This is a genomic window from Vagococcus hydrophili, from assembly GCF_011304195.1.
GTDB lineage: Bacteria > Bacillota > Bacilli > Lactobacillales > Vagococcaceae > Vagococcus > Vagococcus hydrophili.
Map to the genome: position 1 here is coordinate 461,370 of NZ_CP049887.1, position 57,671 is coordinate 519,040.

53 protein-coding genes, 1 tRNA gene, 1 pseudogene and 1 other annotated feature (1 of these 56 only partly in view) are annotated in these 57,671 nt (G+C 34.5%); of the genes and pseudogenes, 11 read left to right on the forward strand and 44 right to left on the reverse strand.

Annotated features, from left to right (window positions below; translation table 11 throughout):
- The 13 genes from G7082_RS02215 to G7082_RS02275 form a co-directional block, all read right to left on the reverse strand.
- Nucleotides 1–274 carry the 5' end (the start) of a DegT/DnrJ/EryC1/StrS family aminotransferase gene (locus G7082_RS02215; protein ID WP_166033539.1) on the reverse strand. 932 nt of this gene lie to the left of the window's left edge, so 274 of the gene's 1,206 nt are visible here — the first part of the coding sequence; it begins with the start codon at nucleotides 272–274; the stop codon falls past the left edge of the window.
- 1 nt (nucleotide 275) lies between these two features.
- On the reverse strand, nucleotides 276–2,096 hold the full coding sequence (locus G7082_RS02220) for a polysaccharide biosynthesis protein (RefSeq protein WP_166033540.1): 1,821 nt from the start codon (nucleotides 2,094–2,096) through the stop codon (nucleotides 276–278).
- 18 nt (nucleotides 2,097–2,114) lie between these two features.
- On the reverse strand, nucleotides 2,115–2,882 hold the full coding sequence (locus G7082_RS02225; RefSeq protein ID WP_166033541.1) for a tyrosine-protein phosphatase: 768 nt from the start codon (nucleotides 2,880–2,882) through the stop codon (nucleotides 2,115–2,117).
- 20 nt (nucleotides 2,883–2,902) lie between these two features.
- Entirely contained in the window at nucleotides 2,903–3,598 is a 696-nt protein-coding gene (locus G7082_RS02230; RefSeq protein WP_166033542.1) for a CpsD/CapB family tyrosine-protein kinase, read from the reverse strand.
- Nucleotides 3,599–3,628: 30 nt separating this feature from the next.
- The gene (locus tag G7082_RS02235; protein ID WP_166033543.1) at nucleotides 3,629–4,600 is read right to left on the reverse strand and encodes a YveK family protein; all 972 of its coding nucleotides are present in this window, start codon (nucleotides 4,598–4,600) and stop codon (nucleotides 3,629–3,631) included.
- A gap of 81 nt (nucleotides 4,601–4,681) precedes the next feature.
- Nucleotides 4,682–5,788 carry a non-hydrolyzing UDP-N-acetylglucosamine 2-epimerase gene (wecB, locus tag G7082_RS02240; protein WP_166033544.1) on the reverse strand — a complete coding sequence of 369 codons (1,107 nt, stop codon included), beginning with the start codon at nucleotides 5,786–5,788 and terminating at the stop codon, nucleotides 4,682–4,684.
- Between the two features lie 104 nt (nucleotides 5,789–5,892).
- Nucleotides 5,893–9,450 carry a CDP-glycerol glycerophosphotransferase family protein gene (locus G7082_RS02245; protein WP_166033545.1) on the reverse strand — a complete coding sequence of 1,186 codons (3,558 nt, stop codon included), beginning with the start codon at nucleotides 9,448–9,450 and terminating at the stop codon, nucleotides 5,893–5,895.
- Nucleotides 9,451–9,453: 3 nt separating this feature from the next.
- The gene (locus tag G7082_RS02250; protein WP_166033546.1) at nucleotides 9,454–10,626 is read right to left on the reverse strand and encodes a CDP-glycerol glycerophosphotransferase family protein; all 1,173 of its coding nucleotides are present in this window, start codon (nucleotides 10,624–10,626) and stop codon (nucleotides 9,454–9,456) included.
- A gap of 11 nt (nucleotides 10,627–10,637) precedes the next feature.
- Nucleotides 10,638–11,456 (reverse strand): ABC transporter permease, encoded by an 819-nt coding sequence (locus G7082_RS02255; protein ID WP_166033547.1) that lies wholly within the window; start codon nucleotides 11,454–11,456, stop codon nucleotides 10,638–10,640.
- Between the two features lie 14 nt (nucleotides 11,457–11,470).
- Nucleotides 11,471–12,214 (reverse strand): WecB/TagA/CpsF family glycosyltransferase, encoded by a 744-nt coding sequence (locus G7082_RS02260; RefSeq protein ID WP_238842681.1) that lies wholly within the window; start codon nucleotides 12,212–12,214, stop codon nucleotides 11,471–11,473.
- A 2-nt stretch (nucleotides 12,215–12,216) separates the two neighbouring features.
- Nucleotides 12,217–13,341, reverse strand: coding sequence for a CDP-glycerol glycerophosphotransferase family protein (locus tag G7082_RS02265; protein ID WP_166033548.1), 1,125 nt, complete (start codon nucleotides 13,339–13,341; stop codon nucleotides 12,217–12,219).
- Nucleotides 13,322–14,374: an ABC transporter ATP-binding protein gene (locus G7082_RS02270; RefSeq protein WP_166035997.1), complete on the reverse strand. Its 1,053-nt coding sequence runs from the start codon at nucleotides 14,372–14,374 to the stop codon at nucleotides 13,322–13,324. The genes G7082_RS02265 and G7082_RS02270 overlap by 20 nt, the downstream gene beginning before the upstream one ends.
- 197 nt (nucleotides 14,375–14,571) lie before the next feature.
- Nucleotides 14,572–15,708 carry an LCP family protein gene (locus G7082_RS02275; RefSeq protein WP_166033549.1) on the reverse strand — a complete coding sequence of 379 codons (1,137 nt, stop codon included), beginning with the start codon at nucleotides 15,706–15,708 and terminating at the stop codon, nucleotides 14,572–14,574.
- Nucleotides 15,709–15,885: 177 nt separating this feature from the next.
- Between G7082_RS02275 and G7082_RS02280 the strand changes: the two genes are divergently transcribed.
- Nucleotides 15,886–17,013 (forward strand): glycosyltransferase family 4 protein, encoded by a 1,128-nt coding sequence (locus G7082_RS02280; protein ID WP_166033550.1) that lies wholly within the window; start codon nucleotides 15,886–15,888, stop codon nucleotides 17,011–17,013.
- A gap of 4 nt (nucleotides 17,014–17,017) precedes the next feature.
- On the opposite strand, the gene G7082_RS02285 is transcribed toward G7082_RS02280, so the two are convergent.
- Together G7082_RS02285 and map are read right to left on the reverse strand one after the other, a co-directional pair.
- Nucleotides 17,018–17,971 carry a YihY/virulence factor BrkB family protein gene (locus G7082_RS02285; protein ID WP_166033551.1) on the reverse strand — a complete coding sequence of 318 codons (954 nt, stop codon included), beginning with the start codon at nucleotides 17,969–17,971 and terminating at the stop codon, nucleotides 17,018–17,020.
- A gap of 15 nt (nucleotides 17,972–17,986) precedes the next feature.
- Nucleotides 17,987–18,736: a type I methionyl aminopeptidase gene (gene map, locus G7082_RS02290; RefSeq protein WP_166033552.1), complete on the reverse strand. Its 750-nt coding sequence runs from the start codon at nucleotides 18,734–18,736 to the stop codon at nucleotides 17,987–17,989.
- Nucleotides 18,737–18,883: 147 nt separating this feature from the next.
- On the opposite strand from map, the gene G7082_RS02295 reads away from it, so the two are divergent.
- On the forward strand, nucleotides 18,884–19,333 hold the full coding sequence (locus tag G7082_RS02295) for a flavodoxin (RefSeq protein WP_166033553.1): 450 nt from the start codon (nucleotides 18,884–18,886) through the stop codon (nucleotides 19,331–19,333).
- A gap of 114 nt (nucleotides 19,334–19,447) precedes the next feature.
- Here G7082_RS02295 and G7082_RS02300 read toward each other — a convergent pair whose 3' ends face one another.
- Nucleotides 19,448–20,020, reverse strand: coding sequence for a TetR/AcrR family transcriptional regulator (locus G7082_RS02300; protein WP_166033554.1), 573 nt, complete (start codon nucleotides 20,018–20,020; stop codon nucleotides 19,448–19,450).
- A 244-nt stretch (nucleotides 20,021–20,264) separates the two neighbouring features.
- Between G7082_RS02300 and G7082_RS02305 the strand changes: the two genes are divergently transcribed.
- Nucleotides 20,265–21,503 (forward strand): aminopeptidase, encoded by a 1,239-nt coding sequence (locus G7082_RS02305; protein ID WP_166033555.1) that lies wholly within the window; start codon nucleotides 20,265–20,267, stop codon nucleotides 21,501–21,503.
- Nucleotides 21,504–21,844: 341 nt separating this feature from the next.
- Complete coding sequence (locus G7082_RS02310; RefSeq protein WP_166033556.1) at nucleotides 21,845–23,353, forward strand: helix-turn-helix domain-containing protein; 1,509 nt, start codon at nucleotides 21,845–21,847, stop codon at nucleotides 23,351–23,353.
- 60 nt (nucleotides 23,354–23,413) lie between these two features.
- On the opposite strand, the gene G7082_RS02315 is transcribed toward G7082_RS02310, so the two are convergent.
- The 8 genes from G7082_RS02315 to sfsA all read right to left on the reverse strand — a co-directional run bounded on the left by G7082_RS02315 (nucleotide 23,414) and on the right by sfsA (nucleotide 30,514).
- Nucleotides 23,414–23,487, reverse strand: a tRNA-Arg gene (locus tag G7082_RS02315).
- A gap of 123 nt (nucleotides 23,488–23,610) precedes the next feature.
- Nucleotides 23,611–23,925 (reverse strand): PTS lactose/cellobiose transporter subunit IIA, encoded by a 315-nt coding sequence (locus G7082_RS02320; protein WP_166033557.1) that lies wholly within the window; start codon nucleotides 23,923–23,925, stop codon nucleotides 23,611–23,613.
- 34 nt (nucleotides 23,926–23,959) lie between these two features.
- Nucleotides 23,960–24,280: a PTS sugar transporter subunit IIB gene (locus tag G7082_RS02325; protein ID WP_166033558.1), complete on the reverse strand. Its 321-nt coding sequence runs from the start codon at nucleotides 24,278–24,280 to the stop codon at nucleotides 23,960–23,962.
- A 146-nt stretch (nucleotides 24,281–24,426) separates the two neighbouring features.
- A complete protein-coding gene (locus G7082_RS02330) occupies nucleotides 24,427–24,624 on the reverse strand; it encodes a hypothetical protein (RefSeq protein WP_166033559.1) in 198 nt (65 codons plus the stop codon).
- Between the two features lie 160 nt (nucleotides 24,625–24,784).
- A complete protein-coding gene (locus tag G7082_RS02335) occupies nucleotides 24,785–27,454 on the reverse strand; it encodes a sigma-54-dependent transcriptional regulator (RefSeq protein WP_166033560.1) in 2,670 nt (889 codons plus the stop codon).
- 19 nt (nucleotides 27,455–27,473) lie between these two features.
- Complete coding sequence (locus G7082_RS02340; RefSeq protein ID WP_166033561.1) at nucleotides 27,474–28,763, reverse strand: DEAD/DEAH box helicase; 1,290 nt, start codon at nucleotides 28,761–28,763, stop codon at nucleotides 27,474–27,476.
- A 17-nt stretch (nucleotides 28,764–28,780) separates the two neighbouring features.
- Nucleotides 28,781–29,794 carry a Gfo/Idh/MocA family protein gene (locus G7082_RS02345; protein WP_166033562.1) on the reverse strand — a complete coding sequence of 338 codons (1,014 nt, stop codon included), beginning with the start codon at nucleotides 29,792–29,794 and terminating at the stop codon, nucleotides 28,781–28,783.
- Between the two features lie 6 nt (nucleotides 29,795–29,800).
- Entirely contained in the window at nucleotides 29,801–30,514 is a 714-nt protein-coding gene (gene sfsA / locus G7082_RS02350) for a DNA/RNA nuclease SfsA (RefSeq protein WP_166033563.1), read from the reverse strand.
- Between the two features lie 156 nt (nucleotides 30,515–30,670).
- Here sfsA and G7082_RS02355 point away from each other — a divergent pair, with 156 nt between their 5' ends.
- Nucleotides 30,671–31,429, forward strand: coding sequence for a class I SAM-dependent methyltransferase (locus G7082_RS02355; protein WP_166033564.1), 759 nt, complete (start codon nucleotides 30,671–30,673; stop codon nucleotides 31,427–31,429).
- Between the two features lie 375 nt (nucleotides 31,430–31,804).
- Here G7082_RS02355 and G7082_RS02360 read toward each other — a convergent pair whose 3' ends face one another.
- From G7082_RS02360 to G7082_RS02370, 3 genes are all read right to left on the reverse strand, one after another.
- Entirely contained in the window at nucleotides 31,805–33,565 is a 1,761-nt protein-coding gene (locus G7082_RS02360; protein ID WP_166033565.1) for an ABC transporter ATP-binding protein, read from the reverse strand.
- A complete protein-coding gene (locus G7082_RS02365) occupies nucleotides 33,562–35,292 on the reverse strand; it encodes an ABC transporter ATP-binding protein (RefSeq protein WP_166033566.1) in 1,731 nt (576 codons plus the stop codon). The genes G7082_RS02360 and G7082_RS02365 overlap by 4 nt, the downstream gene beginning before the upstream one ends.
- 396 nt (nucleotides 35,293–35,688) lie before the next feature.
- On the reverse strand, nucleotides 35,689–35,856 hold the full coding sequence (locus G7082_RS02370; RefSeq protein ID WP_166033567.1) for a hypothetical protein: 168 nt from the start codon (nucleotides 35,854–35,856) through the stop codon (nucleotides 35,689–35,691).
- Nucleotides 35,857–35,995: 139 nt separating this feature from the next.
- On the opposite strand from G7082_RS02370, the pseudogene G7082_RS02375 reads away from it, so the two are divergent.
- The 4 genes and pseudogenes from G7082_RS02375 (at nucleotide 35,996) to rnjA (ending at nucleotide 38,721) form a co-directional block, all read left to right on the forward strand.
- Nucleotides 35,996–36,263, forward strand: a pseudogene (locus G7082_RS02375) ((4Fe-4S)-binding protein).
- A complete protein-coding gene (locus G7082_RS02380) occupies nucleotides 36,264–36,539 on the forward strand; it encodes a GNAT family N-acetyltransferase (protein WP_166033568.1) in 276 nt (91 codons plus the stop codon).
- Between the two features lie 290 nt (nucleotides 36,540–36,829).
- Nucleotides 36,830–37,045 carry a DNA-dependent RNA polymerase subunit epsilon gene (locus G7082_RS02385; protein ID WP_166033569.1) on the forward strand — a complete coding sequence of 72 codons (216 nt, stop codon included), beginning with the start codon at nucleotides 36,830–36,832 and terminating at the stop codon, nucleotides 37,043–37,045.
- A 2-nt stretch (nucleotides 37,046–37,047) separates the two neighbouring features.
- Nucleotides 37,048–38,721, forward strand: a complete 1,674-nt coding sequence (gene rnjA, locus G7082_RS02390; RefSeq protein WP_166033570.1) for a ribonuclease J1 — start codon at nucleotides 37,048–37,050, stop codon at nucleotides 38,719–38,721.
- A 61-nt stretch (nucleotides 38,722–38,782) separates the two neighbouring features.
- Here the strand turns inward: rnjA and G7082_RS02395 are convergent, their stop codons facing one another.
- The 7 genes from G7082_RS02395 to G7082_RS02425 all read right to left on the reverse strand — a co-directional run bounded on the left by G7082_RS02395 (nucleotide 38,783) and on the right by G7082_RS02425 (nucleotide 46,192).
- Entirely contained in the window at nucleotides 38,783–38,983 is a 201-nt protein-coding gene (locus G7082_RS02395) for a cold-shock protein (protein WP_166033571.1), read from the reverse strand.
- 174 nt (nucleotides 38,984–39,157) lie between these two features.
- Nucleotides 39,158–39,838 (reverse strand): RadC family protein, encoded by a 681-nt coding sequence (gene radC / locus G7082_RS02400; RefSeq protein WP_166033572.1) that lies wholly within the window; start codon nucleotides 39,836–39,838, stop codon nucleotides 39,158–39,160.
- Between the two features lie 56 nt (nucleotides 39,839–39,894).
- Complete coding sequence (locus G7082_RS02405; RefSeq protein ID WP_166033573.1) at nucleotides 39,895–40,560, reverse strand: HAD family hydrolase; 666 nt, start codon at nucleotides 40,558–40,560, stop codon at nucleotides 39,895–39,897.
- A complete protein-coding gene (locus tag G7082_RS02410) occupies nucleotides 40,561–41,850 on the reverse strand; it encodes a bifunctional folylpolyglutamate synthase/dihydrofolate synthase (protein ID WP_166033574.1) in 1,290 nt (429 codons plus the stop codon).
- Between the two features lie 152 nt (nucleotides 41,851–42,002).
- Complete coding sequence (locus G7082_RS02415; protein ID WP_166033575.1) at nucleotides 42,003–44,648, reverse strand: valine--tRNA ligase; 2,646 nt, start codon at nucleotides 44,646–44,648, stop codon at nucleotides 42,003–42,005.
- 68 nt (nucleotides 44,649–44,716) lie between these two features.
- Nucleotides 44,717–44,918 (reverse strand) — a binding site (T-box leader).
- 42 nt (nucleotides 44,919–44,960) lie between these two features.
- On the reverse strand, nucleotides 44,961–45,452 hold the full coding sequence (tpx, locus tag G7082_RS02420) for a thiol peroxidase (RefSeq protein ID WP_166033576.1): 492 nt from the start codon (nucleotides 45,450–45,452) through the stop codon (nucleotides 44,961–44,963).
- A gap of 77 nt (nucleotides 45,453–45,529) precedes the next feature.
- A complete protein-coding gene (locus G7082_RS02425; RefSeq protein WP_166033577.1) occupies nucleotides 45,530–46,192 on the reverse strand; it encodes a redox-sensing transcriptional repressor Rex in 663 nt (220 codons plus the stop codon).
- Between the two features lie 252 nt (nucleotides 46,193–46,444).
- Here G7082_RS02425 and G7082_RS02430 point away from each other — a divergent pair, with 252 nt between their 5' ends.
- Nucleotides 46,445–46,630 carry a hypothetical protein gene (locus G7082_RS02430; protein ID WP_166033578.1) on the forward strand — a complete coding sequence of 62 codons (186 nt, stop codon included), beginning with the start codon at nucleotides 46,445–46,447 and terminating at the stop codon, nucleotides 46,628–46,630.
- A gap of 19 nt (nucleotides 46,631–46,649) precedes the next feature.
- Here G7082_RS02430 and G7082_RS02435 read toward each other — a convergent pair whose 3' ends face one another.
- From G7082_RS02435 to G7082_RS02450, 4 genes are all read right to left on the reverse strand, one after another.
- Nucleotides 46,650–47,156 (reverse strand): SA1002 family membrane protein, encoded by a 507-nt coding sequence (locus G7082_RS02435; RefSeq protein WP_166033579.1) that lies wholly within the window; start codon nucleotides 47,154–47,156, stop codon nucleotides 46,650–46,652.
- A 24-nt stretch (nucleotides 47,157–47,180) separates the two neighbouring features.
- Nucleotides 47,181–48,398 (reverse strand): tRNA uracil 4-sulfurtransferase ThiI, encoded by a 1,218-nt coding sequence (gene thiI / locus G7082_RS02440; RefSeq protein ID WP_166033580.1) that lies wholly within the window; start codon nucleotides 48,396–48,398, stop codon nucleotides 47,181–47,183.
- Nucleotides 48,399–48,410: 12 nt separating this feature from the next.
- Nucleotides 48,411–49,562 carry a cysteine desulfurase family protein gene (locus tag G7082_RS02445; RefSeq protein WP_166033581.1) on the reverse strand — a complete coding sequence of 384 codons (1,152 nt, stop codon included), beginning with the start codon at nucleotides 49,560–49,562 and terminating at the stop codon, nucleotides 48,411–48,413.
- Between the two features lie 113 nt (nucleotides 49,563–49,675).
- Nucleotides 49,676–51,400 carry a septation ring formation regulator EzrA gene (locus tag G7082_RS02450; protein WP_166033582.1) on the reverse strand — a complete coding sequence of 575 codons (1,725 nt, stop codon included), beginning with the start codon at nucleotides 51,398–51,400 and terminating at the stop codon, nucleotides 49,676–49,678.
- Nucleotides 51,401–51,726: 326 nt separating this feature from the next.
- Between G7082_RS02450 and G7082_RS02455 the strand changes: the two genes are divergently transcribed.
- Nucleotides 51,727–53,070, forward strand: a complete 1,344-nt coding sequence (locus G7082_RS02455; RefSeq protein WP_166033583.1) for an aspartate kinase — start codon at nucleotides 51,727–51,729, stop codon at nucleotides 53,068–53,070.
- 56 nt (nucleotides 53,071–53,126) lie between these two features.
- On the opposite strand, the gene G7082_RS02460 is transcribed toward G7082_RS02455, so the two are convergent.
- From G7082_RS02460 to G7082_RS02485, 6 genes are all read right to left on the reverse strand, one after another.
- A complete protein-coding gene (locus G7082_RS02460; RefSeq protein ID WP_166033585.1) occupies nucleotides 53,127–53,588 on the reverse strand; it encodes a GNAT family N-acetyltransferase in 462 nt (153 codons plus the stop codon).
- Nucleotides 53,589–53,592: 4 nt separating this feature from the next.
- Complete coding sequence (locus G7082_RS02465) at nucleotides 53,593–54,105, reverse strand: pyrophosphohydrolase domain-containing protein (RefSeq protein ID WP_166033587.1); 513 nt, start codon at nucleotides 54,103–54,105, stop codon at nucleotides 53,593–53,595.
- 10 nt (nucleotides 54,106–54,115) lie between these two features.
- The gene (locus G7082_RS02470; protein WP_166033589.1) at nucleotides 54,116–54,958 is read right to left on the reverse strand and encodes a Cof-type HAD-IIB family hydrolase; all 843 of its coding nucleotides are present in this window, start codon (nucleotides 54,956–54,958) and stop codon (nucleotides 54,116–54,118) included.
- Nucleotides 54,959–54,969: 11 nt separating this feature from the next.
- Entirely contained in the window at nucleotides 54,970–55,797 is an 828-nt protein-coding gene (locus tag G7082_RS02475) for a DUF72 domain-containing protein (RefSeq protein ID WP_166033590.1), read from the reverse strand.
- 77 nt (nucleotides 55,798–55,874) lie between these two features.
- Nucleotides 55,875–57,335 (reverse strand): threonine synthase, encoded by a 1,461-nt coding sequence (gene thrC / locus G7082_RS02480; RefSeq protein WP_166033592.1) that lies wholly within the window; start codon nucleotides 57,333–57,335, stop codon nucleotides 55,875–55,877.
- 133 nt (nucleotides 57,336–57,468) lie between these two features.
- Nucleotides 57,469–57,648, reverse strand: a complete 180-nt coding sequence (locus G7082_RS02485) for a hypothetical protein (RefSeq protein ID WP_166033594.1) — start codon at nucleotides 57,646–57,648, stop codon at nucleotides 57,469–57,471.
- Between the last annotated feature and the right edge of the window lie 23 nt (nucleotides 57,649–57,671).

Consider the following 57,671-nt stretch of genomic DNA (forward strand, 5'->3'; position numbering starts at 1 on the left):
GATGAATTACACTTGCGGATGCAGTATATGTATAGGCAGAAGTTATTACTTCATCTCCAGGTCCAATTCCCAACACTCTTAATGTCATTTCCATACATGCAGTTGCTGAATTTAAAGCGACTGCTCTTTCTGTACGACAATATTCAGCAATCTTTCTCTCAAACTCTTTTGTTTTAGGTCCAGTAGTTATCCAACCTGACTTTAATACCTCGATAACAGAATTAATTTCTGCTTCTGTTATATCTGGTGGTGAAAATGGTATATTTCTTTTCATTTTAATTCTCCTCACTCGATTTATTCGCAAAACGAATTAATTCTCTTGCTAAAGCATCATGATTGTCAGGTAATCCTTCCACAAATTCTAATACCTGATCATAAGTAAATCCTTTAACATTACCAACAAAGATTTTTTCATGAACTTGTTCTTTCGAACGTTCTTTATCTACTAATAATTCTTCATATAATTTTTCACCAGGTCTGATGCCTGCTTCAATAATCGGTATTTCATTTTCAGTGTAGCCACTTAATTTAATGACTTTCTTCGCTAAGTCATAAATCTTAACAGGCTCACCCATGTCCAAGATAAAGATTTCCCCACCTTGAGCTAAGGAACCAGATTGAATTACTAAGCGGCTCGCTTCTGGTATCGTCATAAAGTAACGGGTCATTCTAAAGTCAGTTACCGTTAGCGGTCCGCCATTGGCTACTTGTTCTTTAAATAAAGGAACCACACTACCACGACTCCCTAATACATTTCCGAAACGTACAGCACTAAATTTCGTTGTACCTTTTCCGTTAAGTCCTGTCACAATCATCTCAGCAATTCGCTTCGTTGATCCCATGACATTAGGTGGTTTAACCGCCTTGTCTGTTGAAATCATCACAAATGATGTAACATCATTAGCTAAAGCAGCTTCTGCCACATTCTTTGTTCCGTAAATATTATTTTTTAACGCTTCTGCTGGATTGCATTCCATTAAAGGCACATGTTTATGCGCTGCGGCATGGTAGACAATCGCTGGTTGGTATTTTTTCATCACTTCAAAGATTCGTTTAGCATCTCTAATATCCGCAATAATCGGGACAATCTCTGTGTTCTTTTCGCTATAACATTGGTTTAATTCTTTCTCAATCAAATAAATAGAGTTTTCACCATGACCTAAAAGTAAAATTTGTTTAGGTGAAAAAGCCATAATTTGACGGCAAATCTCAGAACCAATCGAACCACCTGCACCAGTTACCATGATTACTTGATTCGTAATCTGACTTTTAATAACATCCATCTCTAATGTAACTTCCGCACGACCAAGTAAATCCACGACATCAATTTCACGAAGTTTGGTTACCGCAACTTTACCTGTAGCTAATTCTTCAATAGAAGGTATTGTATAAAGTTCAACGTCTAAAGGATTTACAATATCTAGTAAACGTTCGTACTGAGCTGCTGTCATTGAGGGAATTGCCACTGTTAAAACTTCAATACCATATTCAGCAATCAAATCTGGTAGTTGCTCAATATTTCCAAGAACTTTTTGCCCTGAAAGGATTGTTTTATACTTATTAATATCATCGTCAATAAAACCTTTGATTTCTAAATGAGTCTTTTCTGAATTTTTCTTTAACGTGTTGTAAAGAAGCTCTCCCGCATCTCCTGCACCAATAATAAAGGCATTTTGAATCTCTACACCGTTACGGCTACCTTTTTTCATTTGGTACTCCACAAGAATGCGCCAAGCAATCCGACTACTAATAATTAGTAGTAAAGCGACAAAGAAGGAAGAAATGGTTTGAAATAAATCCTCTTTTCTTGTATCTAAGGCGTAAAAAAATACTAACTCAATCGCACTTGCTACCGTAATCGCTGAAAAGATCGATACGATTGAGTTAATACTTGTATATCTCGTTATTCTATTAAACACCCCAAATAAAAAACCAAAGACGACGTATAACGCTACTTGCGCAAGTAGCGCATACACCATATGTCTACGTGAAACGGTCATCATTGACGCTAAAAAAATGTTACTTGCTAAATTGGCAAACACTATTATTGCTGAATCTATCAGCAAGATAACTGCCATTTTCGTCTTTCTCCCCATTTTCAAACTCTCCTAAATTTATCCAAATAATTTGAATTTCTTTTTGTACTCCGTGTGTTCTGCTATTTTTACTCGGTCACCGTTAACAATGTCTTTCAATGTTTGAGTGAACCGTTCTTTCTTCTCGATGCCAAATTCTTTTTCCAGTAGATCATAGGCTTCTTTTGTATAAAAGCCTCTGTGTCCTGTGTTATGGGCATCGGAACTTAACATATGGGCTAAATCATGCTCAATCATGATTTTTGCCACTTTTTGAATCTCTTTTCCAAATTGACCAGTATAACTAGCACACGTTACTTGAGCTAAACACCCCATCTCAATAAATGGGATAAGTAAATTTGGATTCTTCATGAGTTGTTGGTTACGCTCTGGATGAACAATAATTGGGCGATAACCACTCGTACATAGATCAAACAACGTGTGACGGGCATATAATGGAACTTCCGCAGAGGGAAATTCAATCAATAGATAAGAATCATCTAAATCGGTAAATAAAATTTCATTTTGTGAGATGCGACGTAACACGTCATGAGACAATCTAACCTCTTGACCTTCAAAAAGTGTAATCGGTATGTCTTTCTCATCTAAAATGATTTGAAGCTCTTCGACTTTTTTGATAACATCATGTTTTGGATTTAAGTAAACACCATTATTATGATGAGGTGTACAAAGAATGTGAGTGATCCCCTCAGAAACAGCTACGCGTGCCATTTCGAGAGAATCCTCTATTGTTTGTGCTCCGTCATCGATTCCTGGTAGTATGTGACAATGAATATCGACGAGCATATTTTTTTCCCCTTTATGTTTTAACTATAGTAATAACTGTAATCTTGGTGTCCTGTTTCTCCCATATAAACAGCTCCCAAAATTTTTGAATCCACGCGCTCTAATAATTTAACAGCACGTTCTAAACCAGCTTTATCCGTTTGATCTTCACGAACCACAAGTAATGTTCCGTCGACTTGTGAAGCGATTAGCTGACCATCAGTTACGGTACTGATTGGCGGCACATCGAAAATAATGAAGTCATATTGACTTTTTAGGATGTGAACCACTTTTCTCATACGTGCTGATGATAGTAATTCAGATGGATTAGGTGATACGGGTCCACAAGGTAATAAATCTAGATTACGGATCTCACTTGGTTGGATAACCTCACCTAAAGACATACGTCTCACACTTAGTAAACTCGCTAAACCTTTTGTATTATCCGTATCAAAGGTACGGTGAACCGTCGGACGACGTAAATCCGCATCAACTAGTAATGTTTTAATACCAGATTGAGCGAAGATAACAGCTAGGTTTGCTGCTGTTGTTGATTTACCTTCTGATGGTCCAGAAGATGTCACGATAATGCTTTGTGTTCTTGATTCTGGATTTGAATATAGTAAATTGGTTCTAATTGTACGATATTGTTCTGCTACTGTTGATAAGGGATCAACCACTGTAAAGAGCGTTACCGCTTCTGGGTTGATTAGTGTTTTTCTTTTATCTTTTGCCATTAGTATACTCCTCTAACCTTCAAATATCTTTTATCTAACAAATCTACGTGTTGCTCTAGTTGCCTCTGATTTTGGTTGAGGCATAGCAAGGTCATCATCTGATGAATCTAAATCCAATGATGTTAAATCAATTTTTGTAATATCTAAGTTTGATAAATCAATCGTGTCTTCTAAGTTCACGTCGCGATTCAATTTTGATAAATCATCATCTAGACCATCAATTTCAGATTGGAAGTCAAATAATTCGTCACTGTTGTTATCCGTCATGGCATTTGTATCTTCTAGGGCTGCCCATTGTTTCGCACGATTTTCTTTGACTGTCTTAGCGTCCACTAGTGGTAAAATACCCACGATTGGAATATTTAATGTTTCAGTTAAGTATTCAGGATTTTTCACAGTACGGTTAAATAACTGGCTTAATAACGCTAAACCAATTCCTAAGATAACCCCTAAAATCCCACCAATAGCTAAGTTGATTTTTTTATTTGGTGAAACAGGTGAAGTTGGTACTTCTGCTTCTGAGATAATCGAAACTTTATCTGCTTCTGTATATTCTTTCGCTTCTTCTCTAAAGATATTAGCAATAACATTGGCTGTTGTAGCCGCTTCTTTAGGACTTTCTGAAGTTACAACAATTGAGAACATTTGTGAGTTTTGTGTTTGTGTCACATTGACCATGTTTTCAACATCTGTCGCTGTTCCTTTAAAACCAATCTCTTTTTCAAGTTGTTTTCTTGTCTCTTCTGTTACCACACGACCTTTAATAAAGTCTTTGTAGGTATTGATCATCATTAAGTTACTGTTGATGTTATCTGTACTTACATTTTTATCTTTATTTTGTGATGTCGCTATTAATTGTGATGCTGCACTATACTTTGGTGTAATCAGCATAAAAGTTACTAATGCTGCAATCCCAATCCCTACAAAAAACATTGATAATATTAAAACCACATTCTTTTTAAGCAGGGTAAAAATCTCTTGTAAACTAATCGTCTCTTCCATTTGTTCCTCCAAATAACTTACATATTATTTTTCTACTATCATAACACATTTACTGACTTCAATAACATAAAAAATGACATTTTATTGTTCATTTAATAAATTAACAATTTTTATACTGGCATAGCCGTCTCCGTAAGGATTGTTTTGTTTAGTTAAAGACTGGTAATATTCACTATCCATCATTAATTTCTCAACGGCGTTCAATATTGTTTTTTCACAAGTTCCAACAAGTTTTAAAATACCTGTTTCAAGACCTTCAGGACGTTCGGTTACCTCTCTTAAAACTAAAACTGGTTTACCTAATGAAGGTGCTTCTTCCTGAACACCACCTGAATCACTCATAATAAAATAACATTCGCTCATGCAATTATGGAAATCAATCACATCTAGCGGGTCAATTAAATGAATCCGTTTCTGATTTTTGAACATCTCTTCCGCTTGTTTTTTTACATTTGGATTAGGATGTACTGGATAAATCACTTCTAAATCTGAATAAGTCTCGACCATTTTGATTACCGACTTAAATACTTGTTCCATCGGTTTTCCAAAATTTTCCCGGCGATGACATGTTAGTAACACTTTCTTACTATCAGGGTCCCATTTTTTTGTGATTTCATGTGAAAATCCATGTTTCGTTGTCTGCTGTAAGGCATCAACGACTGTATTGCCTGTCACAAATATTTTTTCTTCTGGGACATTTGCTTGAAGTAAATTAGCCTTACTTAATACTGTCGGCGCAAAATAGATATCACTTAAGCAATCTGTCATCTGACGGTTCATTTCTTCAGGATAAGGAGCATATTTATCCCATGTTCTAAGACCGGCTTCCACGTGACCGATTTTTATTTGGTGATAAAAAGCGGCAAGACTTGCTACAAATGACGTCGTTGTATCACCATGAACTAAGACCACATCAGGCTTTTCTACTTCTAAAATCGGATCTAATTTCATTAAAACACGGCTTGTTAATTGAGCCAAGGTTTGATTTGGTTGCATGATATTTAAGTCATAGTCTGGTTTAATATTAAAAACAGTCAATACTTGATCAAGCATCTCTCTTTGTTGGGCTGTCACAACAACCACCGATTCGAATTCGTCAGATCTCTTTTCTAGTTCTTTGATAACTGGTGCCATTTTTATGGCTTCTGGCCTTGTACCAAAGATACTTAGTATTTTTTTTCGTTGCATTTTATTGCTCCTTTTTACCTTAAATAAAAAGGAGTGTTTTTTACACTCCTTTTTTATAATAGAACGATATCCCTAAATATTCAACTCTTTTTTACATTCTCATATTATTTTAATGAGGTTAATGTTTGATAAAACATTTTAATTGCTTCTTGATTATACGCGTATGGGTCAAAAGTTTCAAACCTTTGTTCTTTATTTATCATTTCAGTTAGACTTTGAGCCACACCATACGCATCATTTGTTTCTGAAATCAAACCATAAGCACCGTCTTTAAGAACTAATCGACAGGCTGGGATATCTGTTGAGACGCATTTCATTCCTAATGTCAAAGCTTCGATTAAAACCAACGATTGACCTTCATATAAAGAAGTCAACGCAAAAATATCACAGCGTTTAATAAATTCAAAAGGATTGTAGACCTGACCCAACAATTCAATATAGTCTGACATACCTAATTCTTGAATTTTATTTTGTAAGTTATTTCCTTCTGGACCAGCACCAATAATGTATAAGTGGCTATTTGGCTGATTTTTTTGAAATTCTACAAAAGCTTCTATTAATACGATTTGATTTTTTTCCTGAGATAAACGTCCAACGGTTACAATGTTTACTTTATCTTGATCAGGATAAGGAATTATTTCATCCTTGGCATTTAAAATACCTTCACCTCTCATAATATTTAAAGAAGCTTGTTCTACAAACAAGAACTTGTCTTCCCACTTAACTTCATAGAAGATATTATTTTCAGATGTTTTTATTTCTTTAGTCACTGTGACAGAATCCAAAGATGTTACGACTGTACCTTTTTTATCAATTGCTTCTAGCAACGTACTAAAAACAACTGTTTCAATCTTTTTGAAGGTTGCTGTTTTGAACACTTCTTTTTCAGTCATTACCGTTTCTTCTGAAAAGCTCTTTATAGAGATGGCTTCTTCCTTCACGAAATACGTCTTACCAGAATCATCCATTATTTCATACCATCTACCATTTAGCGTAGTTGCTAGAGATTGGACGTAGATTGATTGAAATACTCCTAATTCCTTATAGTTTTCATTTTCAATTGGTAATAAGTAACCTTTTAAACTAGTTTTGTTTTTATTTTCATAATAAGCTGCTAGCCATTCTTTTTTTAGTGGGGTATCTTTCAAACGTTTCATCTGATAACGTTTTTCTAGATGATTTGCTGATAATGCAAACGCCCTAAGTAACTTAACTTTAAATGAAGGTTCCTTAGTTTTTGTCCAATTTAATTTTTTAGAGAAAGTTATTTTCCCTTTTGGCAACCAGCCTAAATCATTCCCTTTGAGCATTACTCTAACAGAAATACCTGTTTGAGTCACAACTTCATCAGTAATCGATACATAGATGTTTCGATATAAACCGGCTTTACTTAAAGGATAACTCTCAGCTAAACCTAGTGGTTCTGTATAAAAATAATCTGCAGCTGAGGTGTTTAATTTACCAAAGTAACTGACTTTATTCTTCGAAAGTATTTTGACAGAATCAACTTCTACTCCACTTGCCTCGACCCAACCAAGGTATTGATGATTTTGAGAGATTTTATAATAAAGGATTTCATTGTACTCAAATTTTCCTAAAACATCCACGTGAGGATCACGTAATTCTTTTTTATCCACATTTCCTAGTACCATATCTGGTCTTGAACTTCTCAATTTGATTGTTTTTTCTAGATTGTTTATATGACCATCTCTAAAGAAAAATTCTGTGTCTTTAACTTCTATTATTTTTTCTTCTTTAGTACCTTCTAAAATCTTCTTAGGATTAATCGTATTATCCGCATACGTAAATTTACTTCTATCTGCATACTGTGCTAATTTTTCTTGATTAATCTCTTTCATAACCTCAGAAACAGAGACTAGACCATCATAACGATTATAGACGCTAAAAACACCTTGAAGGTTAATCTTATGGATTTTTCTTCCATTAACTTCTCGTTCCATATCAAGCATCATGTCGCTATGTAAGTAACAAACATGTCGATCTGCTTTTGATGCCAAAATAATCTTGCCCCAATGTAAGCTGTAACCACTAAAGTCAATTGCCACGTCAAAGCGTTGTTTTCCTAGTAACCTTCTAACATCACGTTCGTAGATTTCATTAGGATATTTATCTTCCTTACCTTTTTTCACCCCTTTAAGGTGAATGTGCATATCTTGATAGTACTCTTTAGCTGTAAAGTTTGAAATATCAAATCTAAACAAAAGTGATACATTTTTTGGAATATCTGCTACATTTTTAATCTGATCTAAAGCACGAATATTATCCAGTAAGCACACTACATCATATTCTTCATAGTTAATACTTTGCACTAAACTAAGAAAACTACTCGTAATCCCATTACTACGCATGCCACCTGGATAAATTAATAACCTTTTTTTACAACTTGTCGGTTGAATCACTTTTACACCTAATAGAGTTTCTTTATTAAAAATAATCTCCACAACTCTAGCTGTTACTTGACCATCATCATAAGGAACAAATTTTTCTTTACACAGTTTATAATTAGCTTTATAGATTTCTTGTTGCTCATCTAGGTGCTCTAATTTAGTTATTAGCTCATCAATATTAAATGCCACGGGTCCTGGTAATTCATCGTATTCAAAATACTTACCTCGTTTATTAGAATACAAATCATCATCCCAGCAATAAAATAATATTGGTTTATCCGTTACTAAGTAATCAAAGAAAATACTGGAGTAGTCAGTAATCAAACAATCAACAATTCCTAGCAATTTATTGGTATCAATAATATCAGGTATTAAAAATTCTCTAAGTGGAACATATTTTTTTGCTTGATCATAAATAAAAGGATGCACTTTGACTAATACATTGTACTCCTCACCGAATCGTTCTCTCACTAAAGACATTTCTTGATGAATTTGAGCAATCTCTCCATCAGAGACACTTAAGTCCGCCCCTTTAAAAGTAGGTGTATAAAGAATAATTTTCTTCCCTAAATCTAAAGAGACGTTAAAATCAAACAACATTTTTAATAAATCATCTTTATTCTCATGAAAGGTTTGATCAATTCTTGGATAACCAGACTCGATGATTTGCCCTGTATAATTTTCGTTTAACCGATAATTTTTAACAAACATCTCTGTTGTATGTGGATTTGGACTAATTAAGTAATCTGCCATAAAAAAGTTACGAACCACATTTTTAGCGTTCGCTGGATTTCCTGGAATATCAAAGCCCATGGTTTTTAAAGGTGTTCCGTGCCATGTGTTGATATAGGTTTGTTCATCTTTGATGGTTACAAAAGGTTGGAAAGTTGAATTATTAATTAAAAATTCTGCCTTTGTTAACCATTTTAAATACTCATCTGAATTTCTAATAACGAAAATGACATTTTTCTTACTCTTATATAATTCTCTTACTTTTTCCATTTCGCTTGATTCTGTGACACTCCAAATATGCGTGTACTCTTGTTCAGGATCTACTGATAATAAGTACTCAAAAATGGCAAAAGGAGAATCTGTTAAAGATTTTCCATCACGACTTTCATACAGTACCGTTTTTTTCTCAACTTTTTCTGACACAAAGTATTTCGTGTATGAATCAACCGTTTTACGGTAATAGGATATTTTCGGTAATACAGCGGGTCCAATCAAACGCGCAATTTTATTTGCTACTCCCATAGTCTATTCCTCTCTATGCTTGAAAATAACCTCAGTAACACTTTTTGATGCCTCAGCCTTTTCAAGTGATGTAAATTTTTCTTTAAATTTAGTGTAGTTGTCAGTTTTTAAACTAACTCCATTTTGATAATCATTCAATGTTGCTAATAAACCCTCTTTATTTTCTATTAAAGGTCCAGGCATCGTTTCCTCCATTTTGAAATAAAACCCTCTCAATTCTTGATCGTACTCTTCTTGATCAGGAATAAAGAAAACTATCGGGTTATTCGTTATGGCAAAATCAAACATACAAGATGAATAATCCGTAATAAGCAAATCACTAATTGCTAGTAATTCACTCATGTCATAGTTTGATGACACATCGATTATTTTTTTGTTACAGTCTGAAAAATCAAAATTTTGAGCAACTAAATAGTGCATTCTAACTAAAAGCAGAGTATCTTCGCCTAAAACCTCTTCCATCTTATCAAAAGGAAAATCTGTGGTGAACTCATATTTACCATTCACTCGATTTTCTTTTTCACGCCAAGTTGGCGCATATAAGATAACTTTTTTATTTAAAGGAATGTTTAACTTTTCTTTTAACTGATTCTTAATTGCTTTTTCTTTGGTTGCTTGAACTAACAAATCATTTCTAGGATAACCAGACTCTATGAGTTTACCAGAATAAGCAAAAGCTTTCTTAAAAATTTCAGTGGTATACGAGCTTGGTGAAACCAAATAATCCCACCTGCTAGATTCTTCTGCGAAAGATTGATCGTAACTTTCCTTTGTATACCCAGGTATATTAACTTTAGGAATATCACAGCCAATTTTTTTCAGCGGTGTTCCGTGCCACGTTTGAATATAAATTGTTTGCTTATTTTTTGGTAACCACTTTGGCGTTCGTGTATTAATCACCCAAGCACAAGCTCTTGGCATCGTTAAAAACCACTTAAAAGAAAAGCGATATACATAAGAAACCTTTTCATCACGAAAAGGTTTCTCACTGCCCTTATTAACACCCCAGACGAGGTTATAATCAGGATATTCTTTTACCATTGACTCATAAATAGCCTTTGGATTATCGCTGTACTGAGTGCCATGAAAGCTCTCAAAGTAAACTGTTTTCGGACTACGGAAAACACCCATACTTTTGAATAAAATACTGATAATAGCTTCTATTATTCCTTTCATCACACGTCTCCTTAGATAAAGTCTACAAATCGCGCTCTAAATTTCATATGAACATGAGATCCGATAATCATTAAGAAACCAACAATCAACCAAAAGAAGACTGTCTGTGTTCCTTTTTCCCAGAACCATTGTTTCGATAAAAATGAATCTCTAAAGCCGTCAATAATGTAGTAAATTGGATTTAATTCTAACACTTTAATAATCCAACGGTGCTCTGTTCCTTGGAACATTGTTCTAAAGTTCCAAATGGGACCTGATAGATAGAATAATAATCTAAGGATAGATTGTAACATGATATGATAATCTCTTACTAAAACTGTAATCGTTGAATTTAAGATACCAAAGGCAAATAAAAAGGCAATCATACAGAAAAAGTAATAGAAATATTGTAACCAATAAATGGTTGGGTAAATACCAAAACCAAACATTGATGCTAATAACACTAACATCATGGCGCGGTAACTAACAAAATTACTTGAGATATTAACCATTGGCAAAATACTCACTGGGAATTTCATTTTAGACACCATACCAACTTGTTTATAAATACTGTTTGATCCACCTAAAATCGAGCTATTAATAAAGAACCACGCAGTGATCCCGATTAACATCCAGATAATAAAAGGAACACCATCTGTTTTCTTACCTTGATTAACACCTAATCCGAAAACCAAGTAATAAATCCCGATTTGAATTGCTGGGTTTAAAAATTGCCAAATTAAGCCTAAATAGTGACTTTGGTAGGTTGCTTTTTCTTCATATTTTGATATACGACGGATAATACCGAAATTATTTACTTGTTCTAAAATTATTGTTTTTACGTCATTCACGTTTAAAACTCTCCTTAATGCTTCCCGTTTTTCCGATGCCAACTTAATGATTTAAAGACAAAAATTGGTATCTGAATCATGCGATAAAATCTTTTTGGATTACTACAAGAGCGGTATAACCACTCCAAATTAGTTTTAATAAAAAAGCTAGGGGCTCTTTTGACCGAACCACTCATCACGTCAAGACTTCCACCAACTGTTTGAAAAATAGTGGCTTGTATCTTTGGCATATTACGTTCCAACCATTCTTCTTGCTTCGGACTTCCCATTGCAACAAAAACAATATCAGCTTTTTCTTGATTCATTTTAGCTACAATATCGTGATCAGAGAGTTCGGTGTAACCATCAATCCAACCAACTAAGTTCAGATTTGGGTATTTATGTTGAATGTTCTCTGCCGCTTTTTGAGCCACTTCTGGTGCAGCCCCTAAAAGAAAGACATTCTTTTGATGTGCGTTGGCAAAAAGCAATACTTCTTCCATGACTTCAATACCAGCGACACGTTCTTTGATGTCACCCTTTGTCCATTTCGACACTTTTACCAAGCCGATACCATCAGCAATTCGGTGGGTTGATTGTTCGATGAAGTGCTTTACCGTGCCGTTTGTTTCGGCCATTAAAATAATTTGCGGATTCACACTTGTTAGCGTCATTTTTTGATTAGTTTCAAAAAAATTCAGCATATCTTTTTTTATATCAGACATGTTCAAGATATCCACTGGCACATCCATTATTTTCTCTACTTTATATTCTGGCATTTTCATACATCCAATTCTTTTTTTATCACTTCTAATAACCGTTCAACTGCCTTACCATCATTGTGAGTATTCCAGTAATCATTAAATGTAGATAAATTTTGTTCTTCATTCTTAATTTCATGAAGGACTTCTTCTATAGTATAGCAAATTTTACTAGGCATTGATTCTCTTAGTTTATCTTGAATGCCTGTTTGATTTATATAGATACCCTCATCATACCAATAAAAAATTAAGTTTCCTAAAGGATGAACCAAAGCGTAATCAAAGGCAACTGAAGAATAATCAGTTATTAAGATATCCGCCTGAGTCAACAACTCATCTGAGGAAGTATTTCCATCTAACAAGTAAATTCCTTCAGTCTTTTGAAGCTCTTCTTTATTCCCCCAGTTTTCATGAGGATGAGGCTTAATATATAAATCCATAGTAGGATCTATCTTTTTCCTTAAGATAAGCAAATCCTCTACTATATTGTTTGTTTCTATCTCTCGGTACGTTGGTAAATACACCACTTGTTGAGTCATCTTTTCGACTTGTTTGATTTGATGTAGAAAATCTGTTCGCGGAAAACCAAGATACAACATCTGTTCTTCTCTTGCTCCGTAACTATTTTTAAAGACTTCAGCCATCGCTTTAGAACCAACAACAAAGTAATCGAAAGATTGATATACTCGCTTAAATCGCTCCTGATCTTCATTAGATCTCTTTTGAGCCGTTTTATCTTCTAAACCAAATTGTTTAATCGCTCCGGTTGCATGCCAAATTTGAAAAATCGACTGATCTTCTCGTTTGTTTATGTCACCCAAAAAAGCAAAATAATTATCAGCTAATACTACGCGACTTGTGGACACTAACTCAATGGTTTTTCGTAAACCTTGGTAACTATTGATATTCCAGATTGGAATACCAAGTGACCTTAATTTCATCGCTTCTTTTTCTAATTGCTTCGTGTAACAAACTGCTACATCAAACTCTTTACTCAATGTTTCAATCAAGCCATGGTCATTGTTTGGAAAACTTAGTAGATAAACGACCTGCTTTTTAATTGGTTGCTTTTTAGTTCTAGCTGAAACCTGCCGAACATACTGACTATAAATCTTTTTTAATTGCTCAAGAATAATAGATTTCATTGTTTTGTTTCTGCTCTTGCGTATTTTCTAAAGCTAATTTTTCCTTCACGTGAGTTTGATTCACACTGAAAAGACTTGATGGGTTTGTGATAATTGATGTAAAGGAACGACCACTAAGTTGTAAATACCCAAACAACATCATGCTGAACAACATAACGACTAGCAAGACTTTGGTTAGTACCGACATCTTGCCAATCGCAGGACCTTTCAGTGCTGAAGCGTCATGACCTCTTTCAGATGCGATTATTTTCAAATTCTCTTCATTAAATTCTTTTTGTTCGACTTTAAATTTATCTTGATACTTTTTCTTATCTGCTGCGCTTTGCTTTTTAAACCATTCAATGAACTCTTTGTAATGAGTCACCACTTCTTTAGTGTCTCCATACTCTCTTAACTCACCGTAATGAATCCAAGCTACTTTGTCACATAATTTTTCAATTTGTTGTAGTGAATGAGACACAAAAAAGATTGTTTTTCCTTCTGATTTAAACTTCATGATTCTTTCCACACATTTTTGGTAGAATGTATCATCTCCAACAGAAAGGGCCTCATCAATAATCAAGACATCTGGATTATTGTGAACTGCAATTGAGAAACCTAAACGTGATCTCATCCCACTTGAATAATTCTTTACAGGTTGATCAATGAAATCTCCTAAGTCTGCAAAAGCCTGAATATCATCCATCATGTCATCAATTTCCTGATTCGTAAAACCACTCATCAAACATTTCAGGCGAATATTTTCTTTACCTGATAGTTGCGGTTTTAACCCAGCACCAATTGCAATAATAGACGTTTCACCATCAATTTTCATTTCACCCGTACTTTGAGGAATAATCCCTGCTAAAATATTAGATAAGGTTGATTTCCCAGAGCCATTGATACCGATTAAACCGACCGCTTCTCCTGCATAGACTTTTAGATCGATTCCTTTTAGTCCCCAAAAATGTGGGACGCTTTTTTCAGAGAATTTGAATAGTGCTTTAATTTTATCTGATTTTTTCTTATATAAATCATATTCTTTTGTAATCATCGTTAGTTCAACTTTTACATTTTCATCTTGTTTCAAAATTGTCTCATCCTATCTTTCGTTTCATTGAAACCTCATAGAGATTTTACACTAAAATTGACTTTTTTTCAAAATTACTTCAAAAGCTTACAACATTCTTAGTAGTTTATAGTAAAAAAAGCAGGAAAAAGGCGCTTTTTTAGACCTTTCTCCCGACTTTTCTAATTTACAATTGCCATCCCGTCATTCGGGAATGTTTCTGGTGATACGACACCATTTGATTCAAATTTATAACCTGGTTCATCTCTTTCATCTTTTTGATCAAGACCTAATGATAAACGCATTTTATGAGAGATATAATCAATACTGTCTTGGTGTAAACCAACCATACTAATGCTTTCTCCGTAAGGGGCATAATCAAAACTCATCCATGAAAAGGCGTGAGACTCGAATTTATAATCTTTTGTTAGACCAGATTGTGCAATAGAGAGAATTTTATTAGAAGGCATATCTGTTTTAATATGTCCGTCTAAAGCTTCTAAAATACTCTTATACTTAGCAATCGTGCCAACATCCATTGCTTTTTTAGCGATTGCTTCCACAACTTGTTGTTGTCTTTTCCCGCGTTCAATATCGTTATCCACATAACGTGTTCTTGAAAATGCTAAAGCTTGTTCTCCATTAAGTTTATGATGACCTTCTTTTAATTCCACTACTTTTTTACCTTGTGAGTTCTGTTCTGTTAAGGTAAATGGTACGTCCATCTCAATACCACCTAAGGCATCAACGATATTTTCAAAGGCTTGGAAGTCTGCTGTTGCATAGTAATTAATCGGTACCTTCACTAAATTTTCAACGGCATCTATCGTGGCATCTATTCCACCATAAGCAAAAGCAGAGTTGATTTTGTCTTTACCTTCAAAATCTTTTGACTTGATGCTTGTATAGGTGTCCCTTGGAATACTTGTGATATTCACTAACTCTTCTGTTGGGTTAATTGTTAAAAGCAGCATAGAATCTGTTCTAGCACTTCCCAATTCACGTTCGCTGTTATCATCCAATCCTAGTACTAAAATAGAAATAGGATCTTTTTGAACGTCAATCTTATCGTTTTGAACGCTTTTAGATGTTCTTGGTGTGTATGATTTATTCAGAAAATCATTGGTATCCATTAACCCTTTAACCACATAAACTAAACCACCCAAAATGGTAATAAGCATGACAATGGTTAAACTTTGCCAAACCATAGTCCATTTTTTCTTTGTTTTTTTACGTGTCGTTCTTTTAGTACTGTCTCCAGTAAGTGTACTCAGAGATGTTTCATTGGTATTTTTTCTTTTATCTTTTCTTCTTGTCAATGTCAAAACTCCTACGCTTCAAATTATTCTTTGTTAGTATAACATAGGCTATCTATCAAAAATAGAAAATCCTTGTTTTTTTAACTATCTTAAAGAATTCCTTAAAATTTTACACATTGTTTAGCCCTTAAAACTCGTGTATAATGTTGATGAATTATGAAAGTAGGTAATTAACAAATGGATTTCATTTTAAAAGTAGCTTTCCGTTTATTTTTAACAATGATCCTAGCTCTTTGTTTAACACCTTTAATAAAAAAATTAGCTTTTAAAATTGGTGCTGTTGATAAGCCAAACGCTAGAAGGATTAACAAAACGCCGATGCCAACAGCTGGTGGTTTGGCAATTTACATTGCTTTTTCCATCTCTGTTTTGTTCTTCTTTCCTGATCTGATTCCTTTTAACTATAGCTTACACTTAGTTATATCATCTGGAATTGTGGTTCTCACAGGTTTAATCGATGATATCTTTGAACTTAAACCAAAACAAAAATTAATCGGTGTCACACTTGCCGCCCTTTATGTTTGTTTTGTTTTTGACATTACCGTAAGTACGATTACGTTGCCTCATATTGGTTTAGTGCCTTTAGAGTGGTTAAGTTATCCCATTACAGTGTTATGGATTTTAGGTCTGACCAACGCTATCAATTTAGTGGATGGTTTAGATGGTTTAGCTTCTGGTATCTCGATGATTGCCTTAACAACGATTGGGATTGTCGGATACGTGGCCTCATCGACAGGAGCTGTTAAAATACAAGTTCCTTTAGCTATTTTTATTTTATTAATGAGTGTACTAGGATTTTTCCCATTCAATTTTCATCCAGCCAAAATATTTCTTGGTGATACTGGTGCCCTTTTACTTGGATTCTTAATTTCCGTCTTATCTATCCAAGGATTGAAAAATGCTACCTTTATCACACTGATTACACCTTTAATTATTTTAGGTGTTCCTATCACTGATACTTTGTTTGCGATGATTAGAAGATGGCTAAATAAACGTCCCATCTCATCTGCTGATAAGATGCATTTGCATCATCGGTTGCTTTCTCTCGGGTTTACTCACAGAGGCGCTGTTTTATCTATTTATTGTATGGCATTGATTTTTTCTCTGATTGCCTTACTTTACATGTTTACAAACACATGGGCTACGATTCTTTTAACGATTGCGTGTCTGTTTGGTTTAGAAATTTTTATTGAGATGATTGGTTTAACTGGTGTTGATAAACAACCTCTTTTAAACTCTTTAAAATTTTTAGGAAACCGCGCATACCGTCAAGAAGTCATAAAAAAAAGAAAAGAACAAGACTAAAACATTAGATGTTTTGATCTTGTTCTTTTTTATTATTATTTTTTGATTCAATAACTTCTTCGTTTTTATCTAACTTTTTAGCAATATAATCGCCAACAATATTTTTCTTTGGTTCGATGGTCCCATAATAATGCCGTTCTAGCGCCACATTTATGACCCCACCAATAATAATCAACGTGGCGGCAATGTTTAACCATAAAATAAAGAAAATAAAGGTTCCAATAAACCCGTAACTATTAATTCTTTTGGCAAAATTATTAATGTAGAAACCATAAAACTGAGTCACACTCATCCAACAAACCGTTGTGAAAAGTGTTCCCGGAATGATTGTTTTAAAATGAACCTTCGCACTTGGGACGTAATAATATAGCATCAAAAGAATAATTAATAGCACAGAAGCTGTTACTGGCCATTTTAAGGTTTTGAAAGTTGTTAAAATTTCTTCTGGATGACCAAATATTGGCAGGACGTACTCCAATATCGTCTGACCAAATGCCATAAATAGCATCAACGCTCCGATTCCTAACATTAAAATGAAAACCATTAGGAATGAAAACAAGCGTCTTAAAAATTGAAACTTCTCTCGTTTAACACCATACGCCTTATCTAAACTAATCCGTATCGCATCAATACCTTTACTCATCGCCCAAAAAGTACCGATTGCAGAAATAGAAAGTAACCCACCACTACTCGTTTTAAGCAAACTACTAATAGTATCTTTCAACATGATATAAATATCGGGTGGTAATAATTCTTTAATGTAAGGCAACACACTTTTATCACTTAAATTTAAAAACGGTAGGATATTTCCTAACGCAATGAGCAAGGGAAAAAATGACAGAAGTAAATAATAGGTAACCACCACTGCATAAATTGCTACTTCTGATTGTTGATATGTCTCGATAAAAGACTTAACAAACGTTTTCCACCCTGACTCTTTTTTCTCTTGCTCTTGCATATACCTACTCCTTGATTAGTCTTGTAAAGTTAAGATTTTTGGACCTTCTTTTGTAATAGCTAAGGTATGCTCGTATTGACATGATAAACCGCCATCTTGTGTACGAGCTGTCCAACCATTGTTGTCCATCTTCATTTGCCATGTTCCTGTATTTACCATTGGTTCAATTGTAATAACCATACCTTGTTTTAGGCGTAACCCTTTACCTTTTTCGCCGTAATGAGGAACTTGTGGCGCTTCGTGAATTGTTGGTCCAATGCCGTGTCCGATAAAATCACGAACTACTGATAAGTTTTCAGATTCAACATACGTTTGAATCGCATGACCGATGTCACCGATGCGATTTCCTTCTTGAGCTTGTTCAATTCCTAAGTACAAAGCTTTTTTCGTTACTTCCATTAAGTGATCAATTTCTGGTGTTGATTTACCAACGACATATGCCCAACATGAATCACTCATCGCCCCTTTATATTCCACACACATATCGACTTTGATTAAATCGTTGTCTTTTAAGACTTCTTTTCTTGGGAATCCGTGACAAATTTCATCATTAATAGTACAACATGTGGCATATTTATATCCTTCAAATCCAATTTGAGCTGCCACTGCGTTTTTTTCTTTGATTAAATTATGGACAAATAACTCGATGTCCCAGCTAGTAATCCCCGGTTTAATAAAATCACGTAAAGCGCGGTGAACACTTGCTAAAACCTCGCCTGAATCAGCCATCATTTCTATTTCTCTTGGTGATTTTAATGTAATCATTTTTATTCCCTACTTTCTCTTAATTAGCATTCCTATTTTAGCACAATCAGTAAGATACGCCAAATATGCGTATAATCATAAAAAATTGAAAATACCATTTATTTTGATATAATTTAGTAGCACTAATTTAAGAAGGGAGTTCTTTTTGTGACTGTTGCAAAAATTGTTTACGCTAGTCTTACAGGAAATACAGAAGAAATTGCTGATATTGTGGCTGAGGCTTTAGAAGAAAAAAATATTGATGTTGAAATAAATGAATGTACTCAAGTCGACGCGGCTGATTTTTTAGATGCTGATATTTGTGTGGTTGCTTCTTATACCTATGACGACTTTGAATTACCCGATGAAATTATCGATTTTCATGAAGAACTATTAGAACTTGATCTATCCGGAAAAGTTTACGGCGTTGTTGGGAGTGGCGATTCTTTCTACACTTATTTCTGCCAAGTAGTGGATCAATTTGACAAGGCCTTTGCAAGTGTCGGTGCTACAAAAGGCGCTGAGTCAGTTAAAGTCGAGTTAGCTGCTGAAGAGGATGATATTGTCGCTTTAGAAGCCTTCGCTCAAAAACTAGTCGAAGCTGTAGAAAATAAATAGATATAACACAAAAAAGGATGCCTAACAGCATCCTTTTTTATTCAGAATCATAAAAGTACGTTTTACGAACAATAGATAACTAAATAATTTTAATTTAGTCAAGAAATTTTAAAATTATTTAGTTGTTATGGTGAAATTAGGAAAACTTTTCAATGATTTATTAACAAATTTTAAAATACTTACCATTTCTTCTGTTGTTGCATGAATTCTTCCACTTGTTGCTAGTGATGCTAAACCTGTCGCAGTTACCCAGTTACCTAAGAATGCTGTATTAAGTTCTTCATCAGTCATCCCATTGTACTCTTCTTTTAATTTAGCTTTTTCTAAAAACATCTCTAAACCAAATTTATTTAACAATTCGCCATCAGCATGTTCTTCAACAAACAACGCACGGAATAACATTTGCTCATTCTTAGCAAACTCCACGTAGTTTAAAGTTAAATCGATAATCGGATCTCCTGAAACTTCCTTGTTAAATACTTCATCTCTTAGATATTTTTCAACTTCTTCAAAAAATGCTTCTCTTAAATCATCCATATTTTTAAATTCTAAATAAATGGGTTGAGTTGAACTTTTCATCTTGCTGGCGATATTTCTTGCTGTAAAGCCAGAGAAACCTTCAGTTGCAACTACTTCATGTGCGGCATTTAAGATATGTTCTCTTGTAATAGTTTTCTTTCTAGCCATGAGATTTCCCACCTTTCTTTTTTTGTAATCATGATTTTTTATAATAAAAAAACTTTATTGTTCTTTTACTTATCATAATTGTATCATGAATTTTTAATAATACCAATTAATTTAATCTGTTTTTTGTAATTTTTTATATATTTTATACATTTCTTAAGCCTTTATTCAAACTTTATTCAATTGATATAACCTTGCTCTTATGCTACTATTTACTATAATACTTAAACTTGGGAGGAATTTATTTATGGTCTTAGAAAATTTTGATACGTTATTAAAAAATTATGCGAAATTGATTACAAAAGTTGGTGTGAATGTCCAAAAATCACATACTGTTGTTGTTCAAATTCAGGTCGAACAAGCTCCTTTAGCACGCTATATTGTGAGCGAAGCCTACAAATTAGGTGCTAAACAAGTCATTGTTCAATGGACAGATGATTTCATTAGTCGTGAAATGTTTGTTAACGCTGATCAAGAAATTATTGAAACGGTCCCTCAATATAAAATTGATGAAATGAATGATTGGGTGGAAAAAGGCGCTAGTCGTATTAGTGTGGTTTCTCAAAATCCTGATGCTTACGCTGGTGTTGATAATGAGCGCTTATCTACTTATCAACTAGCGATGGGTAAAGCAATGATGCCACTTCGCCAAGCAACTCAAGCAAACAAAGTAAGCTGGGTTGTCGTTGCTGCGGCTGGTAGTGATTGGGCTAAAAAAGTTTTCCCAGAACTTGATTCAACGGAAGAACAAGTAGATGCTTTATGGGAGTCAATCTTCAAAGTCACTCGTATGTACGAATCAGATCCTATCGCTGCATGGGATGCTCATGATAAATTGTTAGAAGCTAAATCAGCTGAATTAAACGCTGAACAATTTGACGCATTACACTATACAGCGCCAGGTACTGATTTAATCATTGGTTTACCTGAAAATCATCACTGGGAAGGCGCTGGTAGCTTAAACGTTCGTGGGGAACGCTTCATGGCTAACATGCCAACAGAAGAAGTCTTCACAGCTCCAGATAACCGCAGAATTGACGGCGTTGTCACTAGTACTAAACCTTTAAGCTACTCAGGAAATACCTTAGAAAACATGACATTTACTTTTAAAGATGGTAAAGTCATCGAAGCTAAAGCTGAAAAAGGCGAAGAAGTGTTACAAAAATTAATCGCTATTGACGAAGGAGCGAAAAGTTTAGGAGAAGTTGCTCTTGTTCCTGACAGCTCACAAATCTCTCAATCTGGTTTAACTTTCTTCAATACATTATTTGATGAAAATGCTTCAAACCATTTAGCTCTTGGTTCAGCTTACGCTTTCAATATCCAAGGTGGGACTGAAATGACAGAGGAAGAATTAATCGCAGCAGGTCTTAACCGTAGCCAAACTCACGTTGATTTTATGATTGGTTCAAACAAAATGAATATTGACGGTATTAAAAAAGATGGGACTCGTGTTCCTGTCTTTAGAAATGGTGAATGGGCGTAACAGATAAATTAGTTAAGTATTTTTTAAGAGGATGTGACTCAATAATGAGCCACACCCTCTTTTTATCATTATTAAATTAAATACAAAAAAATTGAGAAGATGTCAGGTACATCTCCTCAAAGAAAGAAAGTTTTTTCATGATTTGCTAACAATCTTACCTAGTGTAAGTCCCCTTCCCAAGGTTTAGCAACCATTCAATAATAGTAGTATACTCCTATTATTCTTATTTTTATTACTTTAAATTGGCGCAATATCTGCCAAAAAAATAAAACACTTATCTTGTAAAAGAAGAAACTTCACGTTAGTATAAAACAATCAAATAGAGTTAAGGGGACTCCAGCATGCGTCTGAAATATTTTTTAAGCCGAAAAGAATTGATTAAGATTGAAATTCTAGACGATTTACTTATTAGTCAGAAAAGAATTTTTCCAAAAGATTTAACAAGAAAATTTAATGTTTCTAAAAATTCTATTTTAAGGTACACCGCTGAATTACAAGAAGATTTAACAATTGTCTTTGATGACATTACTTTGTGCTGCTCTGAGGATGGTGATTACTACCTTGAAAAATGCGAGTGGCAAAACCGTGCTTATCTTATTAACCACATGAAAGAATTTTATATTGACAACAGTTCCCTTTATCTAGTTTTAAAGGCTGTTATCAGCACTAACTTAACCATTCCTCAAATAGCCGAAACGCTGAATTATTCTTTATCTACTGTTTACGCCAAACTAACAACATTGAATACACTTGCTGAACCTTATGAAATTGAAATCGACATCACTCACCCAAGTAGATTTAAAGGTCGAGAATTTAATGTACGCTTTTTTCTGTACCATATTCTTTTATTTCAAAATCGAACCATTAAACAGAACCCATTTCCAACTAATATCCCGCAAATTTTTTTAGATTTGACTAACATTGAAACTAATCTTATTTCACCGAAAAAGTTAACTTCGTCTCATGAAATGCGTATTCGAATGATTCAAGGGATCTCCCTCTACCGAACAACTTATCATCAAGAGTGGTTGACTGAAGACGATAGCTTTCTTAAAGATATTATCTTTTTTAATGAATCAAACTTTAATTTATTTGGAGATAATGACCTGATAGCTACCTCATCACAACTTATTGAATCTCGGGTTTTTTGTTTTTTACTGCGAGCATCTGTTTTTGAAATTGAGTCTTTCCAAGAAAAGAGAAAAATTATTTCAAAATATCAACAATCTGGTTTAAAAATCGCACAAAAAATTGAGTACATTCTTGAAAGTTTCGCCAAATTCGCCAAGTTTGAGTATACAACAGCTGGCTATACGGAGTCTTACTACTTGCTGTTAATTAATTTGATTTACTTAAAGCATGTTTCTATCGATCTATGCGTCTTTTACGAAGATGATACTTTTTCTGAAAATCCATATGATAAAACGAATGAAGCTTTTATTTCCAACAGTTCTAAAATCAAAGCCTTTATTCAAGAGAACTCTTTTTCATCTTTTTTTACTAAGATTCCAAGTCATAAGTTGCATCAGTTGGTTTATATTCTTCACTACATTTTCGATATTAATACACAACCTAAACAATTAAACATTTTTATTCAATTTTCAAAAAATATTCACACTGAAGCGTTACTTGCCCATTCTTTAACTAGTTCATTTAGTTCTGAAGCTCTTAGCATCACTAAAAACCCTGATGAAGCTAATCTTTTTGTTTCCGACAGTTATGAGGGTAAAAATTGCCATGTCGAGCATTTCTTTTTTGAAAATACTTATAATAGTTTAGAATATCAACGATTATATCAGTTCATCACTCGACTAATTTATGATAATATGTTCTTTAAAAAAATTGAATAAAAGAAAAAAGGTTGATATATAAGCACTTACTAGAGGCTTTTATATCAACTTTTTTAATGACGTCCACGAGAGGAGTTGAACCTCCGACCTACCGCTTAGGAGGCGGTTGCTCTATCCAACTGAGCTACGAGGACTTAGAAATTAACATATCTATTTTCTCACTAACACATAGAAATGTCCATGGCATATTTAGATGGATTTAAAACAAAAAGATCAAAAACTATTTCTACCTAGAAAATAATTTTGATCTTTTCGTTTTACTTACTAATTCTTCGATGTAATTCAATAATTTCAATTGCTAAATCTTTAAACGCAATCGCTGTCATTAAATGATCTTGACTGTGTACTGTTAGTAGTGTAACAGTCATGTTATCTCCTTGGGCTTCTTTCGTTAAAAGGCCTGTTTGAGATTTATGAGCCATTGTTAACGACTCTTCTGCGTCTTTAATTTTTTTATCGGCTAATTCAAAGTCATTACTCTTAGCTGCTTGGATAGCCTCCATTGCATCACTCTTAGCATTCCCTGAATTCATAATTAAGCCCATGATTGCTTCTAAATTTTGTTGATCCATCTCTTTTCCCACCTTGAAATTATAATTTTTTGATTTATTCACCCATTAAAGTTACGGCTGCGTTTAATACATTCTCACCATTCATCATACCGTAATCAGACATATTGATAACTTCTAATGGAATATTTTTGTCAGCTAATTTTTCTTCCATTTGAGATTTCATGAAACGAACTTGTGGGCCTAATAATAAAACATCAATATCTTTTTTTTCTAATTGAGCATCTACTTCTGAAGCTGAAATAGCAAAAATTTCTGCTTCCATTCCTCTTGCTTCTGCAGCTTTTTCCATCTTAGTTACTAATAAACTTGTACTCATTCCTGCTGAACACACTAACATAATTGTTTTTTTTGACATATTAACCACTCCTAAATTTAGTTTACACTTATATATAAGCAAGATGCGTGCCAACTTTACCAGTTGAAATCGTTGCTATATAAGCGTTTACTTTTTATTATAGTATACAACAAAAATTACACACTAGGTTAGTGTGTAATTAAGAATTATTTATTTTGCTTTCTAAAGTCCCACCAATACAACAAACAGCTACCTGGCAAGACAATGATTAAAAGGATTAATAAGACACCTATTAAATTTCTCTCTGAGAAAAAGATGATTCCCATTGTGATTGCAATCAACACAATTAACAATAAATCACTTTTCTCCATAATACTTTTTGTCTTCTGTTTTTTATTTATCATCTTTTCACATCCACTTTGAATTTCTATTAAATTCATTATAGCCAAAGTTTCTTGTTTAAGTATTAACAAATTATGTTTTATTTCTTAACTTTTATTAAGTGGAATAAGAAAAGATAACGGATATTACAAACTTTGTAATATCCGTTATCTAAGTGTGATGCTATATTTTATTTTTTAAATACATTTCAGTAATGTAGGCTATTTCATCACTAGAGACGGTGACTTGATATTTTTTCTCTAAACTTAAAATATTCACTTTGACAATATCCATCTCATAGCGATAATTTTTCTTAAACCCTTGAAGTTCATTAAAAACTCTTTGATGTTTTCCAGTTAGTAAACTATCGATTAAAAAAGCAATATGAAGTAGAATCCCCATGTCAACTCCTGGTTCTAATACTAAAGAAAGTTCAGTTTCTATCTTCTCTGTTATTCCTTTTACTTCATCTAACAGTCCGTACAATGAAGAAACACTCTTAATCGCCCCGTCTAAAGACTGAGATAATTCTTTCACAGAGATTTCTTTATAAACTAATTGTCTTAGTTTAGTTAAATGATCGTCTTTGAATATATCATAAGCTGAGAAGAAAGGAATATTCTGATAGTTAATATCCACAGTTCCAACGATTGCTTTTATCTCATAGGTATCCATGAGTTCGTCCATTCGATTTCTAAAGGCCATTTTTTCTAAAAACTGCATTTGGATAATCGTAATTTCATCACTCTCTAAGACAGGCTTAATTCTCTCAGCTAACTTGTTAGCGACACCTTCACCAGTAAAGCACGTTACGACCACGGCTTTTTTTAAGGTAGTGATTTCTTTAAACTGAGCATGAACAGCTGTTTCAAATGACAACTGGATATTCTGATAAATTTCTTTCAAGCTACGCCCCACACTCGCCATTCTCACAGCTTCTAGGACAACTAGTGTACTGACCATGGAAATCGTTTTCGTCGTGACACCCGTTTCTTTCATCAACATATGGCTGAAACTATTTAAAGAACCCATATCTGTTAAAATCAGAACCCCACTCGCTAAATCCTCTCGGTTTGTTTGAACGTAGTTTTTCACTTGTTCATACATGGTCGTGACTTCCATCGTAAGAGGCATGTTAAACGCGACTCCTGATTCCACATCTAATAAATCCTGAACAGCTTCTAACATACTAGATGCTGTTGATTTTCCGTGCATAAGGAGTAAGACCGTCACTTTATCTTCCTGTTTTTCAAGCTCATCACTAATATCTAAGGTTAAGAACATCGTAATAAAACCTATTTCATCAAAAGGAACATCTATGTTAAATTCTTTTTCAATCAAACTAGATAGTTCAATTGCCACTTGAAACTCTTTTAAATATTTTTTTCTGACACCATTTAAATCAGGATGGACAATCATCTTGTCGTTTTGAATCCGCTCAATGGTACTTTGAAGATGCATGGAAAACGTAAAGCGTGTGCGCTCATTAAACCGTCTCGCTAACTTCTCTTCAGCAATATTATAAAGTTCTTCAGTTAAATGCCAAATTTTAGGGTCAATTAATTCTTTATGAATATCATTTCGAGCCAACTCATTCACATAGACTTCAAAATATTGATTTAAGTTCTTTTCAATCAGTTCTTCTAAATCTATTTCTTCTAATTCGACTTTAGAAAGTGATGACACTTGATCATCAATCGTCGAATAGACATCCATTTCTTGGGTCTTGTCTTGGGTCCAAACCACCTGATTACTACCTGGTTTAAAACTTAAACTCGTCACGGTGGACTCAAAGAACGAATCAATCCGATCACCTAAATCTTTTATTTTCAGTAATCCTTTTTGGACCTGTAGCGGCAAATCATTCACACCCACACTTAAATGATCCGTTTCATTGGTTCGGTAATGTAAGAAAGCTTTGGCACAGATTAGTTTCAAGTCACGCTTCACTTGCCCAATATTTCCTTCAGTACTGTAGAGCATAAAGGCTAAAATAACATCTCGATCAACAACGATTTTATTATTAAGACGACCTGCTTCTTGTGTTAGAAATAAGGTGATAATTTCAAAGCGTTCATCCAACGTTCTTTTATCTAGTGAAGGTAATGTGATACTCATAGGAATTCGGCGATTAAATGTTGCTAAAAAGATATCAGTGGATTCTGTTGTTGCCCCAATTATTTGAACAGAGGCTGAATAAGTTTTAGAGCTTTCTCCAAGTGGGCGATACGTCCCTTTATCAATAAACGTAAAGAGCATCTCTTGTCCTTCTGGAGGTAACCTGTGGATTTCATCTAAAAATAAAATCCCGCCGTCAGCTTTAGCAATTAACCCAGGACTATCTACGTCAGCTCCTGTAAAAGCACCCTTTTTCACCCCAAATATATGACTAAATAATAATTGAGGTGTTTGCGCGTAATCAGCACAGTTAAAAGAAATAAAAGGCGCGTCTTTTTTCATTGATTCTGAACTCAAACCAAATTCATACATACATTCAGCAAAAAGTGATTTTCCTGTACCGCTTTCTCCAAAGAGAATGGTATGTAATCCTCGCGGTGGATAGAGCATGGCTGCTTTAGCTTGTTGGATAGATAACTTTAACGATTCGTCTTTTCCCACTAAGTGATCAAAGGAAATCAAATTAAGGTTCTCTGTCATTTTTTTAGTTTCTTTAACGACGTAAAGAACAGGTCGACCTTCAATCCGCTCGATTTCGTTTTCCTTAAAAAGTTCTGATAAATGACGACTGACATTACTTCTCTCTAGCCCTAATTTTTCTGCGATATCTGCAGCACTAATTGGTTCCACTGACTTCTTTAAAACAGTAAAAATTTGCTCTTTTCTACTAGACATATCCATTCCCCCTACATGTCTATTTCCAGCTAGCACCTTTATTTTTATTTCGGTTGGTTCTATTTTTTTTCTTTTTCTTTGGTTTAGCAGGTGTTTCTTTTTTAGTTTCTCTGACTACTTTTTTGTCTGTTGTAGAATAATTTTTATTAACTTCTTTCTTTTGCGGTAATTCATGCTCTTCAACTTCTAATTTTTCTGTCATGATTTGGTTATGGCTCACAAAAACTTCTGTTAATTCACGGTCCATTCCCTTCACCATCTTGTTTAATTCACGGGCTTCACGTTCATTGACTAAACTAATCACTTCACCGTTTTTACCCATACGCCCCACACGACCTGAACGGTGAACATAATTTTCAGCATTGATGGCAATATCGTATTGAATCACATAGGTTAATTCAGAAAAATCTAATCCTCTAGCACCGATATCAGTTGTTAAAAGTAAGGACACTTTATTGTTTTCAAAATCTTCAATGGCTCTTTTTCGCTCTGATTGATGTTGATCAGAGGCTAGCGTTCTGTGATCGATTCCTAGATAAGTTAAACGCTCAGAAGCCACACCTAACTCACTTAATTGATTGAAGAAAACAAGTCCTTTAAAATCTGTCACATAAGATAAACGTCTTAACGTATCAGATCTTTTTCTCGTTGGTGCGTTAATATAAGAATGTTTAATGACACCTTTTGTTGTATCTTCACTAGTCACATCTACAATTTCAGGGGTGACTTTAAACAATGTATCAATTTCTGGCAAGATAACTTGTCCTGTTGCTGATACGGCAACAATTTGCGTATCTGCCATGACACTCTTCATCACGCTTTTTGTTGCATTGTATTCAACTTGAGCCACTAAATCATCGACTTCATCTAAAACTAACGTATTGATTAAATGAGCTTTAATTTTTTTCGCTTTAATCAGCTCTAACACACGCCCTGGTGTCCCAACTAACACTTCTGGGCGTTTTTTCAATCGTTCAATTTGACGACTAATATTAGCACCACCGATGATACTTTGGATATTTAAGTCTAAGGGTTTAATCCATTCTCTAGTGACTTCCGCTACTTGTGACGCTAATTCTTGTGAGGGTAACAAAATAAGCAACTGATTCCCTTCACCTTTTTTGATCGTTTGTAGTAGTGGTAAAAGATAAGCCAAAGTTTTTCCTGAGCCTGTTGGAGAAATCCCCAAAACGCTTTTCCCTACCTTTAAAGGAGCGAACATTTTTTCTTGAATCAAGGTCGGTGCTTTAAAATTTTCTTTTTCCCATTTTTCTTGCCATTCTTTTAATAACTCTTCGTACATACTCATCTCATTCTCCTAATTTTTTATTTATCTGCTTCAAAAACAATACCTGATTGTTTACGTAAATCTTCCATTACTTCATGAACTTCTTTAGCTAATTGAATCCATTTTTGGTATTTCTTTTGTTGTTCCACACTCATCGGGTTTTGAATCACTTGACTAAAAGCAATCGCCTCTTCAATCATCGGATTTTCCAATTTTGGATTACCATAATTTAATTCAACTAATTTTCCAGCTTCGCGTTTTTTCACCTTAATTTCTTGAATAGAATTAACAGCGTCTAAACAAATCGTGCTATCACTCAAATAAACTTCTGAGGGCAAATAACTATCTGCATTTTTACCTGTTGTCATCGTCACATCAAAGTCATCGTATCTAAGGATCATCGTCCCTAATCCATCTACCTCTGTGACTAACTTTTGGTTGAAATAGAAACTCTCATTTGGTTTTCCAAACCAACCAATTGCTGTATAAACAAGATAAACACCTAAGTCCATTAAGGCGCCACCTGAAAATTTAGGTGAAAAAATATTTGGCTCCTCGCCTCTTAAAACAGCATCGTAACGTGAGGAATATTTCATAAAGTTTAAATTAGCCCCTACTATGTCGTGACGGTCCTTCACTAAAGCTCTCACACGTTCGTAGTTGTCCTCATGAATGTTTCTAGCAGCTTCAAAATAAAAGACTTCTTTTTCTTCTGCCAAATCAATCAATTCTTCAATTTCAGCTAATCTTGAAACAGCTGGTTTTTCCACAATCACGTGCTTTCCTGCTTCAATAGCTCCTTTAGCTTGCTCATAATGTAAGCTATTAGGTGACGCAATATAAATAACATCAATATTATCTAGTTTATAAAAAGTAGATAAATCAGTCTCAATGGTAATTTGTTCATGATTTTCGTACTTTTCCGCAAACTTTTTAGCACGTCCCTCACTTCTTGAATACACTGCCTTTAGTTGGTACTCTTCACTTGTGATAGCTGCTTTAACAAATTCATGTGTAATCCAATTGGTTCCAATAATTCCTAAATTCAACATATTCCCTCAACCCTTCTCTATCTTAAATGGGATTTTCTTATTTATTTCGACTAAACTTGGTGTGACTTTTGTATTATAAATTTGCACTTCTAGACCTTGATCCATGCCTTTTTCAAACGCTTCCTTCAAAGCTGGTTGCATCTCTTGGTTAATCGTTCCGTAGCTAATTTTTTCAAACTGAGCCACAAAAATAACGCCTCTTAAATAACCATCTTTCTCTGCATCAATCAACGTCTCCACATGTTTCAATCCACGTAGACTTGGCGCATCTGGAAAGGAGCCGATTTGCTCATTTTCTAAAGTCATTCCTTTAACTTCTATTAATAACTTTTCATCTAATTCTGTTTCAATTAAGAAATCAAAACGTGAATCTTCATAGGTGTATTCTCTTCTAAAGTTAAGCTTTTCGCCCTTTAGTATATCAAATTTTATGATGTTTTGCTTGATTCCTTCTTCCACTAAATCATTGGGAAGTTGGCTATCGATATTGAACCAAGCACCATTTTTCTTAACAGCCACTAAATCATACTTGGTTTTTCTGGTGGGTTTATCTTGAAAGTTAACAGCTACTTCCACACCTGGAATCAGTAATTCTTTACATCTCCCAGTATTTTTAACGTGGGTGATAATTTCCTCCCCTTTTTGATTGAGGCAGGTAGCGATAAATCGGTTCTGTCTTTCTTTAAAGGTGACTACTTCAATTGCTTCGTATTCGGCCAACGTATGACCTCCCTAATTTTTAGTATTGCCTCTTATTGTAACATCTTATAGTTCTTTTAATAAGTTTTATTCTCTTAATTCCAACCATCTATGATAAACTTGGTTCAAATACTGAAATAATAAATAGTCAGATCATTTTAATGTTAGGAGAACTATATGTATAACCATTACGGAAATTTAGCCACTACTGTTTATGAAATAACTAAACCTGTGGGAACCTCACTGAATGGGGACATTGATTATTATAGTGAACGTTTAGAGGGGATCACTGGAAAAATTCTTGAAGCAGGTGTAGGAAGCGGTCGGATGTTGATTCCTTTACTTGAAGAAGGATTTCAAGTTGAAGGTGTGGATCAATCGACTGATATGCTCGCTGTTTGCCGAGATAATCTAGATAAGCACCATCTACAAACTAGCTTACATCAAGATAATCTAACTCATTTTTCATTAGGGAATAGTACTTTTGAAGCGATTATCCTGCCTACCTCTACTTTTTGCTTGATTGAAAATGAACAACTAGCCTATCAAACACTAACTAATTTTTATCAGCATCTTAAAGTGGGCGGAAAATTAATTCTTGATTTAGATTTGCCTTTCTATCCTGAGGTGGAAGAATCGACTACTACCAGTTTTACTTTGTCTGAGACTGAAGTTATCACTTTTGAGAAGAAAATTATTAGCATTGATTTTCTAGAGCAACACATCGTCTATCATTTAACCTATTCTCTTTGGCGTCATGGTGAGTTGGTCAAAACTGAATTGCAACAATTTTTACTTCGTTGGTATGGACTAAATGAGTTTAAACTCATGCTTGAAAAAGTTGGATTTAAAAATATCAATGTTTCTTCTGATTATGAATTTGATGTGATGCCAACTGATAGCAACCAGACAATTACTTTTGAAGCTTGGAAATAAACTAAATAGGAGGTCTTCACTATTAATACATCTAAAGAATCCTACTATAATCAATCAACAGCACATATCGATTCTTCTGAACTAACAAAAGAAGAATTTTTAGAAAATCAAATAGATGTAAATCTTTACGAAAAAGCAATGAAAGCTCATAATTTAAATGATGAAAGTATTTCACACCAAGAGATGCTCCATAAACTAGATTTATAAATAAAACAGAGGCTGAGCCAGATGTCTGTATCTGCCTACTCTTTAATAGTACAGGTTCAAATAGCAGCTCCTTGAGGTAAATTCAAAAACCAGCAGCAATCCGAGATACATGGATTGCTGCTGGTTTTTATAGTTACTTGAAGCTAAACGCCGCTTTCACCACTCTGATTATTCCACTTCTTCCTGAAATTGACTGTTGTACAATTTCTCGTAGAAGCCTTTTTTAGCTATTAATGTTTCATGATTACCTTGTTCGATAATATGACCTTGATCCATCACTAAGATTAAATCTGCATCTCTGATAGTTGATAATCTATGGGCAATCACAAAACTTGTTCGGCCTTCCATGACTTTATCCATGGCCTTTTGAATTAAGCTTTCTAGTCGTGTATCCACTGAACTTGTCGCTTCATCTAAGATGAGAATTTTTGGATCTGAGATGATCGCACGAGCAATGGTTAAGAGTTGTTTTTGACCTAGGGAAACATTGTCCCCTTCTTCATTAATCTCCATGTTGTAACCATCTGGCATCGTCCGAATGAAATGATCCACATTGGCTGTTTTAGCAGCGTCTACCACTTCATAATCTGTGGCATCTAATTTACCAAAGCGAATATTGTCACCAAGTGTCCCACTATATAGCCAAGCATCTTGTAGTACCATGCCAAAGAGTGAACGCACATCACTTCGGTTCATCTGTTTCGTATCAATGCCGTCAATCTTAATAGCTCCTTCTGTCACGTCATAAAAACGCATTAAAAGGTTAATTAAAGTTGTTTTACCAGCACCAGTTGGACCAACAACAGCCACTGTTTGACCACTTTTGACTTCCACATTTAAGTTTTCAATCAACGGTTTTTCTGGATCATAACTAAATGACACATTTTCAAAAGTCACGTGACCTTCAATTTTTTCTGGTAAAGGAATATCAGACTCGTTTAGGACTTCTTCTGGTTCGTCCATAATTTCAAACACGCGCTTAGTTGCAGCAGACGCACTTTGAATCACAGATGATAATTGGGTGATTTGTCCCATTGGTTGACTGACTTGCCATACATATTGAATAAAGGCTTGCAAGTTACCTAGTAACAAAGTTCCTTGAATGATGTAGTAAGAACCAAACACTGCTACTCCTACGTAAGCACTGTAAGCTGTTAAGTTGACTAAAGGCATCATCAAGCCAGAAAGTGCCGCTGCTCTAAAACCATTATGTGCCAATTTTTTATTAACAGCTTTAAAATCTGTCATAGTTTGCTCTTCACGTCCGTAAAGTTTCAAGACGTTAAATCCAGTAAGGTTTTCTTGGACAAAACCATTTAAATCTCCTAAAGAATCTTGTTGTTTTTTGAAATACTTTTGTGAAATACTAACAACCACTTTTGAAATAATGATTGATAACGGAATAATGATAATAACGATTAACGCTAATTTTGTATTAATCATTAGCATCGCAACAATCGCAATGGTTAATCCTAAGATAGCATTAATAATCGCAATAAAACTTTGTTGCATGGCATTACTCACCGCATCCACATCATTTGTGACACGTGATAAAACATCCCCTAATTGATTTTTATCAAAATAAGATACTGGTAATCGGTTAATTTTTTTATCCAAGTCACGACGTAAATCTTTCATAGAATGTTGGACCACGTTTGTCATGAAGCGTTGTGACAAGTAATTGGCCACACTATAAATGACCCCAATAACCATCACCAAGACTAATACTTTTCCAATATAATCAAAATCAAGACCTTGACCATCTTTTATATTTTGTGCCACTCTTGTTGTTGGTAGACCTGTTATGTAGGGGAAAATACCATTCATTACAACAGCGACAATCGCCATGAAAATGGCTAAGAAAAAGTTACCTTTGTAAGGAGAGATGTAAGCATACAAACGACTTAGTAATCCGAATGATTTTTTCATGCTAATTCCTCCTCTGTTAATTGAGATGAAGCAATATCATAGTAAATAGAACAATTTTTAAGCAATTCCTTATGTGTTCCTGTTCCTACAACATTTCCTTCGTTTAACACAATAATCTTATCCGCATGCATAATCGTGCTGATCCGTTGTGCCACAATTAAAACCGTTGATTCTGTTGTTTCTTTTTTCAATCTATTTCTTAACGTTGCATCCGTCTTATAATCTAATGCCGAAAAACTATCATCAAAGACATAGATAGCTGGTTTTCTAATTAAGGCACGAGCAATCGCCAAGCGTTGTTTTTGTCCCCCTGAGAAGTTCGAGCCACCTTCTGAAATAGGTTCTTCTAAACCTTTGTCTTTTTGGGCAATAAATTCTGTTGCTTGTGCGATATCAAGCGCTTCTCGCATTTCTTCTTCTGTTGCGTCAGGTTTTCCGTATTTCAAATTATCCGCAATCGTTCCAGAGAACAACAACGCTTTTTGAGGTATAAATCCGATTTTATGGCGTAGTGCTGACAGTTTATAATCTCTCACGTCCACACCATCAATTTTAATCGCCCCTCTTGAAACATCATAAAATCTTGGGATTAACTGAATTAACGTTGATTTACCGCTTCCAGTACTACCAATAAATGCCACTGTTTCACCAGGACTCGCAGTAAAGGACACATCACGAATCACAGGACTTTCTGAATTTCCTGGATAAGCAAATGAAACGTCCTCAAACGACAGAACTCCTTGTGTTGTTGTTTCAGTTACCCCTTCTGGTAAATCTTTAATCACTGTTTCCATATCCAATACTTCTTGAACCCTAGCAGCTGAAACTGCGGCACGCGGATACATCATAAAGACTGATGAGAATAGAAGGAATGAAAATAACGCATGGAAAATATATTCGATAAAAGCAATTAAATTGCCGACTTCTAAACTACCTGCATCAATTTGGATACTCCCAAACCAAATAACAAGCACCATAACAATATTAAATAAGAAGAAAAAAGCTGGTTGTGCTGCGGCCATTAATTTAAATAATTTTTTTGAACTTTCAGCGTAATCAGAATTTACTTTGTCGAAACGCTCCTCTTCAAAAGGTTCATTGACAAAGGCACGAATCACTCGTAAACCAGATAGATTTTCTCTTAAAATCTTATTAATGTTGTCTAAATTTTTCTGTTGTTTTGTTGATAAGGGTTCTGATTTTTTACCAATAAATAAAATTCCACCCAGTAAGAATGGTAAGGCGCCAATCACAAAAGCTGTCAATGACGGACTTGTTCTAACAATCATGTACACACTTGAGGCAAACATAATCGGTGTAATAAACCCAATTCTTAAAATCATTCCCATAAAGGTCATGACTTGAAAAGCATCATTTGTTGTTCTTGTAATCAAAGATGACATTCCAATTTTTTCATATTCTTGATGAGAAAAAGTTTGAATATTTCCCATCATATCGTCTCGCATATGTTGAACCAAGCGCGTGTTAATTTTAGCTCCCACAACAGCTAAACCAATATATAGAATAATTCCTACAATAATGGTCATCACCATGAAACTACCCATTTTTTTCACATACTCAAAATCGCTGTTAACAATTCCCACGTCTAACATTTTAGCAAGTAACGTCGGTAATCCTAACTCGATAATGACAAAACCAAAAACGCAGATCATGTTAACCAACAATAATCCTTTTTGGCGCATTGCGTAATGCCACATAGTTTTCATCTAACCATCTCCTAACTAAAAAAAAGTAAATACTATGCTTTTTCTAACATACCATATTTATTTATAAAAAGCCTATCTTTTTCGTCCATTTCAAAAAGACATTATTTACATTTGTCGCATTACCAACGTGATGAAAAAGGCGTTTAGCTCCAAGCAGCTGGAGTGAATATTAAACAATCCACGGTTTTCGGATTGATTAATATTTGCGAAGTTGCCGCAGGAGCTGCCTTTTGAATCCAAACTACAACAGCGTGAATAAAAAATCGGTTTGCTCTGAGTAACTGGAAGGAGCAGATTTTTTATTCCGGACTACAGCGTGATGAAAAAGGCGCTTAGCTCCAAACAAATAAAAAAATAGAGTCCAACACGCAACGTCAGTCTCTATTTTTTAAATATTTAATTTTCGATTTCTTTTCTTTCATCCCACGTTGTTTTTATCTGACTAGCTAAAACTGACAGCATGCCTAATGTAAATATGATGTTTATCAAAATATTTCCTTGGCAGAAAACAACTGCAATTAATACGTTCATTACTATTCCAAATACCACAAGACTCAATACCATGTCTCTTCCCCCTTAACTTTACCTTTTTTATTATACTATCTGTTCTTAAAAAAAATAAGTCATAAATTCTTATTTTTTTCTGAATTTTACCCTCGTTAAAAAAATGATATAATGTAAAAAAGAGAAAGGATTGATGACAATGACACATTCAAATGAATCACTTTTATCTGAAAAAGAATTAATTAATGAGGGTTACAGAAAGTACTCCGGACAGACGATGGATATCTTCTATAAATAAAGAAAAATGCCAACATGTCGGTAATTGCGTTCGCGGAAATTCGGCTGTTTTTGAAGTTGGTCGACGTCCTTGGATTATTACGGATAATGCCGATAACACTAAAAATGAAACAGTTGTTAATACTTGCCCTACTGGTGCTCTAAAATTCATTAAAAAGGAGAACAAATAAATGTTTACTTACACTCAGGAAGAAAAACGTTTTGTTGTCTTTAATCAAGAAGAAACAGAAATCGGTGAAGTGACTTGGTCTACTGCAGGGGATTCAATGATCATTATTGATCACACCTATGTTGACGACAAATACCGGGGACAAGGTATCGCTGAGAAGCTCGTTTCTCTCGTTGTTTCTTATGCTAGAGAACATCATAAAAAAATTATCCCACTTTGTCCATTTGCTAAAAAAGAGTTTGATAGAAAAAAAGAATACCAAGATATTTTAAAGTGAAACGACGCGTGGTTGACTAAAATTGTCTGCCACGCTTTATTTTTTTAGTAGTGAATGTTTCTATACAATTACTATTGATTATGATAGAATGAACGTAATTGTTGAAGGAAAATCCTTCACACGCGAGACGGTGAATTTTTATCTTAGAATGAAACACAACAAGGTTTCATGTTACCTACTGAAAATATTTTAGTAGTAACTATATTGAAAATTAGGTGCTATCTACACCTCAGTTTGTTGTGTTTAAAAATATATTAACTCACTAAAAAACAATCAAAGGAGATTTTTATATGATTTATAAAGTATATTATCAAGATGACAAAAAAAATAGTCCACAAAGAGAAAAAACTCTTTCTCTATACATTGAAGCGACTTCCCCAGTAGAAGCAAGAAGAATAATTGAAACAAATACCCCGTATAACATTGAATTAATCCAATTATTAGAAGGCAACCACTTAGAGTACGAAAAAGAAAATGCTGACTTTACACTTGTGGAGTTTAATTAATCATGAAAGTCCAAATAAAAAACAATGAAACTGGTGTTTTTGGCATTGGTGGACTTGGAGAAATTGGAAAAAATACGTATGGGGTCCAATTTCAAGACGAAATTATCATGATTGATGCTGGGATTAAATTTCCAGAGGATGATTTACTTGGTATCGATTATGTTATTCCTGATTATCAATACATTCTTAAAAATTTAAACAAAGTCAAAGCTTTAGTTATTACTCATGGTCATGAGGATCATATTGGTGGGATTCCGTTTCTTCTAAAACAAGCAAATATCCCGATTTACGCTGGACCTCTTGCTATGGCTTTAATTCGTAACAAACTTGATGAACACGGGTTATTAAGAGATGCTGAACTGCATGAAGTAAACGAAGATTCAGTCATCAAGTTTAGAAAAACTTCAGTTAGTTTTTACCGTACCACTCACAGTATTCCAGAAGCAAACGGTGTTATTGTTAAAACACCATCTGGAAACGTTGTCTATTCGGGAGATTTCAAATTTGATTTTACCCCTGTTGGAGAACCTGCTGATTTACATAAAATGGCTCGATTAGGTGAAGAAGGTGTTCTTTGTTTACTATCTGACAGTACCAATGCTGAAATTCCCGATTTTACCAAATCTGAAAAAGTCATTGGAGAATCGATTTTAAAAATTATTGAAAAAGTTGAAGGTCGTGTTATTTTCGCTACTTTTGCTTCTAATATTTTTAGATTACAACAAACAGCTGAAGCTGCTGTCAAAACGGGTCGTAAAATTGCTGTTTTTGGTCGTAGTATGGAAAATGCGATGGTTAATGGGCGTGCTCTTGGCTATATAAATGTACCTGATGATACCTTTATTGATAGTCGTGAAATTAACAAATATCCTGCGAATGAAATTATGATTTTATGCACTGGTTCTCAAGGCGAACCGATGGCTGCACTTAGCCGTATTGCTAACGGAACTCACCGTCAAATTTCAATTCAGCCTGATGATACTGTTATTTTCTCAAGCTCACCAATTCCAGGTAACACAACTAGTGTTAACCGTTTAATCAACCTCCTCTCAGAAGCTGGTGCCAATGTTATTCACGGTAAAGTTAATAACATTCATACTTCTGGACATGGTGGTCAACAAGAGCAAAAATTATTATTACGCTTATTAAAACCAAAATATTTTATCCCTGTTCACGGTGAGTACCGTATGTTAAACGTTCACTCACAATCAGCACAAGCAACAGGTGTTAAAAAAGAAAACTGCTTTATCTTAGAAAACGGGGATGTTTTAGCCTTAACTCAAGATAGCGCTCGTATGGCTGGTCATTTTGTGGCTGACGATGTCTATGTGGATGGTAACGGTATTGGAGACATTGGTAACATTGTCCTAAAAGATCGTCGCATTCTTTCTGAGGATGGTTTAGTCTTAGCTGTTGCAACCGTTGATTATAAAACACAAACGATTGTTGCTGGTCCTGACATTCTATCTCGCGGCTTTATTTACATGAGAGAATCTGGTGAATTAATCCAAGAATCTCAACGTATTTTATTTAACGCCATAAGAAAAGCTTTAAAACAAAAAGATTGTAATGAAGAGATGCTGAATGAAGTCATTATTAATGCCATCCAACCTTTCTTAATTGAACAAACAGAGCGTCATCCAATGATTTTACCTGTTGTTCTTGAAACTAACTAAAGATATAAAAAAAGTGTAAGTAGACATCTACTTACACTTTTTGTTAATTTTAAGTTTTAAATTAAGCTTTAACTACGTTAGTTGCTTGAGGTCCGCGGTCGCTTTCTTCGACTTCAAAGTTCACTGCTTGTCCTTCTTCTAGAGATTTAAATCCTTCACCTTCGATAGCTGAGAAATGTACAAATACATCATTTCCTTCTTCTTGTTGAATGAATCCAAATCCTTTTTCAGCGTTAAACCATTTTACTGTTCCTTGAGCCATTTTATTTCCTCCTCGTGCCAATAAAGCACTAAATAATATTTGTATACTTGCTTTCGGTCGATAGAGGTGTTAAAACTAGCTTGTTACAACATCTATTGATTCCCAAAACCAAATTACAATTTAATCATAACGCAACTAATATGTAATTGCAAGTGTCCAAGTAAACGTTTTTTTCTATATGACACCGTTTTCTTTCATGCTAATATAACTCTTTTCCCCAATAACTAAGTGGTCAAGCATCTCAATTCCCATTAGACTTCCACATTCTATTAAACGATGAGTAAATGCGATGTCTTGCTTTGAAGGCTCTGGATTACCTGATGGGTGATTATGAACCACAATAATTCTTGCCGCAGAACATTTAACGGCTAATTTAAAAATTTCTCTTGGATGAGCCACCGATTGACTGAGAGAACCAATAAAAATAGTCTTCTTCTTCAAAATTTCATTTTTCGTATTCAAGTAAAGAACCATCAGATGCTCTTGCTGATAGTCTTTCATTTCTTTAATCAGTTGCTCTCCTAGAGCCGCACTGGAATGAATATTCCCTTTTTTCTCTCTTGAATAGAGAGACATTCTTCGACCAAATTCGATGACTGCTTGAATTTCAATGGCTTTGACTTCTCCTATCCCTTCGATCATCATAAGTTCCTCAACACTGGCAGTTTTCAAATCGAATAAATCATCAAAACTTTTCAAAATTTCTTCTGATAATTCCAAGACATTTTTATTGCGACTACCTGTTCTTAAGATAATTGCTAGCAATTCTTGATGATTTAATACTTCGGGGCCGTATTTTCTTAATCTCTCTCTTGGTTGTAATTCTTCATCATAATCTTTGAGTGATACAAACAAAAAATCCCTCCTCTTTATCTCATCTATAATGTACGAGAAAAGAGAGAGGGACTATTTTATTTTTCTGAGATAAAAGCTAAAACTTCTAATAAGTCTTTTTTAATACTGTGTGCTTTTTCTAAGGCTTCATCTGTTGGCGCTAATAAATCTGGGACCATGATTACAGACACGCCCGCCGCGTATGATGCTCTGATGCCATTTAATGAATCTTCTAACATCACTGTTTCATTTTTTGGAGTTCCTAATTTTTCCACAGCTTTTTCCACAATTTCTGGATCTGGCTTAGCATGAGTCACATCATTACATGACACAACATCGACGAAAAATTCTTTCAGCTCTGCTTTTACAAGTAGATCTTCAATGGTTTCTTTTGTGTTACTTGAAGCCACAATACAAGGAATACTTGCTTGTTTCAGGTAAGTTAGAAGTTCAACGATACCTTTTTTAAGAGGTGCGCCTGTTTCTTTAAATGTTTCCCTAACCACTTGGCGACTTTCATCAAAAAATTCACGAATCACTGACTCCTCCAAATAAGGATAGTCTTCAAGATATTTTTTAAAGACATGCTCCTCACTCAAACCAATCTCCGTTTTGTAATAAGCTTCATCGTAGCCTTTTAAACCATATTTTTCAGCCATCACGATGTTACTTGCACTGTAAATCGCTTCTGTATCTAATATCAAACCATCCATATCAAAAATGACACCACTTATTTTTTCCAATTAGTTGCCTCCTAATAAAATTTCTCTTACTTGGGAAATAAAGTACAGTGAACCAGTAATTAAAATCACATCGTCCCCTGTTAATTCTTCCATACTAACGGCTAAAGCTTCTTGCCATTTATCATAAGCATTCAGACCCATCTCGCTATATTGCTCTTTGGTAAATGCTTTCGGATAATCAAACGCTGTTACTTTTAAATCAAGATTAGGAACTGTTTTCAAGTCTCTAATCATTGAAGCGATGTCCTTAGTTGATAATGCCCCAAAAATTGTATGAATATGACTACCTTTGAATTCAGTTTTTAAGTTATTCACTAAAACTTCCATCGCATGCTCGTTATGAGCTCCATCTAAAACAATTAATGGCTCATCAGAAATTTTTTCCATACGGCCTGGCCAAAAAGCTTTCTTTAAGCCTTTCTTTATTTCTTTTCCAGAAACTGGTAAGCCTAATTTAGTTGAAACCACCTCATATAATTGAATCGCCACACTGGCATTATCGACTTGATGTTTACCAAGTAAACTAATCGTCATATGTGATAAATCAAGTGTTTGAGATTTAAAGTTAAAAATTTCTCCCCAGTTATCATCTGGTTGAATGTATTTACTTGAAAAATCAGTTTCATAACGGTAGATTGGACTTTTCAACATCTCTGCTTCTTTTTGAATCACTTCAAATGCAGCTTCATCTACGCGTCCCACAATCACAGGGACCTCTTGTTTAATAATTCCTGATTTTTGACCAGCTATTTCTTCAATAGTTTCACCTAAGATATCAATATGATCCAAACCAATCGTTGTAATAGCAGATACTAATGGTGTAATCACGTTTGTACAGTCATAGCGACCACCCAAACCAACTTCAACAATTACAATGTCAACATCAGAATCTAAGAAATATTGGAACATGATCGCCGTTAAAATCTCAAATTCAACGGCATTTTTTAAGTCTTCCACTGTATCCATATCGTCAACAAGTGGTTTAATTTTCGCAACTAAACGGACCAACTCTTCATCTGGAATTGATTTCCCGTTAATGGCGATGCGTTCGTTAAAGGTTTCAATGTAAGGGGATGTGAACGTGCCAACTTTTAATCCTTGTTCTTCAAGCAAACAACGAAGAAATGTCGTCGTAGATCCTTTCCCATTGGTTCCACCAATATGAACTGTTTTTAGTTTATGTTGGGGATTGTCCAATCTATTTAATAATTCATCAATTCTAATTAATCCTGGACGGATACCAAATTTAATGCGGTCATGAATCCAGGCTACTGTTTCTTCATAATTCATTGCTTAACCACCTATACATTTTTTATTATTGGTAAAAATTGCTTTTATTTCACGGGCTTAAAGTCTGCTATCACGACAACTTCACCACTAAGGATCAATCGAAAGTGCCGATTGGTCCTTAGTGCCTCCAGTTGCTCAGAGCAAAACGGTCTCTAAAGCACCTTTTGTAACTGTTTGATTCTTTCTGTTACGGCTGTTTGTTTTTCTAGGTAATCTTTTTCTTTGGCTTTTTCGCCTTCGACTACGGCTTCTGGGGCGCTTGAGACGAAGCGTTCGTTGTTTAATTTTTTCTGAACACGTTCTACTTCTTGTCCCCATTTAGCTAGTTCTTTTTCCAAACGAGCGATTTCTTCGTCGATATTGATTAAGTCTGCAAGTGGCAGGTAGATTTCTGCTCCTGTGATAACGGCACTCATTGATGTTTCTGGTGCGTCTACACTATCAGCAATCACTAATTCTTCTGGGTTACAGAAACGTTCAATGTATTTTGTATTTTCATTGAAGAATAGGTTTACTTTTTTATCGTTTGTTTTGATTAAAAGTGTGATTGGTTTAGACATTGGTGTATTCACTTCAGAACGAATGTTACGAACTGATCTGATTAATTCTTGTAAGACTTCCATTCCTCTAGCTGACGTTTCATCTGTAAATTCAGGTACTACTACAGGATAAGGCGCAGTGACTAATGATTCACCCTCGTGTGGTAATTTCTCCCAAATTTCTTCTGTCACAAACGGCATGATTGGGTGTAATAACTTAACAATCTTATCTAAAGTATAAGTTAAGACACTACGAGTCATGTTTTTCTGAGTTTCATCTTCTCCGTAAAGAATTTCTTTACTCATCTCAATATACCAATCACAGAAATCATCCCAGATAAAGTTATACAGCTGACGACCTGCTTCACCAAATTCAAAACGATCAAAGAAGTAAGTTACTTTTTCAATGGTTTCATTCAAGCGAGTTAAAATCCATTTATCAGCAACTGTTTTGTTGCCTTCTAAGTTAATATCTTCATAATTGAAGCCTTCTAGGTTCATAATAACAAAACGTGATGCGTTCCAAATTTTGTTAATGAAGTTCCAAGAAGAATCCATTTTTTCATAACTAAAACGCATATCTTGTCCTGGTGTTGAACCATTTGATAAGAACCAACGTAGGGCATCTGCTCCGTATTTCTCAATCACATCCATTGGGTCAATTCCGTTACCTAGAGATTTACTCATCTTACGACCATCTTCGGCACGAATTAAACCATGCATTAAAACTTTTTCAAAAGGACGTTCTCCAGTAAATTCTAAACTTTGAAAAATCATACGACTTACCCAGAAGAAAATAATGTCATACCCTGTTACTAAAGTGCTTGTTGGGAAGTAACGTTTAAAGTCTTCTGATTCTGTATCAGGCCAACCCATTGTTGAAAATGGCCATAAAGCGCTTGAGAACCATGTATCTAAAACATCTTCATCTTGCGTCCAGTTTTCAATATCGCTAGGCGCTTCATTTCCTACATACATTTCACCTGTTTCATTGTGATACCATGCTGGAATTTGATGTCCCCACCATAATTGACGAGAGATAACCCAATCATGGACATTTTCCATCCAAGTTAAGAAGGTTTGATCAAAACGTGGTGGATAGAATGTTACGGCATCTTCAGTTTGTTGATTTTTCATAGCCATTTCTGCTAATGGTTTCATTTTTACAAACCATTGTGTTGAAAGACGAGGCTCAACAACCACACCAGTTCTTTCAGAATGTCCCACGCTATGTACGTGTTTTTTGATTTCTTTAAGTAAACCTAGTTCATCTAAATCTTTAATCACTTGTTTACGGGCTGCAAAACGGTCCATACCTGCATATTTTCCAGCTAACTCATTCATTGTTGCCGTCGCATCCATTACATTGATACGCGGTAAGCTGTGGCGATTACCGACCTCAAAGTCATTAGGATCATGAGCTGGTGTAATTTTAACCACACCCGTTCCAAAGTCCATTTCAACATACTCATCAGCAATAATTGGAATTTCTTTATCCATTAATGGTAAGATCACTTTTTGACCAATTAAATGTTTGTAACGATCATCCTCAGGGTGAACGGCTACTGCTGTATCACCAAGCATTGTTTCTGGACGAGTCGTTGCAATTTCTAACTTGCCACTGCCATCAGCTAAAGGATAGTACATATGATAAAAGGCACCTTCAACATCTTTATGAATTACTTCAATATCTGAAAGAGCTGTTTTAGCTTGTGGATCCCAGTTAATAATATACTCCCCGCGGTAGATCAGTTCTTTTTCATAAAGTTTCACAAAAACTTTTTTCACAGCATCTGATAAGCCATCATCCAATGTGAATCGTTCACGAGAGTAATCCACAGATAAACCAAGTTTCCCCCACTGCTCACGAATATGACCAGCATATTCTTCTTTCCATTCTTTTGTTGATTCGATGAATTTTTCACGACCTAAGTCATAACGTGTTAAACCTTCACCACGTAATTTTTCTTCTACTTTTGCTTGCGTTGCAATCCCCGCGTGGTCCATTCCTGGTAACCATAACGTATCGAAACCTTGCATTCTTTTTTGTCTAATAATCATGTCTTGAAGAGTTGTATCCCAAGCATGACCTAAATGAAGTTTCCCTGTTACGTTTGGCGGTGGGATAACGATTGAATAAGGTTCTGCTGTTTTGTCGCCACTTGGTTTAAACACATCTTTATCTAGCCATTTTTTATAACGACCTGCTTCAACTTCTTTTGGATCAAATTTTGGTGCTAAATTGTTTTCTTCTGTCATCTCATATTGCCTTCTTTCTTATTTAGAATGTTATTTTTTTCGATAAAAAAAGCCCTAAAGTATTTCTACTTTAGGACGAATTGCTCGCGGTACCACCTAGATTACAGCGCATCAACATACACTGTCACTTTAAAGTGAGATAACGTTCACTAACCGAAAAAAATTCAGCTCATAAGCTACCTTCATACTTGTCAAAGGAAAATCTTTCAGCCAAGGATTTTCTTTCTAACTGCTTTTTAAAGTATTACTCCTCTTAATCTAAGCATTTTCATATTAGGTTCATTTTACAATGAAACACTACTCACGTCAAACTTAAATCAGATTTTTTGCTGCGTCAAGTGCGGCTTGGTAATTAGGTTCATGAGAAACTTCTGCCACAATCTCTTCATGAGCAATGTTACCTTTTGTATCAATCACAAAAATAGCACGTGCCAAGCGACCAATCTCAGGAATTAATAAACCATAGTTTTTACCAAATTCTAAATCTTCGTCGCGTAACATTGTCATATCAACGCCTTCAGCTGCACACCAGTTACCTTGTTCTTCTTTTGTGTTATTTGAAACAGTCACAAAATTAATCCCATTTTCACTAGCCGCTTCTTGATTAAAGCGTTTTGTTTGAATCGCACAGACAGATGTATCGATATCTGGAACGACACTTACGATTAATGGTTTGTTTGATAAACTAGCTAAATCGACTAACTTATCTTGTAAATCTACTAATGAAAAGACTGGGGCTTTTTCACCAACGATTGGTTGAATTCCTTCTAATTCTACTGGGTTACCTTTTAATGTTACTTGCATAAAAAAACACTCCTCTATCTTTATTTTAATCTCAGTATAAGGAGAAAAGAATAAAAAGACAAAGGAGATGCTTGTGATTAAATAGTTGTTAAATCGGGGTGATTGTAATTTTCATCGTAATAGATCAATGTTTGCAATTCAGTTGTTAAATCAATGTACTGAACTTGAACATGATGTGGTACTCTCAAGCGTTTTGGTGCAAAGTTTAGAATGGCAGTAACACCTGCATCCACCACTTCGTCAATGACTTGTTGCGCTTTACTGCTTGGCACCGTCATAATAACCGTTGTGATACTTTCTTTTTTGATCATCTCAGACATTTTAGCAATGTCTTCGACTTTAACATCATTAATTGTTTTTCCAATAAGTTCTGGATCTGAATCAAACGCAACAACAATATTTAAATTAGAATTTTTTCTAAAGTTATTATTAATCAACGCTTTCCCTAAATTACCAGCACCAACTAAAGCGATTCTCTTTTCAATTTCCGTATTTAAAATATTACTAAATACTTGAATTAAATAAGGAACATCATAACCATACCCACTTCTTCCTAGTTCACCAAAATGTGAAAAATCTCTTCTGATAGTGGCAGAAGGAATTTGAATCATTTGACTAAATTCGTTTGATTTAATTCTTTTTACTCCACTTTGATCTAAGGTTTTTAAGTAGCGAAAATACAAGGGAATTCTTTTAGCTGTAGCTTTTGGAATGGCATGATTTTTTTTCAAGTTTTCCATAAATAAATACTCCTTCCAAATTGTGACTATTTTCACATTAAGTGTATCATTTAATTTTTCACATTTCAATCAATTTGTGAAAAATATACGTAAAAAGAGAAATTTCAGACATTTTTTCGACAATTTGCTTTAATTAATTACCTTTTATAAAAAATAAACTTTAAATATAACATCCTTTTAGTTTTTATTGTTTTATTATGCTTTCCAGCTCAAATAACTTGGAATCAAAAAATAAGAAAAGAACTTAATTATATGTGGCAGTTAGCTGACGAACTTCATTTATCTATCTCAGATATCAGTCAGATTTCTGGTATCGGAACCCTTGATTTAAAAGCTAGTAAAGAAAAAAAGAGCTCTGTTTTTATTCCTAGAAGAAAAGCAGTTCTTACAACGATTAGAAAATTAGAAGCAAAAAAAGAGCTTGGAGATAAGAATTAAACTTATCTCACAGCTCTTTTTAAATTTCTTCTTTATGTAGTTTTAGTAAGATAATCGCAATCCATGAAGACATAAACGCTGGAAGAAGTAACGCTACCCAAATTGATGGATCACTAATATCATCCTTTAACATCTTCTCTAACTGACTTCCTTGGATAAACTTATCAAAGACTAATTGATACATCGTAATGTAGATTAAACTCCACTGAATATAGTATTCAATCAAAGTAAAAACAGACATGGATAATTTAAATTTTACGGTTGCCCATCTTAATAAGTAGTATGATAATAAACCTGACAGAATGGCACTTAATAAAACATATGTAAAAATATTTCCTGTGCTAAGTACTGGAATATATTCTACTAATTGATTGGTTCCCAAAAATGTAACCACAATAAGAATCCCATTTACGACAAGTAGCCCTAATAATACTAAAATAGATTTCAAAAATACGTATTTATCGATTTTTTTAGAAAACATCAATCGACTAATAAAGAAGATAACGCATAAAAGTAATATATTCATTGTTTCTCCTATTTCCTCTAACTATTAGAACAAGTCATCCATTTCATCTGTTGTTTCATTTAAGAAAACATCACTTGATTTAATTTCCTCAATTTGAAGTCCTGCCATTGCTCGCTCAATCAACGCATCGACTTCTAAACGACTCTCATAATGAAGCACTTTATCTAATTTAGGTTTCGTTTTTGGCTCAGGTGGGGCAAAAATCGTGCAACAATCTTCAAAAGGTTGAATCGCCAACTCAAAGGTATCAATTCTTTCAGCAATTTCAATAATCTCAGCTTTATCCATTGTGATGACTGGACGGATAATTGGTGTCGTTGTTACTTCATTGATTGCTAACATGCTGTGCATTGTTTGAGAAGCAACTTGTCCTAAAGATTCACCATTAACAATCGCTAACCCATGTCTTTGTTCTCTGATTAAATCAGTCAAACGTAACATGAAACGACGTGTAATCGTCATCCAATAACTAGACGGCACTGAGCGTTTAATCTCTTCTTGAATTTCTGTAAATGGTACGGTGATAAACTGAATACCACCCACATAAGGCGTTAGTTTAACAGTTAAGTCTTTAGCTTTTTGCAATGCTTTTTCGCTTGTGTAAGGTGGGCTGTAGAAATGAACTGCCTCAATTTCCATGCCACGTTTTAAAGCTAAGTAACCTGCTACTGGTGAATCAATTCCACCTGATAACATCAACATACCTTTACCACTTGACCCTACAGGAAGTCCAGCGGCACCATACACTGTTAAACAAGAAAGATAAGCCGCTTCTTGTCTGACTTCAACATCAACACGGATATCAGGTTTAATCATTTTCACTTCAATCCCTGGAATCCCTTCATAGATAGCAGCCCCAACTTCACGATTGATATCATTGCTATCCCAAACAAATTTTTTATCCGAACGACGACTTTGAACTTTAAACGTTTTACCTTCTTCCCAAACATCTTTAACCATATCAATTGCTGTTTGACGAATAATATTTTCATTTTTTTCCACTCGAACCACAGGTGAAAAACTTTGAATCCCAAAAATTGGTATTAAACGTTTCATGACTTCTTGATAATCCGTGCCATTTAAAATTAAATGCATCCGATCACGATCTGATTGAATTTTTACCTCTTCAAACTCATGTAAACTTTTCTTAATAATATGGGCTAATTGACTAATAAATAAACGTCGATTTTTACCCTTTGTTGATAATTCCCCGTAGCGAATCATGATTTCAGTATATTTCATAAAAACTCCTTTTTATCCGTTAATTTTTTCAAATTTATCATATAGTTGTTTAAATATAATTAAAAATTGCTCAGCTTCTGCCAATGTATTTTTTTCATCTAAACTAATTCGAATGGCCGTCTCGGCTAACTTGCTTGGCACACCCATTGAATGAAGCGTGCTACTCATCATTTTTTTCTTACTTGAGCAAGCACTTGTTGTTGAGACAAAAATTTCTTTGTCTTCCAGAGCATGAACTAAAACTTCACCCCTAATCCCTTTAATACCCACACATAAAATATGTGGTGCTTTTAAAGACTCCTCTTCAGGTGAAAAAATGGTCACTTTATGGAATTTAGCTAAAGCTTCTTCTAAATAATTGCGAATTTTTCTTATATAATTCGCTTTTAACTCCGCATCTTCAAATAATAAACGAGCAGCTCTTGCTGTTGCTACAATACCTGGTGTATTTTCAGTTGTACTGCGTTTATTATTTTCTTGACCACCACCAGTTAAAAGTGGAGCTAACTTACAACCGTGTTTCCAATATAAAATTCCAACGCCACGTGGTCCATGGAATTTATGGGCTGATAAACTAGCAAAATCCACACGATTTGTCAGCCAATGCTCTGTCGCAATTTTTCCTACTGCTTGAACAGCATCCACATGATAATGAATGTTTGGATAAGCTTCTAACACCTCACTGATTTCTTTAATCGGTTGAACCACGCCGACCTCGCTATTCACCACAATCGTTGAAACTAAAATTGTTTCATCCTTGATTGCGTTTTTTAACGTATCCACATCAATCACACCTGCCTTTGAAACAGGAACAAAAGTGATTTCAAAGCCTAATTGTTCTAGTTGTTTAGCTGTTTCTGAGACAGAAGGATGCTCCACAGAAGAAATAATCATGTGATTACCAAAAGGGCGTTTCTCAATCGCTGTTCCCTTTAATACCCAATTATTACTTTCAGTTCCACCACTAGTAAAGTATAGCTCTTCTTTTTTTACGCCTAACTGCGTTGCTATTTGCGCTCTTGATTTATCTAACAAGACATTTGCTTGTTCACCTAAACGATGTAAACTTGAGGGATTACCAATAAATCGCTCACTTGTGCGTTTATATGTTTCTAAGACACTTTTTTCAATAGCTGTCGTTGCACTATTATCAAAATAAATCATTGCCTCACTCTTTTCTAAAAATTCATGTTTTATTATAACGCCTTAACTCCCTTGGTTCAACTAGACGCTCTTCATTATTTGATTAAAGAAAAAAACAGTAGACTAGCTACTGTTTAAATCATGTTATCTTTATTCTCAAAATAGTATTTTCTAATTCGCTCAGTTACACCAGGTTCAATTCTTTCGATAGCTTCAGATATTGTATCTAAAGCATCCTCGTAAAGATGTTCTCTGGAGAATAAACTTAAGCTTCGATCAATCGCATTTTTAATTTCTGGATGAGAGAAACGGAAACGGTTAGCGTGTTGAATCATTTGCTCAGTTAAGGCAGCACTATCGATTAAGTTGTTTGTTTTTTCTTTTAAGGTTGCGATATCTTCTTCGCATAAACCAACTAATCGATCGATATGACTCATATCTATTCTAATCTTGTTAAGCTCGCGACTTAACTCCTCTATTCTTTCACCTGCTACAAAGAAAAATTCTAAGTAACTACTTGGTATGCCTGGCAATCGTTGCTTCTCGATATGTCTCTTCAATGTTCGCAACTCTAATTCATAGTCATCGATCTTCTTAACGGCGTCTCTTTCTCTTGGTGCAAAATCTTTAACAGATTGCCCAGTTTCGATTTGACCCTCTTCAATATCTTTTAATTGATCTAGACTCTCACGGTAAAACGCAGCGACTTGTGAAAAGACTGCTTGTTTGTTTTTAAGTTTTTCTTCTGTTGCATCGAACTCTTTTTGCATTTCTTCCATTTGCGCTTGGAAACCACGAACTTTACCTAACTCATTGCTATTTAAAACATAGCTTTGAGAAACATGATCTAATTCAATTAGTATCAAATGATTGTTCTTATCCGCATGCTCTAAGAAGTTAACTAACGTCGTTTTGTTTTCATTAACATAATGACGGGCTTCTATTTCTCTTTGCATGATATCGTATAATTGATCAATCTCTTTGGCAATCTCAACATTAAGTTTACCAACATTTTCAACTTCTAATTTCTCTAAGTTCATTAAAGTTGAACGGACTTTTCCGTCTAACTTATCAACATTAACTTGAACCACATCGTTCTCAAACACGTAGTGATCTTTATTTAATGCTGCATACCCATCTTTAATTTCCTTTAATTGCTTAGGAAATACTTTATCTAAAGTCTCAAATAAAGGTGGTACTTGATCAATTATTTCTTGAATTTCATATGTTCTTATTTCAGCTTTTTCTAAAACAGTACGAGCTTCCATCGGGTCGCCAGCTGTATTTAAAGCTACAAATTGTGTAAAGTCACGCTCTACATTTTGAATTTGTTTTTCTAATTCTTTGTAAGAAACACCATATTTATCTGGATCAGAAGTCACAGATTCACTAATTGTTTCATAAGCATCTAAAGCTTGTTGTACTGCTTCAGAGTTTCTTACTTCACTCTCACGTAAATCGCTTAATCCTTGACGAATTTCTTCAACTTCTTCTTCCATAGTTTTCAGTGTTAATTCAGCTTCTTCAATCGAATCTTTTACTTTAATAAAACGGAATGTTTCATTTAAGTTCTCAATTTCAAAAATCAGGCTTTCCAGTTCAGCAAATGATATAGTAGAAATGTCTATCCATTTTTGGTTCCACTCTCTAAAGGTGTTTTGACTTTGACCTACTAAGTGCATTTTTTTGACGTCATCAACTTCTTCTAAAACTGGCAAATCGAACAACGCTATCTTGCGTTTCTCTAAATCCTCCAGTCGGTCTTGATTTTTTCGTCTCATAAAAAAGGCGGCTAAATAAGTTCCTGCGGCTAAAATAATAACAATTAAAATTAGCCATAACCAAAATTTAGTATTCATGAAATTTCCTCCATATAATGTTAGTCACCACTACCCCTTCAACTCACCAGAAAAAAACAGCTATCAAAACTTCTCTTTGGACGTTCTAATGCTTGTCATTCATTGCAATCGATCTCTATATTAGAAAATTTACATCTACCAAATATTATAACATACTCAAACTTGTGTATCACTAATAAATTATTAAAATGAGGGATTTTTTTCACTCTTAATAAATTCTTCTGAAATTTTTCATGATTTTTATCCAATAACAATTGGAACTTATTGCTTTTAATGTCACTTTTCTGTATTCTATAACTTAAATATTCTTATAGGAGGTTTTTATCGTGAAGGTTGTCAAATTTGGTGGTAGTTCGTTATCTGATGCCACTCAACTCAAAAAAGTCTTAAAAATTGTTAAAGCTGATACAGAACGACGGTTCATCATTGTCTCAGCTCCGGGAAAACGACATGAGACGGATATTAAAGTAACTGATTTACTGATTCAATATGCCGATGCTTTTTTAGCCAATCAATCAACAGAAATGGTTGAGCTAGCCATCATTGAACGTTATCAACAAATTAGTGAGGAATTTAACTTGAAGTCTGCTCTCCCTGAAATTGCGAGCCATATCCATCAATTAAAAGAAACAAAGCATAGAGATCAAGCAAGAGTGATGGATTTATTTAAATCAAGCGGGGAAAATTGTCATGCCATGCTAATTGCTGAACTCTTTAGTGCAAATGGGGTCCCTGCAACTTACGTAAATCCTAATGACGCTGGGATCTTAGTTGAGGATTTGCCGGGAGAAGCTATTATTAAACCTGTCGCCTATACTAAAATTAAGCAGTTAAAAGAATTAGATACAGTTGCTGTGATTCCTGGTTTCTTTGGCTATACAGAAGAAGGTGAAATTTGTACCTTTTCTCGTGGAGGGTCTGATGTGACAGGCTCAATTATTGCAGCTGGTGTCTCTGCTGACTGCTACGAAAACTTTACAGATGTGGATGCTATTTATGCTGCCAATCCCGGTTTAATTGCCAACTGTCAGCCAATTACTGAATTAAGCTTTAGAGAGATGCGTGAGCTAAGCTACACTGGCTTTAGAGTGCTACATGACGAGGCTTTGATGCCAGCCAGACAAGCCAACGTTCCGGTTATTATTAAAAACACCAATAATCCTGAGGCTCCTGGAACAAAAATTTCCGCTCAAAAAGTATCTCATCCAACACCTGTCACTGGGATTGCAGGGGATTCTGGGTTCACAAGTATTTATATAAGTAAGTATTTAATGAACCGACAACTTGGATTTGGTTATGATGTTCTGAAAATCTTTAAAGAATTAAACTTACAATTTGATCATATGCCTTCTGGAATTGATGATATTACTCTTATTATGAGACAGAATCAGTTAACCACTGAACTAGAAAACACATTGATTTCACGTTTAACAACAGAACTTGAGCTTGATGAAATTAAAGTCATGCACAACATCTCGATGATCGCTCTTGTAGGCGAAGGTATGAAAAATAACATTGGGGTGGCATCTCGAGCAACTTCAGCCCTTTCTAAAAAACATATCAACTTAGAAATGATTAACCAAGGATCTTCAGAGGTTAGTATTTTATTCGCTATTGAAGACAGCCATACAGATGAAGCAATCAAAGCACTTTATCACGAATTTTTCTAGGGCTGGAACAATTAAAAAGCACTTCCCTTCAACAAAAATGAAGGAAAGTGTTTTTTTTATACTAATTCTTTTCTGAGACAGACACACAACGCATCATCAATAAATTCACCGAAATTAGGGACAATCTTAAATCCAGCTTTTTCATAGAAACGGATAGCCCCTTTCATCTCAGAACCTGTTTCTAAAACCATTTGTTTAAACCCTTGCTTCTTAATAGTCTCTTCTAAATTTCTAAGAATTTCTGTGGCTACTGGTGTGCCTCTGTACTCTTCTTTGACATACATTCTTTTAATTTCTGGTGTCTCTTTATCTAGTAATTTCCAACAACCACAACCTACTGGAGTCCCTTCAACATAAGCAACAATTGCTTCCTGCATAGAAGACAACTGATGATGATTGGCATAAGAGGTATTGACGTCCTCTCCCCATTCTTTGATAAAGAATGAATTTAATTCAGCAACTAAATCTTTTAACTCAGGATTATCCGTCGAAACGATTTTGATAGCTAGCTGATCCATCCACTTACACCCCTTCGTTTATTTGTCGAGTAATTTCTTCTTTAATCTTTCCTTCTGGCGCAAAGTCTTTTACCCAGTTATCTGGTTTTAAGACTTTTCCAGTTACTTCATGATAATGCGGTTTTCCATCTGGGAATATTTTCCCCATATTGGCTTGATGAACAATATTAAAAATCGGTGTCGGATCAATATCCATCATCACAAATGAACCATACGTGAAATAAAGTAAATCAATCAAACCATCCACTTCATCTACAAGAGGCTCGACTTCTTTCTTTTTCTCCAACACTTTTTTAGCTTCCACATCGATGGTTTCTTTTAAATAATTTATACTTTCGTTGAAACCAGCTTCATCTCCTGCATTTGCCGCGTATAAAAATTCGATGATTTCTTCTAATTTGAAGCCACTACGAAATTCAGCTTGTTCTTTAGTTAGAGCTTTGGCTCCTTTATGCTTAATTGGATCAAAGTGTTGATGAAATTCTTTTACTTGGTTAAATGGTGTTTCCACAAACATACCTCTTTCTTTATCTAATAATTTTTAATTCTTTTAAAGCTTTCATAATCCCGTCTTGGTCATTGGTATCTGTCACATAATCTGCTAAATCTTTGATGTCCTCTGCCGCATTTCCCATAGCAACACCAACACCAATTTCTCGTAACATCTCTGTATCATTCCAACTATCACCAAACGCAATGGCCTCACTTTTATCAATACCGTAATGAGCTAACACTTGGTTAATACCGACTATTTTTGAGCCACCTTTAGGAATAATATCCACAGAATAAGGGTTAGAACGGGTAAAATGACAATCAGGAAATAACTCTTCTAATCGAGTTTGTTCACTCTCAGGACTTAATAGCACACACTGATAGATTGGCTGAGAAAAAATCGGCAACTCCATAAATTTTGTCTCATTCTTTGGTAGTACATTCCATTTTTTTATAAATTTTTCTAAATCTTTTGCCGAATATTTATCTGGAAACAAATGATAAAGTTGTTTCAGCCAACGTCTTTGTCCCATTTTCATTGATTGACTTCCATAAAATTCTTTACGCCCACCAAAAATCAATTGGCGATTTTCTTCATCTGCAAACTGAGCTAAACGTTCTAGTGTTTCATTTTCAAAATAATGTTCATAAATCCCTTTGGTATGCGAGAATACTAATTGCCCATTATATAAGACGTAAGCATCCATTGGTAAATTGCCAATCAAACTCGCCATTCTTTTAGGGCCTCGTCCTGAAGCAATACAACAAATAATATCTTGTTGATGTAATTTTTCTATACTTGAAATCGTTGAAGGTAAACACTCGGCATTACTGCTTAAAAGTGTCCCATCAATATCAAAAAAAGCTGCTTTTATCATAACTAATCCTCCTAAAATAAAGATGTTTGTTCCGGGTTTAATCCTTGATATTCTAACCCTAACAGTTCTTTTAACAACATTCCATTAGGCGCTGCATCTTGTGCTGAATTATTATTAAAAATCACGTAGTTATCTACTGCAGACAACTGGGTAAAAGCATTTCCTAATTCTGTTAACTCTTGTTTCGAGTAACAGTATAAGTTTCTCTTTTTACGCCAATCTTCACTATTATCCAACCAATTACCTTTATTTCTTCCATGAAGTCTTGCAAAGACAAAGTCCGGATTGGTAATTGAAGTATCAAAAGGAACAGAATGAAGTGCTACTTGAGGTTGATCTACTATCACTAATGAAAATTCAGCTTGCTTCATAAAGTTAAGCATCGATGCTTTCATTTTTTCATCATACCAACTGCTATTTCTAAATTCGACGGCAATCCTTTCTCTTGGATAATACTGACGAATTTTCTTTAAATAAACGACATTTTCCTTTGTACAACTAAAACTTGCGGGGAATTGAAATAAGATAAAAGCTAGTTTTTTAGATGCTTTCAAAGGCTCTAAAAACTCTTGATAAGCTAAAAACATCTCCTCTTCACTTTCGTAATACTCCTCCCATGAACTATGTTTCGTCATGCCTTTATAGACTTTTAAAATAAACTGAAACGTACTCGGTGTTCTATCTACCCAATTTTGACTCGTTTTGGCAGATTTAATACCATAAAAGCAAGTATCCAATTCCACTACTGGAAAATAGGACGCGTATTCTTCTAGGGTTAATTTTGATTTACCTAGTAAACTGCCATGTTCATGAAAAGTTGTCATACCAATCTTTATCATGGGCCTCACCTCTATTTATTATTATAGCAAACTTAAATTAAAAAGACCGCTAGACTGAATTAATCTAGCGTCTCATATTAAAGAGATAATATTGATACGACTGATTGTTTCATGTCACTCACATTAACAACACGGTCATGAAGAATTGGTAAATCAACCAATTCTAAAACTGATTTAGGAATTTCTAAGCCTGTTAATTCATGTAGTTTTTCCACTTCATCTGTATCTACCTGTTCACCTAGAAAAACAGCTGGGAACTTGTAAGGACTTGCTGTCGAGACAATCACCGTTTTTAAAGGTGTGTTCGTTTCCTTTTGATGGTCTTCTGCTACTTTTTTGGCAACAGCTGTATGTGGATCAATCACATATTTATCTGCTTCAAAAACAGCTTTCACCACAGTTTCAATCTCACTTTCCGTTGCAAAACCTGAATAAAATTCAAGTAATTCTTTTTGTTCATCCTGTTCTAAGGAGTAACTACCTTGAACATCCAAATCTGACATGAAGCGATTTAAGCGCTGAGTATTTCCTTTAGTTATCGTTGCTAAAAGTCTTTCCAAATTACTAGAGATTAAAATATCCATTGAAGGTGAGTTAGTCACAAAGAAATCACGATTTTTATCATACGTTCCTGTCTTAAAAAATTCGGTTAAGACATTGTTTTTATTGGAAGCACAAATTAATGTTTCAATAGGAAGTCCCATTTTTTTAGCATAGTACGCAGCTAATATATTACCAAAATTCCCTGTTGGAACAGAAACATTAATTTTATCACCTAATGTTATTTCTTTAGATAAAACCAGTTGTTGGTAAGCGTAAAAATAATACACAATTTGCGGCACTAAACGTCCAATATTAATCGAGTTAGCTGAAGAAAAACGCAACTTATTATTAGCCAACAATTGGTTAAGCTCTTTATCATTAAACATCTCTTTAACTGCCGTTTGCGCTTCATCAAAATTACCATTAATTCCTACGACAAACGTATTCTCTCCTTTTTGAGTTAACATTTGGCGCTCTTGAATAGCACTCACACCCTCTTTAGGATAGAAAACAATAATTTTAGTATGCGTCACATCTGAAAAGCCTTCCATGGCAGCTTTTCCTGTATCTCCTGATGTTGCTGTTAAGATAACAACATCTTCTTTTATTTTCTGTTTTTTAAGGGATGTTGTCATAAGATACGGTAAAATAGAAAGAGCCATGTCTTTAAATGCTAGGGTTGGCCCATGGAATAATTCTAAATAATAATCAGAGCCAATTTTTTTGATAGGCGCGATTAGTTCATTGGTAAATTTTTCATCATACGCTTGAACAATACAACTTTTTAATTCTTTTTCTGAAAAATCTTCTAAAAAAGGTTTCATTATATCAAAAGCTAACTCTTGATACGTGTTATTTAAGAAACGCTGATTTGTTATCTCATAGCGAGGAATTTGGGTTGGAATGTATAATCCTCCATCAGCTGCTAAACCATTTAGAATCGCTTGAGAGGCGGTTACTTCTTCATTTAGACCTCTTGTACTCTTATACTTCATCTCTTTTTCCTCCAATTAAAATACTTTTGTAAAAGTATAGCATACTTCTCTCATTATATTTTAACATTTTATGATTATTTATCACCTAAACTGTATTTTAACTGTGAGATAAAGAAAATAAATTTCGATATTTTTAATCTAAAAAAAATAAACTTTGTTCTTTAGGCGCATCAGTAACAACTTGCACCTCTTCAAATTCATCATTTAAATCAAATATTAACGTATCTTGAGTAACTGAAACCACTACTTGCGGAGCAAACGTAACCAGAAACATAACTACACCTAACAAAACAACACTAACTTTTCTTTTCATACCAACGCCTCTTTCCTGTTTTT

Excerpts from the sequence above, each read along its gene's own strand:
- G7082_RS02220 (WP_166033540.1), bottom strand. The coding sequence starts at position 2,096 with ATGGGGAGAAAGACGAAAATGGCAGTTATCTTGCTGATAGATTCAGCA.
- G7082_RS02225 (WP_166033541.1), bottom strand. The coding sequence starts at position 2,882 with ATGCTCGTCGATATTCATTGTCACATACTACCAGGAATCGATGACGGA.
- G7082_RS02230 (WP_166033542.1), bottom strand. The coding sequence starts at position 3,598 with ATGGCAAAAGATAAAAGAAAAACACTAATCAACCCAGAAGCGGTAACG.
- G7082_RS02235 (WP_166033543.1), bottom strand. The coding sequence starts at position 4,600 with ATGGAAGAGACGATTAGTTTACAAGAGATTTTTACCCTGCTTAAAAAG.
- wecB (WP_166033544.1), bottom strand. The coding sequence starts at position 5,788 with ATGCAACGAAAAAAAATACTAAGTATCTTTGGTACAAGGCCAGAAGCC.
- G7082_RS02245 (WP_166033545.1), bottom strand. The coding sequence starts at position 9,450 with ATGGGAGTAGCAAATAAAATTGCGCGTTTGATTGGACCCGCTGTATTA.
- G7082_RS02250 (WP_166033546.1), bottom strand. The coding sequence starts at position 10,626 with ATGAAAGGAATAATAGAAGCTATTATCAGTATTTTATTCAAAAGTATG.
- G7082_RS02260 (WP_238842681.1), bottom strand. The coding sequence starts at position 12,214 with ATGCCAGAATATAAAGTAGAGAAAATAATGGATGTGCCAGTGGATATC.
- G7082_RS02265 (WP_166033548.1), bottom strand. The coding sequence starts at position 13,341 with ATGAAATCTATTATTCTTGAGCAATTAAAAAAGATTTATAGTCAGTAT.
- G7082_RS02270 (WP_166035997.1), bottom strand. The coding sequence starts at position 14,374 with ATGATTACAAAAGAATATGATTTATATAAGAAAAAATCAGATAAAATT.
- G7082_RS02280 (WP_166033550.1), top strand. The coding sequence starts at position 15,886 with ATGGATTTCATTTTAAAAGTAGCTTTCCGTTTATTTTTAACAATGATC.
- G7082_RS02285 (WP_166033551.1), bottom strand. The coding sequence starts at position 17,971 with ATGCAAGAGCAAGAGAAAAAAGAGTCAGGGTGGAAAACGTTTGTTAAG.
- map (WP_166033552.1), bottom strand. The coding sequence starts at position 18,736 with ATGATTACATTAAAATCACCAAGAGAAATAGAAATGATGGCTGATTCA.
- G7082_RS02300 (WP_166033554.1), bottom strand. The coding sequence starts at position 20,020 with ATGGCTAGAAAGAAAACTATTACAAGAGAACATATCTTAAATGCCGCA.
- G7082_RS02305 (WP_166033555.1), top strand. The coding sequence starts at position 20,265 with ATGGTCTTAGAAAATTTTGATACGTTATTAAAAAATTATGCGAAATTG.
- G7082_RS02310 (WP_166033556.1), top strand. The coding sequence starts at position 21,845 with ATGCGTCTGAAATATTTTTTAAGCCGAAAAGAATTGATTAAGATTGAA.
- G7082_RS02320 (WP_166033557.1), bottom strand. The coding sequence starts at position 23,925 with ATGGATCAACAAAATTTAGAAGCAATCATGGGCTTAATTATGAATTCA.
- G7082_RS02325 (WP_166033558.1), bottom strand. The coding sequence starts at position 24,280 with ATGTCAAAAAAAACAATTATGTTAGTGTGTTCAGCAGGAATGAGTACA.
- G7082_RS02330 (WP_166033559.1), bottom strand. The coding sequence starts at position 24,624 with ATGATAAATAAAAAACAGAAGACAAAAAGTATTATGGAGAAAAGTGAT.
- G7082_RS02335 (WP_166033560.1), bottom strand. The coding sequence starts at position 27,454 with ATGTCTAGTAGAAAAGAGCAAATTTTTACTGTTTTAAAGAAGTCAGTG.
- G7082_RS02340 (WP_166033561.1), bottom strand. The coding sequence starts at position 28,763 with ATGAGTATGTACGAAGAGTTATTAAAAGAATGGCAAGAAAAATGGGAA.
- G7082_RS02345 (WP_166033562.1), bottom strand. The coding sequence starts at position 29,794 with ATGTTGAATTTAGGAATTATTGGAACCAATTGGATTACACATGAATTT.
- G7082_RS02355 (WP_166033564.1), top strand. The coding sequence starts at position 30,671 with ATGTATAACCATTACGGAAATTTAGCCACTACTGTTTATGAAATAACT.
- G7082_RS02360 (WP_166033565.1), bottom strand. The coding sequence starts at position 33,565 with ATGAAAAAATCATTCGGATTACTAAGTCGTTTGTATGCTTACATCTCT.
- G7082_RS02365 (WP_166033566.1), bottom strand. The coding sequence starts at position 35,292 with ATGAAAACTATGTGGCATTACGCAATGCGCCAAAAAGGATTATTGTTG.
- G7082_RS02370 (WP_166033567.1), bottom strand. The coding sequence starts at position 35,856 with ATGGTATTGAGTCTTGTGGTATTTGGAATAGTAATGAACGTATTAATT.
- G7082_RS02380 (WP_166033568.1), top strand. The coding sequence starts at position 36,264 with ATGTTTACTTACACTCAGGAAGAAAAACGTTTTGTTGTCTTTAATCAA.
- G7082_RS02385 (WP_166033569.1), top strand. The coding sequence starts at position 36,830 with ATGATTTATAAAGTATATTATCAAGATGACAAAAAAAATAGTCCACAA.
- rnjA (WP_166033570.1), top strand. The coding sequence starts at position 37,048 with ATGAAAGTCCAAATAAAAAACAATGAAACTGGTGTTTTTGGCATTGGT.
- G7082_RS02395 (WP_166033571.1), bottom strand. The coding sequence starts at position 38,983 with ATGGCTCAAGGAACAGTAAAATGGTTTAACGCTGAAAAAGGATTTGGA.
- G7082_RS02410 (WP_166033574.1), bottom strand. The coding sequence starts at position 41,850 with ATGAATTATGAAGAAACAGTAGCCTGGATTCATGACCGCATTAAATTT.
- G7082_RS02415 (WP_166033575.1), bottom strand. The coding sequence starts at position 44,648 with ATGACAGAAGAAAACAATTTAGCACCAAAATTTGATCCAAAAGAAGTT.
- tpx (WP_166033576.1), bottom strand. The coding sequence starts at position 45,452 with ATGCAAGTAACATTAAAAGGTAACCCAGTAGAATTAGAAGGAATTCAA.
- G7082_RS02425 (WP_166033577.1), bottom strand. The coding sequence starts at position 46,192 with ATGGAAAACTTGAAAAAAAATCATGCCATTCCAAAAGCTACAGCTAAA.
- G7082_RS02430 (WP_166033578.1), top strand. The coding sequence starts at position 46,445 with ATGTGGCAGTTAGCTGACGAACTTCATTTATCTATCTCAGATATCAGT.
- G7082_RS02435 (WP_166033579.1), bottom strand. The coding sequence starts at position 47,156 with ATGAATATATTACTTTTATGCGTTATCTTCTTTATTAGTCGATTGATG.
- thiI (WP_166033580.1), bottom strand. The coding sequence starts at position 48,398 with ATGAAATATACTGAAATCATGATTCGCTACGGGGAATTATCAACAAAG.
- G7082_RS02445 (WP_166033581.1), bottom strand. The coding sequence starts at position 49,562 with ATGATTTATTTTGATAATAGTGCAACGACAGCTATTGAAAAAAGTGTC.
- G7082_RS02450 (WP_166033582.1), bottom strand. The coding sequence starts at position 51,400 with ATGAATACTAAATTTTGGTTATGGCTAATTTTAATTGTTATTATTTTA.
- G7082_RS02460 (WP_166033585.1), bottom strand. The coding sequence starts at position 53,588 with ATGGATCAGCTAGCTATCAAAATCGTTTCGACGGATAATCCTGAGTTA.
- G7082_RS02465 (WP_166033587.1), bottom strand. The coding sequence starts at position 54,105 with ATGTTTGTGGAAACACCATTTAACCAAGTAAAAGAATTTCATCAACAC.
- G7082_RS02470 (WP_166033589.1), bottom strand. The coding sequence starts at position 54,958 with ATGATAAAAGCAGCTTTTTTTGATATTGATGGGACACTTTTAAGCAGT.
- G7082_RS02475 (WP_166033590.1), bottom strand. The coding sequence starts at position 55,797 with ATGATAAAGATTGGTATGACAACTTTTCATGAACATGGCAGTTTACTA.
- thrC (WP_166033592.1), bottom strand. The coding sequence starts at position 57,335 with ATGAAGTATAAGAGTACAAGAGGTCTAAATGAAGAAGTAACCGCCTCT.
- G7082_RS02485 (WP_166033594.1), bottom strand. The coding sequence starts at position 57,648 with ATGAAAAGAAAAGTTAGTGTTGTTTTGTTAGGTGTAGTTATGTTTCTG.